Source organism: Flagellimonas amphidinii (assembly GCF_013090115.1).
In the GTDB taxonomy this organism is placed as follows: Bacteria; Bacteroidota; Bacteroidia; order Flavobacteriales; family Flavobacteriaceae; genus Flagellimonas; species Flagellimonas amphidinii.
Genome location: NZ_JABFNN010000045.1, coordinates 115,344 through 173,014, shown reverse-complemented (window position 1 = coordinate 173,014; position 57,671 = coordinate 115,344). Strand labels below are relative to the sequence as shown.

At 42.7% G+C, this 57,671-nt stretch carries 38 protein-coding genes (2 of these 38 cut by a window edge); 16 read left to right on the top strand and 22 right to left on the bottom strand.

The annotated features are described in order from the left end of the window. The 18 genes from HJC33_RS17205 to HJC33_RS17120 all read right to left on the bottom strand — a co-directional run. On the bottom strand, positions 1-572 hold the beginning of the coding sequence (locus HJC33_RS17205; protein ID WP_171660078.1) for a M14-type cytosolic carboxypeptidase. It extends 649 nt beyond the left edge of the window; only the first 572 of its 1,221 coding nucleotides appear in the window; it begins with the start codon at positions 570-572; its stop codon lies off the left edge, out of view. A 17-nt stretch (positions 573-589) separates the two neighbouring features. Next, on the bottom strand, positions 590-1,912 hold the full coding sequence (locus HJC33_RS17200; protein WP_216366731.1) for a polysaccharide pyruvyl transferase family protein: 1,323 nt from the start codon (positions 1,910-1,912) through the stop codon (positions 590-592). Between the two features lie 97 nt (positions 1,913-2,009). Beyond that, positions 2,010-3,113 (bottom strand): SGNH/GDSL hydrolase family protein, encoded by a 1,104-nt coding sequence (locus HJC33_RS17195; RefSeq protein ID WP_246245595.1) that lies wholly within the window; start codon positions 3,111-3,113, stop codon positions 2,010-2,012. Positions 3,114-3,141: 28 nt separating this feature from the next. Next, on the bottom strand, positions 3,142-4,113 hold the full coding sequence (locus HJC33_RS17190) for a glycoside hydrolase family 130 protein (protein ID WP_171660076.1): 972 nt from the start codon (positions 4,111-4,113) through the stop codon (positions 3,142-3,144). Beyond that, positions 4,110-6,191, bottom strand: coding sequence for an alpha/beta hydrolase family protein (locus HJC33_RS17185; RefSeq protein ID WP_171660075.1), 2,082 nt, complete (start codon positions 6,189-6,191; stop codon positions 4,110-4,112). Before HJC33_RS17185 ends, HJC33_RS17190 begins: the two co-directional genes overlap by 4 nt. A gap of 38 nt (positions 6,192-6,229) precedes the next feature. Next, on the bottom strand, positions 6,230-7,117 hold the full coding sequence (locus tag HJC33_RS17180; RefSeq protein WP_171660074.1) for a hypothetical protein: 888 nt from the start codon (positions 7,115-7,117) through the stop codon (positions 6,230-6,232). 11 nt (positions 7,118-7,128) lie between these two features. Next, positions 7,129-9,231 carry an alpha-galactosidase gene (locus HJC33_RS17175; RefSeq protein ID WP_171660073.1) on the bottom strand — a complete coding sequence of 701 codons (2,103 nt, stop codon included), beginning with the start codon at positions 9,229-9,231 and terminating at the stop codon, positions 7,129-7,131. Between the two features lie 14 nt (positions 9,232-9,245). Further along, entirely contained in the window at positions 9,246-10,442 is a 1,197-nt protein-coding gene (locus HJC33_RS17170; RefSeq protein WP_171660072.1) for a hypothetical protein, read from the bottom strand. Then, positions 10,439-11,563: an amidohydrolase family protein gene (locus tag HJC33_RS17165; RefSeq protein WP_171660071.1), complete on the bottom strand. Its 1,125-nt coding sequence runs from the start codon at positions 11,561-11,563 to the stop codon at positions 10,439-10,441. Before HJC33_RS17165 ends, HJC33_RS17170 begins: the two co-directional genes overlap by 4 nt. 9 nt (positions 11,564-11,572) lie before the next feature. Continuing rightward, the gene (locus tag HJC33_RS17160; protein ID WP_171660070.1) at positions 11,573-13,750 is read right to left on the bottom strand and encodes a beta-N-acetylhexosaminidase; all 2,178 of its coding nucleotides are present in this window, start codon (positions 13,748-13,750) and stop codon (positions 11,573-11,575) included. A gap of 16 nt (positions 13,751-13,766) precedes the next feature. Next, a complete protein-coding gene (locus HJC33_RS17155; RefSeq protein ID WP_171660069.1) occupies positions 13,767-15,014 on the bottom strand; it encodes an NAD(P)/FAD-dependent oxidoreductase in 1,248 nt (415 codons plus the stop codon). A 195-nt stretch (positions 15,015-15,209) separates the two neighbouring features. Continuing rightward, entirely contained in the window at positions 15,210-16,736 is a 1,527-nt protein-coding gene (locus tag HJC33_RS17150) for a SusD/RagB family nutrient-binding outer membrane lipoprotein (protein ID WP_171660068.1), read from the bottom strand. Between the two features lie 9 nt (positions 16,737-16,745). Then, positions 16,746-19,877, bottom strand: coding sequence for a SusC/RagA family TonB-linked outer membrane protein (locus HJC33_RS17145; RefSeq protein WP_171660067.1), 3,132 nt, complete (start codon positions 19,875-19,877; stop codon positions 16,746-16,748). A gap of 420 nt (positions 19,878-20,297) precedes the next feature. Next, the gene (locus HJC33_RS17140; RefSeq protein ID WP_171660066.1) at positions 20,298-20,678 is read right to left on the bottom strand and encodes a RidA family protein; all 381 of its coding nucleotides are present in this window, start codon (positions 20,676-20,678) and stop codon (positions 20,298-20,300) included. A gap of 34 nt (positions 20,679-20,712) precedes the next feature. Beyond that, positions 20,713-21,603: an EamA family transporter gene (locus HJC33_RS17135; protein WP_171660065.1), complete on the bottom strand. Its 891-nt coding sequence runs from the start codon at positions 21,601-21,603 to the stop codon at positions 20,713-20,715. A 6-nt stretch (positions 21,604-21,609) separates the two neighbouring features. Further along, positions 21,610-22,665, bottom strand: coding sequence for a dihydrodipicolinate synthase family protein (locus HJC33_RS17130; RefSeq protein ID WP_171660064.1), 1,056 nt, complete (start codon positions 22,663-22,665; stop codon positions 21,610-21,612). Positions 22,666-22,674: 9 nt separating this feature from the next. Then, entirely contained in the window at positions 22,675-23,715 is a 1,041-nt protein-coding gene (locus tag HJC33_RS17125) for an NAD-dependent epimerase/dehydratase family protein (RefSeq protein ID WP_216366730.1), read from the bottom strand. Next, complete coding sequence (locus tag HJC33_RS17120; protein WP_171660063.1) at positions 23,712-24,821, bottom strand: M20 family metallopeptidase; 1,110 nt, start codon at positions 24,819-24,821, stop codon at positions 23,712-23,714. Before HJC33_RS17120 ends, HJC33_RS17125 begins: the two co-directional genes overlap by 4 nt. Before the next feature lie 231 nt (positions 24,822-25,052). Here HJC33_RS17120 and HJC33_RS17115 point away from each other — a divergent pair, with 231 nt between their 5' ends. From HJC33_RS17115 to HJC33_RS17095, 5 genes are all read left to right on the top strand, one after another. Next, positions 25,053-26,225 (top strand): Nramp family divalent metal transporter, encoded by a 1,173-nt coding sequence (locus HJC33_RS17115; RefSeq protein ID WP_216366729.1) that lies wholly within the window; start codon positions 25,053-25,055, stop codon positions 26,223-26,225. Between the two features lie 5 nt (positions 26,226-26,230). Then, on the top strand, positions 26,231-27,439 hold the full coding sequence (locus tag HJC33_RS17110) for a hypothetical protein (protein ID WP_171660061.1): 1,209 nt from the start codon (positions 26,231-26,233) through the stop codon (positions 27,437-27,439). Between the two features lie 83 nt (positions 27,440-27,522). Continuing rightward, on the top strand, positions 27,523-29,172 hold the full coding sequence (locus HJC33_RS17105; protein ID WP_171660060.1) for a PQQ-dependent sugar dehydrogenase: 1,650 nt from the start codon (positions 27,523-27,525) through the stop codon (positions 29,170-29,172). Between the two features lie 39 nt (positions 29,173-29,211). Next, positions 29,212-30,327, top strand: a complete 1,116-nt coding sequence (locus HJC33_RS17100; RefSeq protein WP_171660059.1) for an amidohydrolase family protein — start codon at positions 29,212-29,214, stop codon at positions 30,325-30,327. Continuing rightward, positions 30,324-32,363, top strand: a complete 2,040-nt coding sequence (locus HJC33_RS17095) for a glycoside hydrolase family 36 protein (protein ID WP_171660058.1) — start codon at positions 30,324-30,326, stop codon at positions 32,361-32,363. The genes HJC33_RS17100 and HJC33_RS17095 overlap by 4 nt, the downstream gene beginning before the upstream one ends. Before the next feature lie 125 nt (positions 32,364-32,488). On the opposite strand, the gene HJC33_RS17090 is transcribed toward HJC33_RS17095, so the two are convergent. Then, positions 32,489-33,652, bottom strand: a complete 1,164-nt coding sequence (locus HJC33_RS17090) for an SIS domain-containing protein (RefSeq protein ID WP_246245594.1) — start codon at positions 33,650-33,652, stop codon at positions 32,489-32,491. Positions 33,653-33,808: 156 nt separating this feature from the next. Here HJC33_RS17090 and agaR point away from each other — a divergent pair, with 156 nt between their 5' ends. The 4 genes from agaR (at position 33,809) to HJC33_RS17070 (ending at position 37,989) form a co-directional block, all read left to right on the top strand. After that, complete coding sequence (gene agaR, locus HJC33_RS17085) at positions 33,809-34,585, top strand: transcriptional repressor AgaR (RefSeq protein ID WP_171660057.1); 777 nt, start codon at positions 33,809-33,811, stop codon at positions 34,583-34,585. Between the two features lie 331 nt (positions 34,586-34,916). Further along, the gene (locus HJC33_RS17080) at positions 34,917-36,200 is read left to right on the top strand and encodes a class II D-tagatose-bisphosphate aldolase non-catalytic subunit (RefSeq protein WP_171660056.1); all 1,284 of its coding nucleotides are present in this window, start codon (positions 34,917-34,919) and stop codon (positions 36,198-36,200) included. 21 nt (positions 36,201-36,221) lie between these two features. After that, positions 36,222-37,169 (top strand): carbohydrate kinase family protein, encoded by a 948-nt coding sequence (locus HJC33_RS17075; RefSeq protein ID WP_171660055.1) that lies wholly within the window; start codon positions 36,222-36,224, stop codon positions 37,167-37,169. Position 37,170: 1 nt separating this feature from the next. Next, the gene (locus tag HJC33_RS17070) at positions 37,171-37,989 is read left to right on the top strand and encodes a class II fructose-bisphosphate aldolase (protein WP_171660054.1); all 819 of its coding nucleotides are present in this window, start codon (positions 37,171-37,173) and stop codon (positions 37,987-37,989) included. Positions 37,990-38,606: 617 nt separating this feature from the next. Here HJC33_RS17070 and HJC33_RS17065 read toward each other — a convergent pair. Beyond that, positions 38,607-39,173 (bottom strand): RNA polymerase sigma factor, encoded by a 567-nt coding sequence (locus HJC33_RS17065; RefSeq protein WP_171660053.1) that lies wholly within the window; start codon positions 39,171-39,173, stop codon positions 38,607-38,609. Positions 39,174-39,283: 110 nt separating this feature from the next. Here HJC33_RS17065 and HJC33_RS17060 point away from each other — a divergent pair, with 110 nt between their 5' ends. The 7 genes from HJC33_RS17060 (at position 39,284) to HJC33_RS17030 (ending at position 53,096) form a co-directional block, all read left to right on the top strand. Further along, positions 39,284-40,444, top strand: coding sequence for a FecR family protein (locus HJC33_RS17060; protein WP_171660052.1), 1,161 nt, complete (start codon positions 39,284-39,286; stop codon positions 40,442-40,444). Positions 40,445-40,540: 96 nt separating this feature from the next. Continuing rightward, positions 40,541-44,122 carry a SusC/RagA family TonB-linked outer membrane protein gene (locus HJC33_RS17055; protein WP_171660051.1) on the top strand — a complete coding sequence of 1,194 codons (3,582 nt, stop codon included), beginning with the start codon at positions 40,541-40,543 and terminating at the stop codon, positions 44,120-44,122. 11 nt (positions 44,123-44,133) lie between these two features. Continuing rightward, positions 44,134-45,492 carry a RagB/SusD family nutrient uptake outer membrane protein gene (locus tag HJC33_RS17050; protein WP_171660050.1) on the top strand — a complete coding sequence of 453 codons (1,359 nt, stop codon included), beginning with the start codon at positions 44,134-44,136 and terminating at the stop codon, positions 45,490-45,492. Between the two features lie 119 nt (positions 45,493-45,611). Beyond that, entirely contained in the window at positions 45,612-47,120 is a 1,509-nt protein-coding gene (locus tag HJC33_RS17410) for a redoxin family protein (protein ID WP_246245593.1), read from the top strand. A 283-nt stretch (positions 47,121-47,403) separates the two neighbouring features. Next, positions 47,404-50,202 (top strand): M16 family metallopeptidase, encoded by a 2,799-nt coding sequence (locus HJC33_RS17040; RefSeq protein WP_246245592.1) that lies wholly within the window; start codon positions 47,404-47,406, stop codon positions 50,200-50,202. A gap of 4 nt (positions 50,203-50,206) precedes the next feature. Next, the gene (locus HJC33_RS17035) at positions 50,207-52,243 is read left to right on the top strand and encodes a protein-disulfide reductase DsbD family protein (protein ID WP_171660049.1); all 2,037 of its coding nucleotides are present in this window, start codon (positions 50,207-50,209) and stop codon (positions 52,241-52,243) included. Positions 52,244-52,532: 289 nt separating this feature from the next. Then, entirely contained in the window at positions 52,533-53,096 is a 564-nt protein-coding gene (locus HJC33_RS17030; RefSeq protein ID WP_171660048.1) for a DinB family protein, read from the top strand. Between the two features lie 167 nt (positions 53,097-53,263). Here HJC33_RS17030 and HJC33_RS17025 read toward each other — a convergent pair whose 3' ends face one another. Together HJC33_RS17025 and HJC33_RS17020 are read right to left on the bottom strand one after the other, a co-directional pair. Beyond that, a complete protein-coding gene (locus tag HJC33_RS17025; protein ID WP_171660047.1) occupies positions 53,264-56,629 on the bottom strand; it encodes a VCBS repeat-containing protein in 3,366 nt (1,121 codons plus the stop codon). A gap of 90 nt (positions 56,630-56,719) precedes the next feature. Further along, positions 56,720-57,671, bottom strand: the 3' portion of a protein-coding gene (locus tag HJC33_RS17020; RefSeq protein WP_171660046.1) for a RagB/SusD family nutrient uptake outer membrane protein. Its footprint extends 740 nt past the window's final position; only the last 952 of its 1,692 coding nucleotides appear in the window; its start codon lies beyond the right edge, outside the window; the stop codon is at positions 56,720-56,722.

Genomic DNA, 57,671 nt, shown 5'->3' with positions numbered 1-57,671 from the left:
TGGTTACGGGCCAAGATCCAAACCAGGGCCTTTCCGGGATCCGGGATATCGCCATCAGTAATCCGAAAGAGTTTTATCACCCTGCCCTCCTCGCTTCTTGTAAGGTCGCTTACTTGTACATGGGCGTTTGGGGCCATATCCTGTTCCAATTGCCTTAGCTGTGCGTATAGGTACGGGTATCCGGTGGCGAAATAAAGTGTGTCTCCCTTGGGCCGGATGATGTATTCCATACCATCGCCCTTGAAAAACCCCGGGGTGCGGTCCCAGTTTTTTTTGTCGTAGCTGAATGCGGGAAGTGCCGGGAGCATCTTCTCCGAAGTTCCCTCTACAAAAAGGGTCAAGGGCTTTTGGGAGTCGAAGCCCGAAACGCCAAAATAAAACCACAACTGATACACATCGCCATTTTTCTTGACCGAACGTATGCGCAACGCATTGTTCCGGTTATCAATCCGGACGACTTTTACATTGGATCCCGGAAAAACCGAATCTACCTTTATCTGGGCCGTGACGATCGGGCAATACAGTAACCACAGTAACCATACCAATGACCTTAATGCTTTTTGAATCTTCATGTAAAGTGGTTTTGGAATTAGAGTAGCTGGGCGATTACGTTGGTGTTCCGTGCATAGATTTTGCCCACCTTTTGCATCGAGTCATTGAGCTTGCCAAGGGCTTGCGGATAGTTTTTCCAAACCTCCCGGAGCCTATCGGCAATCTGCTGTCCGGTGGTTTCCTCGATCTCGAAAACCCAATCGTCAAAACCAAGGTCATAGTACATATGGCCTTTTATGGTATCCTCGGGCTGACGCAGGTAAAACATGGGGGTTCCGTTTCTGGCGGCTATGATCGGGGAGTGGCATTCAAAACTGAGCACGGTATGGGCCTTTCTGTACACCGAGGCGGCCTCGTCGGGCAACCAATAGCCGCGTTTCACTACATGGAGCCTTACATCTTCGGGCAAGGGGTGGATCAAGAGTTCGTCCATAATATCCACCTGATAGGTCATCTCCGGACAGACCAGTACCTTGTTGCCCGTTTCACGGACCCAAGCGATCATGGCCTCGCGCAATTTGGCATGGTCCACTTCTTTCTTGGCGTTGTTCAGGGCCTCGGCCTTTTGGATATCGGTAGCGCTCCAACCATCGTTATTGGGCTTGAACTTGTAATAGGGTGTTTTTCGAAGCCGGGGAATGGCACAGATGAACTTTTTCTCCTCCAAGCCGTTTTCGGCCATAAACCGATGGGCCCTTTCATCGTCATGGGTGTTCAGATAAAAGGTGGCATCGGGGGCAAAGCCGATCTCTTTGGCGGTGATGCCATGGTCGTTCAGCACTTTTACCGATTTGGTCTCCCGGGTATATACGAATGCGGCCCCATTGAGCAGGTCTTTTAACTTGCCATCGATATGCGCAATGGTGGTCCCGAAAATCCCATAAGGCTTCTTGGTGTGCTTTCTCCAGGCTTCAAGATTGGTGCGGCCCACTACATAAGGGCCTGAACCGTGGATCATGACATCGGCCGTTTCAAAGGCAGAGATAACCGCTTCGCTGGTTACGTTGTAGTCACGGTCCACATCGCCATAAATGACCTTGACCTTGGGGAAATTCGATTTTAGCAGTCGCTTTACCGCATCGGTGGCCCTACTTTTTTTCCATAGGATGATCCGGGTATCGGGCAAAAAGCTTTCCAAAATGTGCAATAGTCCGGGCGTGTGGGCAATGTCGCCAATATTCACGTCTTGCCAGCCCGATACTATTAAAATGGTACTTATTATCCTCCCTTTTTTCTTTTTCCTTGGATTCTCATCACTGTAGGAAAGTAATGGTGTAGGGAGCAATACCCCCATATTGACCAATGCCATTAGTTGCAACCAATCTCTTCTACTATAATTTTGTTTGTCATTTTTTTTCATTGTTATCTGATTTTGACTAATCAATCTGTTGGAAGGGGCAATGAACTGAATAATGACCTCTTATGGTTTAAACAGTTTTCCATTTCTGATTTAAGACTCACATAGAACTCAAAATCGTTTCCAATTTATCTTGATAACTTTTAGCATAATGTATCATTCCTAAATCATTTGGATGTGTACCATCAACAAAACTATCTTGGTTCAAGTCAATCGTGTCTTTGGAGAGCATAAATAGCTTATTATATCCTTGTTTTTGTAATTCTTCAAAGGTTTGAGTCATCCAAAAGTTCAAAGACTCATAAATATGTTTTCGTTCTGGGTTGAGCCAGGCATCAGAATAGCCAGCGTGTTGTACCAAGAGTATCGGGGTTTCTCTATGTGTCTCCCGAAGTTGAATAACGCTTCTTCTCACCCTTTTTATAACTTCCCTTTTGGCGTATTCATCCCCTTTTTTAAGCAATCTAGACAAATTAGGCATACAATCGAGCACGAAAACCGAAGCCTCAATTTCGTTAATCAGGCCTACCACTTCTTCCTCCAAACGTCCGTTCCCGGAAAATCCCAGATTAATTACCGGATAATCCATTTGTCGGGCCAAAATATTGGTCCAGGCCATTCCAGGTCGGGTGGCACAGGCCCCTTGGGCTATGGAAGTGCCATACACCACGATGGGTTTTTTACCGATGGGGGATACCAACTCCATCGCACTGCCTTTGGGTACACCGAGGGTAAGGTCCGCTATAATATTATACAAAGGCAGGTACAATACATATTCGTTTTGCTTTTTTTGAAGCTGTTTTATCGGGAAGCGGTATTGCACTGTATCCCCAAATTGATAGGCTCCTTTACACCATTGCCATTGGCGGTCATGCTTTAGGTACAAATCAACACCGCTCACCCCCGTAGTTGGCATATGGGGCATACTAAAGCGCTGCTTTACCCGGTACTTGACCACAATATGATCCGCATTGGTCTTAAAGCGCACGGCCAGACCGGCACTGTTGTTGGCAAGTGACCATACGTCGGGCCGGACTAGTTTTTCGGCCTTTTTGGGAAAACGAGTGTAACCTATGTTCTTCCATCCTTGTCCCTCCAAACGGTTCAGATGTTCCAAAGGAATGTACTGGTCATAAACAGGCAAATCTTGGGCGGTCAAAGGCAACAGTCCCATGGTAACCAGAAAAATGAATAAATATCTCATACGAAATGATGGCATTTACAATCTTACATTATTTAGCGGCGTGGGCGTATCGCTTAACCTTATCATGTGTGGTATACAATACGTGCGACTTACCATCGAATACCACAATATTGCTGGAGAAATCGCCCTGAACGATCGGATTTCCTTCATATTTGGTCCAATGGAGCAGGTCTTTGGAAACGGCCACGTTGGAGGACCATAGGGCCACAACATTTTTGTTGTTCCAATCAGGGTTGTCGGAACCGTGGTAGTACATATAATATTTTCCTTTGTACTTGATCACTTGGTTGGCGGCCACGGCGGCTTCATCGTAGGTGCCTGGGCCCAGATCCAGAACGGGCTCGTCCTGCACATTCGTCCAGTTTATAAAATCATCGGATTTAGCCAACCAGATTCCCAAATCATTGCGCTCGTAAAACAGGTATTTTTCTCCATTTTCCACCCAAACCGTGGGGGTGCCGTATGGTCCGGGATCTAGGGGGATTCCGTTGGCCTTGTTTATGTTGAGGTTGCCCTGTGGCTCCCAATCTATTCCGTTTTGAGAGACCAATAAATGGGCCACATCATTCCTGCCCTCGGCGAACATATAGTACCGGTCATTCTCCTTATGGACAAACATATCCTCTACCCAAACACTAGGCAACAAGGGCTTTTGGGCATGGCGCTTCCAATGGACGCCATCATCGGAAAGGGCAAGGCCCAAAAAGCGCTTTTCGGAAATACTATCGTTATAGCCGGTGTACCACAATTTGTACACCCCCTCATCGAACAAAATAAAACCGCGCTCCCTGATCTGGGCATCCCAGGTATTGGTACCCGTTCCCGTGAATAAAGGTTTTTCCGGCTCCGGAGAAAACGAGACCAGTTCGACCGGGAATGTCATTGGGGTATCCATTCCTGGCGTTTCCGCAGTGCTTTTCTTCTGCTTGGGTTTACAGGCTATGCCCAAGGTCAACAGGGCTATTATAGTAATTGAGAATATGGTTTTTAATAGGTTCATTGTGCTTTCTTTTGCGTTAACCATGTATGTAATTGATCTGTCTTTATAAAAGATTGTTTTTCCCCTAAATCGGTGTACAGTTGTTCTGCCCAGTTATAGGTTTTGGGCAAGGGACCGGTCAGTACAGTTTGTTTGGGGTAATGGAGCCCTACTACCTGGGCTATATCCGTTATTTTCAAACAGTTGAGTAGTTCAAGGGCCAATTTCTTTCCTTCGGGATCACCTTCCATGTCTTGAGTCTCCGGCAAGTTGTTCAGCAAAAGGGTTTCAACATTGCCGTCCAGGAGCGAGGCGTAGGCCGCTACAACGGCCATTTCACCCTGAGCGGCCAAATGAAGGGTCAGGCCCTTTCCGTATTGGGGCAATTGCCGAATGGCTTTGAGTCCGCGCAATACATCGTATACCCGCATTGAGGCCAGGGTTCTTCCGGTCCATGCGGCGGCACGGCGAATGTACCATTGTTGCGACGGCGACCAGGCGGTTTCCCCCGTACCCCGCGTTTCGAGAAAAACAACATCCATGTGTTTTGTTGCCCCCCGTACCAAGGCTTCAGAGCCGTATCGGGCCTCTTCGGCACTCCGCAGCACCACCAGTACCTGGTTTTGTTCCTTGTCCGTTGTTTTGGAATCATGTCGTACACTAAGGCTCAAGCGCCAACCTTTTTCAGCGGTATAGCTGTAGCGCTCACGATGCATGCCGTTGCTTTTTATGCCACGAAAGGTCTGGTGTATCTCCAGTGGCAGTTCCTCTTTTGGAAAGGCGTTAAAGGTTTTTTCTTGAAGGAAGGAGACCACCTTGTTCCGGTAAACGGAAAGTTCTGCCTTGGTCTTGATCTTGGGCGGCCGAGCCTTGGCAACAAACGATTCTTGGATTTGGGTGGTACGGTCCCCTTTGGGTGGATGCTCGCCATAAACCCCAAGCGCTTCGTTACTGAGTACCCGTTCGGTGGCAATAGGCCCTACGGCCGTTGCGGGGAATTCTTTGTCCTGTAATTCCCGAAGAAAAAAGGAAAGGACCTCGGCCCTGAGCGATTCGTCATCTCCATAACTGTGGGAGCCAGCCGCTTCTTTCATCAATAGCTTGTTGGCTTGCCCGTAAAAGCTGTAAATGGGCCGTATTTTGTGGAATAGGTCGCGTACCGACTCTATGGAATAGTATTCGTCGCGGTCGGTCTGGGCAATCATAAAGGCCCGGGGCGCGATCAAGGCACCAATATCGCTGAAGTCGATGAGGTAAGTGTTTATGGGCATCATACAATCGCAATGGTCGTTAATGGTGCGTTGCTTTATTTGCCCTTCCAAGGATCCGGCCCCGGCCACTGCGGCGGCGGCCTTTAAGCGCTCGTCTATGGCGGGCAGGTACCAGCTCTGGGAGCCCCCGCCCGATTTCCCGGTAACCCCCAACCGCTCTGGGTCTACTTCCTTACGGGCACTTAACAGGTCAAGGCCCCGAATTCCGTTCCATACCTCCACACCGGCCGGATTATACCCTCTGCTGAACCAGTTGAAGCGCCCTTCTTCGTAGGAGCCTAGATGTGAACCTCGTACCTCGCCCCGCTGTATGGTTTCAATAACCAATACCACAAAACCATTTTGGGCAAAGTTTCTTGCATGGGCTTGATAATGATGCTTTTGTGTATGGGCATGACCGCATACGAAGAGTATAGCGGGCATTTTTTCACCCTTGTTTTCGGGGATATATAAATTGGCGGGCACATAAAGACCGGGAAGGGACTCGTAATACAATTTTTCAATACGAAAACCTTTTTGCTGGATAACACCGGTTAGCTTTACGTTTAAGGGGCTACGTTTGCCGTAGTACTTGTCTTCAAGACCCAACATCTCCAACAGTTGATCTTTCCGTTGTTGCCGTACGGCCTTCCAATCCGCGATGGTATTAATCGCCGAAAGGGATTCCCCACTGATCCGTTCCGCCTGATGCCCTAAATAACAGGACATATTGTTTTCCTGGTCCCTTTCCCGGGTAATCCTGAACTCACTTACCTGGGCCAGAATCAGCTGTGGTAGGAGCAGGACCGTCCAGCCTAGCCGGCGGATGCGGTTATTGTTTTGCGCCATGTTTCTCTTACAAGCTGTCATTACTACCGTTCGTTGCTTTATAGTGGACCAATGTACCGGTCCGAAACCACAACCTCGTCAAATAGAATTTCCTCTATTTCCCCTGGTTTTCCCGTTGTCATATAATAGTTTAGCCAGAAAAAAGTGAGCTTTAACCGGCTGTCGGTACGCCATTGGAATCCTTCAAAAGGAGGGGCACCGGTCTGCTCCCGTTTCCAACCACCTTTTTGATCTACTTCGGGAAAACCTTCCCCCAAATGCAATATTTTTTCCCCGTTGATCCAAAAGGCCTGTTCCCCATTATGGCCATCAACGGGATCGTTGAGTTTGATCATGAACTCCACACAGATCCATTTGTTGGGCTCTGCAATTTTGGGCGTTTCCGGAAAAAACACATTGCCCCAATAATTCTTGGGCTTACCCACCATGTGGGGCCAATAGGTGTAAAAGCCCCAATCCCATTTTGTATGGGACGGCATTTCGATGCCCGAGATAAAAAAATCGGTTCCATCCGGTTTTAGCCCGGCCTTTCCCAAGGGATAGGGCACGGCGGGATTATAGCCGCCCAATTTTACCAAATGGTGCACCCGGGTATTTCGGGTTAGGAATTTTACATAGAACCGGGCGTACAACCGCTCGTACCCCTCTGGGAAACTTTTGAACAAATGTCCGCCATTATCCTTACCGGGAATATACGTTATTTTCAGCGATTGTTTGCCCTTACTTTCCGGAGGTACATCTGTGGAAAACGACATGCCCCCAAGGTTTTTTAGCTCCTCCCAATGCTTGCCCATTTCCTTAAGGTGGGCGGCTTCAAAGTCCTCTTCAAAGATGGGTTTGGTCTTGCTGAGGACACTGCTTCCGGTCTTTGGGGTGCAACCATAAAGAAGGGAACCGATACAGCAAATTAGCGCAAGTTGTCTCATATTTTTCCTTTTTAAGGCTTGGGGCTAGCCCTTAGTAATAATTGTTCTTTAAAGCCTACATAAAGAAAGGGCCGATCCGCGTCCACCGTTCCCAAATCCCGGTTATTGGCATAATCGAACACTTTATAGGTTATACCCGGAACAAGCCCCCGCAGCTGCAGGGCATCTTCCTTGGACCAGAGTGGGGCGAAAAAGCCATAGTACAGGGCATTGCCCTTTTTAACCACGTGGCCCTCGGGCTTATCAAAAGCCACGTCATATAAATTGGTATATTGGGCGCTGCCCAATTCTAAATTGTTATATACCCCAAACCAACGCTTCCAGGTTGCTTTCTGCTCCTCATCCAAATCGGTATAAAAGGTTGTAGCCTGGCCACCTATGCCCACGGCACTTTCAAAGGATTGGGGAACCGAAAACCCGCTCCATTCATCATCTGGTACCTGATAGCAGTCCCCGACGGCAAAACTGGGTCCATGCAATGCTTTTTCCACCTTAATCCTGCGTCGTGTCTGCAAGGTGTTAACCGGATCAGAAGCATTTGCAATGTCGTAATACGGCATATTGTAGGGGGAATGCGGGGCCGCACAGATGCAAACCTCATGCAGGCCGGTCTTTTTCAATTTTTTTAGTATGCTATTGACCCGTTCGTACATCTTGGGCAGTTGCTCAAAGGATTCCAGGGGTCTTTGGTGTTTATGGGCCTTGTTAAAACAGGGGGGTACCGCAGACAGCCCTCGCGTATCTGTATAGAGTCCATCATACTCCCAATCGCCAATAAAACGATCCACCAGTTTTTCTATATGGTTCAGCGCGGGTGGATAGGCCGGGCAAAGTTGGTACAGTTGCCGTTTGTCCTTAAAATAGCTTCCGTCCGCATCCACGATAAGCAGTTCGGCATGTTCTCTTGCCAATTGACTTTCGGGACTTACGCCCAAGGGATACCACCATAGATTGGTCTTAAACCCTTCTTTGTGTAGTCTATTGACAAAAACGGACATATCAGAGACTCCATTGGGAAACTTGCCAGGAGCCCGATTTACATTCCAATCTCCATAATAATCGAACCAACCATCATCAAGGTTGGCCACATGTACGCCCATTTCAGCCAGTTCAGGAAGAGTTTCATAGATTTGCGCCAAGTTGAAGTCAAGTTCAAACCCCCAACTCTTCCAATAGGGGTCATGAGCCCCTTGGGGTGATTTTTTAGGAATGGCAATACCCCGATCCCGTAAAAGTTCGGCATAAGTATGTAGTGCATTGTAGTAATCTAAATTATGAAAAACCACCGCATTCATCACCGTGGTGTAACTTTGATTGGACAACAAATCGCCCTTCATTCCCAAGGTTTCCTCTAGCGCCTTGACAATTCCCAAATTCACTACATCTGGGCTATTCATAGAAACTGGTAACGCCAACCACTCGGGCTGTTTGCTTAAATGGCATAATGCTACCCCTGCACGATTTCCCCAAACATCTATCAAAGGAATGCCACCTCCTATATATTCATCATGCTCGGTTTGGTGCATGCCCTGAAAATTGGCATTGTAAAACCCTTCCTTTACAGGTATTACGGCGTAATCTTCGCCCCAAGCGGGCACACCTCCTTGAAATGACACCAAGGGTTCCGCTACATGGGAATCATTAAAAAGTCCAGTTTGGGACAGCTGCAATTCACGCACATGCACACTGTCAATTTTGATAACCTTTTTACCCTTATTAATGTATTTGGTTTGAAAGATGGCCGTATTCGGGTATTTTTTTGGTAGCCAGACTGTAGTTTCACGTAATAGATGTATCTCTTTGTATTTAAAATCACCTGAGATTTCCACCTTAGTAGCTGCCCCAAATTCTGGATGCCGCTCTGTACCATTTTTAAATTGACAGCTTTTAAAATTCTTAGCCAACAGTCCATTGACCCAAATACTTTCGTTTACAGCAATATCAACAGCATGGGAAGTATCTTTTTCTTTCCCAACCCATTGCAGTTTACCCTTCATCTGTTCGTCAAAAACTATTTGTATGCTTTGGGTGGCTGCACTATAATCCTGAGCAAAACCATGTCTTACGCCTGAAAAAAGTAACGCCAAAAGCAATTTCACTAAAATAGTATCCATATTTTTTTTCATAACTACTCTACCTTAAAACCCTGGTGCCATTTACTCCACGTCGACCATTCTCCAGTACGACCCTTCTGCCGTACACGTCCATAATAAATTTGACCTGATTGCAGTTGTCCCTTGTTTTTTTGGCGGCCCATAAAAGTGCCGTTAGCACTATTTACTACCGTACAACCTTCTTCAACAATCTCTTTTGAGTCATAGACCAATTCATTTCCATTGTAATCTTCTGCTAGTTGCAGTTGCCAGGCACCCAATTGACCAGAGCCCGTGTAAGATGTTTTACAAAGCATAGGATTCGTCGTACTTTCGATAGGGCCAATAGGTTCTGTCGCCACTACAAAATTGTCGTACCAACGTCCTTGGTCTTTTACCGAACCTTCATTCCAATACGATTCGATAAAAACCGCATTGATGCCATGTTGGGTATAAGTGCCCCTAAAATTGAGGCCTTGTCGGTCTATATCCAAACGGCCATCGATCCATAATTGGAAAATGCCATCGCTTTTTCCGGGGGTGTTTAGTTTGGCCCGAGCCTCAACCAACACCCAATAACCCGATTCTTCGGTAGACGTCAATGGAAAGCTACCTTGTGGTTTGTTGCCCAGCCAGATTAGATGGTCAAAATCGTTATACTTGGTGGTGACCACAGAGTCCGTCTGACCATAGATGCCACTAGCCGGATCCAGGGTCTGCAAGGGGCCCTTACCACTCCATACATGGGCAATCATGGCTTGCTGCCAATTTTGGGAAATAATACTTGTAGCCCTCGAAAGCTTTTTTGGAGAACCCTCCCAGCCCTTTTCATGCTTCACGTACATGCGCCAATACACCTCATCATAGCTTTTAGCCGGATTCTTGATGTAGCCCGAAGTAGGAAAATCGCCAAAGGCCACTTTACGATCCCCTTTACCAAATACGTCACCCTTATTAAAACCCGCATTTACAGATCCACCAAGGCCCAAAGGACCAAAATTGACCGTGGAATCTATTTTTCCGCGCTCTTCAAGATAATGCTTAACTGTAGAAAAATCATCATACCAGATAGTATTGTCCTTTTTCTGATGACTTTGTTTCTGAGCCATTTGCACATAATCAATCCGTGGCACCTCTACACTAGGTTCTTTAAAAGTTTGGGCGGTAACCGTATCTACAATCAAAAAAACAGTGGTTCCCAAGAGGATTCTATTATTGAAAAAACGGATCATTTAGATAGTGCCATTTCTTTCCCATCAAAGGCTTTAAACCAGTTTTGAGCATTTTTATAATAGATTTTATCCATCACCTCGCGAGGTAACTTTAATCCTTTGAATGATTCTTTGACCCTAAAATTTTGAAGTTCATGGTCCGTGGCAAAAAACTCCCAGTCCAACAACCAAGTCTCTTGTATCAACATTCGTAAATCAGCTTCAGAGGTTTTTCCACTATCGCCCAAATCAGAACCATACATAATGCGATCTTGGTATTTGATAAAGAATTCGCGCACCTTTTCACGGTCTTCGATGGTTTGAAAGAATATTTGTCCAATACGTGCCGCTATATCAACCGAAAGATTTGGAAAACGATCAAAACGTTCGGCCAATTCGTCAACACTCCACTCTAAACTGGCCATATGCGCCCCAATAAAAACAAGCTCAGGATTGCGCTCCAACCTGCGATCACGGGCGGCAATCTGTTCTTCATAAGGAGGTAGTTCTGGAAAATTGAACATATGGTATTTAGGATGCTCACTGTAATAAACGCTATCATTGGCCACGGTCATTTTATCCAACGGAAGCCAACAGTTCTTGGGTTCGCCCAAATGCCCAATTACCGGAATGCCCTTTTGGGTCAGGTAATTGAAGATGGTGTCGAGCTTGGGGTCGTCCACCATGATCAAGCGTCCGGTGGAGTCCCGCAATTGCATACCGATGTTCTTCCACACCTTAACGGCCACGGCCCCATTATCGATATCCTCTTGTAAGCGATCAATGGTCTTGGCCGCCCAGTGCAGACTGTCCCATTCTTTAACCGAAAAAGCTGTAGCCACCTCATACAGGGCAGGGTACTGCTCTTTTTTGGCCGCCCTTATATCATATTCCTGCTTTACCGCCTCACGCGTACGGGAACCGGCCACCACAATGTTCAATAGACGAAAGTTATGTTCTTTGGATATTTCCTCAAACAGGTTTCGAGAAGCCGTAACATGAATGTGGGTATCTATTTTGGGTATTTTGTCATAATCTTCAAGCGTGTAGAACTGTTCGGTTTTTTCACCACATGCATGCAATAGCAAAGCTACCAATACAAGTAGGCCGTAATTAAGGTTGGCAACGATACGAAATTTCATATGATGTATTTAAAACTTAAGTTGAAAATTGTTGGTATACGTTTTAAGTTTTTCCAGATAGCCCTCCAGATCTAATAATTCTTCATCATAAATCAAGAAATCGAGTCCGGGCCTACGATTGGCAAAATGCCTGGAGCGATCCATTTTATGGAAATATTTTTTATCGGCAGAGGACATTCCTTTTGGCAATCGTGTCTTTTCCCAAACGGTGGTCAGTTGGCCAAACACACGATTCCTTCGATCCAGCATTTCCTGAACCAGGGTTTCGGCATCGTGCAAGGCCGTTAAGCTGGCTTCGCGATCGGAAAAGGCGTTTTTATGTGCCCGGGTAATGGTACTTTCCAGATTTTCCATGTCTATGTACAATTGACAGGTATGGGCAATGAGTTCGGCGATGGATCGGTAAACGTCAAAATCATAGGTATTGCGATCGGCCAGCCTTTTGTTCATGTCGATGATTTGCATGGCCCTGTTGATCCGCTTTAATTCTTGTTTTGCCTTTTTTAGTTGGGGCGCATATTCGTGCTTCCAATACGGATCGTACTCAATATATTGTCCGCGCGGCAGATCGGGCAAATGGGTCTTGCCTATATCCCCATGGTGCCAAAGGTTACGCTCCAGGGAATGCGCGTAGAAATAGGCCCCCTCATTGAGCAGTAGGTACAGTTCTTTCATATCGCGTACCTCTGGGCCGTAGTAGTTGATAAAGAAGGAATTTTCAAACTCTTCGAGGCCAGGGGCATTGGCATTCCACGAATATTGGGCCGAAGCTGCAAAGCCGAACATCCACATTTGGTTGTGCAGTCCGGAATCGTCCCATGAGGTATTGATCATGCCATGGAACAGACCGGTATTCGCGGAGGCCGTCAACAGATCATAAGAGGCTTTAAGGCTTCCTTCCATTTTACGGGGCGTGTCCGTAATACGGTTTGAGCTCATCTTAAAATAGTAGGGTAGGAACAGGGGCTCCAAACCCGGATTGGGATCGTACATGAATAGTTCATAGCCCAGATCATGTGCCTGTTGGGCATACTTGAAATCGGGCGTTTCATAGTGGTATTCCTCGGTTAGCACCAGATCGGGATCGGGTTTCATGTTTTTAATGGGCGAGCGGCTCTTGGTCCAACCCATTGGGCGTTCCCAAATCATGATCTTGCGCTTCTTTTTCAGGTACTTGGCGGCCCTTTTCGCAAAAAGATGGTACAGGCCGCTATTGCCAATTTCCTTGGCCTTTTCCCTACATTCATCGCAAAGCCCCAGCTCAAAGGTCTCATCGGAACCAATATGGATGTATTTGGAGCCGGGGGTGGCCTCAATGGCCTCGTCCCATAATTTGAAGAGGAGTTCGTAGGTCTCGTCCTTTAAGGGGTTAAACTCCCAATCGGAATCGGCAACCTCCCGCAAATGCTTGAATTCCGGCCATTTTAAAATAAAGCTCACATGCCCCAAACCTTGTACAAGCGGGGTCAATTCTATATGATAATCGCGGGCATAGGCGGTAAATTCTTGCATTTCCTGCTTGGTAAAGGCTCCGGGCGCCCCGATCTGTGGGTAAGATTCATAGGCCAGTTTGTCTTCCCATTCCCAGACCAACATATTGATCTTGAACTTGGCCAGGTCACGGATCAACGCTTTTACATAGCTCGCCCGGTCCTGATGGTGCTTGGTGTCGTAGTGGATGGCACGGACCGCTACATCAGGCCAATCCTCAAGATACATACCGGGTATCTTAAAACCATCTTTGTAGGCTTTCACCAATTGCAGTAGGGTTTGTACCCCATAGAAAAGTCCATCATCATCCTGGGCCAGGATCCGCACCCCAGTTTCGGTAACCTCCAGTTCATAGCCTTGCTCCTTGCCACTGGCCAACTTTTTGACTTTAACCAATTTCAGCGGACAGTTTTGCGCTTTGTCCTTAACCAATGCATTTACTCCCCATTCCTTTTTGAAACCGTTCGCCAAATGCTCTGCCGTTCGCTGGTCTACAGCAGAGGTTTTTCCATCTAGACCTATGCTTAAGGTGTTACCTAAGATAAAATCCCCCTCACGGAGCTGTACCTTTTGTGGGTAGGGAATAACATGTAGGTCCAATGAGGCAAGTTCGGAAAGGGGCTTTTGCGCCCTGCCAATGAGACTGCCAAAAATGGCTATTAAAACAATGACCCTTTTTGATATCGATACTTTCATACTACAATTATCCAGTTTAATTTATGCTATACGGCAGGTTGTTTATATGACCTTTTTGTCCTTCAATCATTTCAGAAATCAATTTTCCTGTTGCGGGAGCCATGCTCAAGCCCAACATATTATGACCACAAGCCAAGTAAAGGTTCGAATACGCCGGAGATTTATCAATTATAGGTAGGCCGTTTGGGGTCATTGGTCGCCAACCATACCATTTTGAAACTTGCTCATTGGTATATGGTTCTTTTAGATATCTAGCGGCCACTTTTTTTAGGTTTCCTATCCGTCTTTGATTTAAAGATGTGTCATAACCAGAAAATTCCATTGTACCACCTAAGCGATAACTATCTTTCCATGGTGTTGCCACCACCTTATGCTCATCGAATATAATAGGGCATTTTGGTTTTATCTCTGGCGATTTCATGGTAATACTATAACCTTTACCTGGTATAATGGACAGACCCAGTTTTAAATCTTTTACCAGTTTGGGAGACATGCTGCCTGTTGCCACGACTACATTATTGCCATAAAATTCATTTTCTTTGACCCGCACCCCTTGCACTATATTCTTTGAAGTCAACCAGTCCTTAACCCCACAATTTTCAATTATACGCACCCCCATTTCTTTTAACTGTGCCAATAAGCTTGTGAGCAATTCACCAGGGTTTAATGAAGCATCCATAGGATAGTACCATGAACCATAGGCATAATCAGTTAAACAAGGTTCACTTTGGTAGAGCTCCTCTCCTACCATGGGTTGGGCCCCAAGGTCTATTTTGGACAGCTCTTCGTTATTCTTGGCGTAGGCCTGAAACTTTTTTTTATTATGGTAGACAAAATGAATACCGCTTGTAGACCAATTACAATGCCAATCCTCTTGGCTAAAAATAGCATTGTACAAGTTTCTACTGGATTTTAAAAGTGCGTCCCTACCATTCATACTTAAGGCTATCTGTTTTTTGGATAGCGAAACTTTTGCAAATCCGAACATCCAAGCAATAAAATCTTTATTCCATTGCGGATGAATAAAAAAGGGGGCATCTTTTTGAAAAAGCCATTTGAATGCTTTTATTAATTGCTGCGGACTGTTTAGGGGTAAAGCATGACTGGGACTGACCAAACCGCAATTGCCATAAGAACATGACTTCATCACCTTATCTTTTTCCAAAACCAAAACAGTTTTTCCTTGCAAGGCATTATAATATGCACAAAATAGGCCTATTACACCGCCGCCAACAACAACTACATCATATTTATCGCCATCCATATTTAGTATGTTAGACTTTAACATATCTGTTTCGAAATATTTCGAAACAATAATACTAAGTATTTGAAATTTATGAGTATAAAATGAAATAAAACCGGAATTGCATAAGCATCTCAACATACACAATCCCGGCAATCAACTAACTCAAACTAACTACTCAAAACTACTTTTTAATCTTAAACGGGGGATAAACCCTTATTCCCCATAAGGGGGAAAAATACCCTGTTCCGGATGCGAAAAAGGCAGGCCGGGTTTGGCATCCCACCAGAATCTTGAAGTAAATTTATCACCATTCGAGAGGCGACTTGCCGCAAGTTCCACGCTTGGATTTAAACTGTATTCCAATAAGGGATAAGTCAACCTTCTCGGAAGACCACCATCTGTATCCGACCCTGGCTGATCGCCGATCCATACCCTTGGATACCCTGTTCTTCTATGTTCTGCAAAAACCTCATAAGGATCTCTGAAGAGTGCCAAGTATTTTTGGTCAATGATCATCTCCAGTTGTTCCTCATCCGAACCGCTGAGGGTTCCATAGGGTCCAGAAAGAAAGGTATCGATCTCGGTAGCTTCTACACCGTATTGCTCCATTGACAGGGTAATTCCGTCTCGGTAATAGGTGTTCGCATCTCCTCCGGCGAGTCCGGCCAAGGCAGCTTCCGCTAAAAGTAAGTGTACCTCAGAGGCCTGGATCAGGTTAAAGTCATAGACCGCTTCCCGAAAATTGGGGTGCCATTTGGCTCGAGCCGGATATTCCGAGGCCTGTTCCGGGGTAAGGTTAATCAGCCCACCAACGAAGTCCCCATCGTCATTGGGTTCCAGGTAAATGCTAAGTCGGGGGTCATCGGTACGCTCCAGTTTCTCAACAAGGGTAAATCCCGCGGATACGGAAGAACCGGAACCGATATCCCCATTGACCACCATTTGGTACAGCGGGTTGGTATTGGTAAGGTAGGTGGCATCCTCTCCTTCGGTAATCAGTGTGGCATTGAGCTCGTTGGCATCAATTAGCGGGCTGTTCAGGGCTTTGGTAACTTGGGCCTGTGCCAGTGCATTGTCCGCATAGCGCACCCGCAAGGCAAGGCGCAAGCGAAGGGAATTCGCAAACCGTGCCCAAGAATCGGTATCCCCTTCAAAAAGGATATCCGCTGTGCCATAACTTTCCTGATCTCCTCCTGCTTGCAGATCAGCCATGGCTTCTTCCAACTCCTTGAAAAAATCCTGGTAAATGGACTCTTGGGTGTCATAGGCCGGGTATACGGTAATATCGTCAAAGGATGTTGCCACTTCCGAGTAGGGAACATCGCCATAGCTATCCGTAATACGGTGATATACCCATACCCTTAGAATGCGGGCCATGGCATTTTGATGCTTTAGGCTTGGGTCATCGGAAGTAAGGCGTATTATGGCCGCAAGATTGGCCAATTGCTCCGTGTAGTCATCAAATGGTGCCGTAATGTCAATAACAATTAATATGTTATTGGAGTCCCCTCTTTTGATAAAGGTTGAAAACTCGCCCATACGGTCGGTGTTCAGCATATCAAAAATAGCGGTCTTAAGGGCACGGGTCATGAGCAATTCCACCTTGATATCGTCATCGGTAATCAATTTGGGGTTCGTGTTTAGTTCATCAAAATGATCTGTACAAGATCCCAAGGAGATCCCGACCAAAAAAATGGTCGTCAGGAAAGCTTTTTTTGTAAAAGTTTTTAGTGTCATCATGTCTAAGCGTTAAAATTTTAATGTAAGGTTCATACCCAGACTTCGGGTTGTTGGCATAGAAAAGGATTCGTATCCTTGGGCCGCAGCGGTAGGTGAAAAAGCGGTTCCAGGGGCAATGCCCATTTCCTCGAGACGCGAATCGCGGTACAAGTAAGCGATATTACGCCCAACCAATGATATTTTCGCAGAATCAAAAGGGGTTCTATCCAAAATTGCGGAACCAAAAGTATAGCCAAGATTTATTTCGCGAAGGGTTACGTAGGAAGCGTCCATGATAAACTCTTCTGTAATGCTGCCCCAGGTCCTACCTGCCCAATAGTCCTGGCCCAGTACGTTTTCCTGAACAGATGGCGTGTAGGTGCCGTCCCCGTTATCAATGACTCCCTCAATAGTGAGATTTTCCCTGTTATTGGTCCAGACTCCGGTTCCCTTACCGTTTTGGTCGTATCGGCTCCAAGAGAACAGTTCGCCACCCATTCTTATATCCAAAAGCGCGCTTAAAGACAGCCCTTTATAGGAGAAAGTGTTGGTGATCCCCGCAAGCCAATCGGGTTGTATATTTCCCAAGATCGAAAGGTCGTCTTCACGCACATAGCGCGTTCCAGCGGCATTGACTACCAAATCGCCATCAGGGCTACGCTTGTACTTATAGCCCAGGATACTGCCATATGGCGAACCGGGTTCTGCGATGATGCTTGCTACCCCCACACTAATGAAATTGTAGCGGTCAATTCCGTCTACCAAACTCTCGATATTGGATTTGTTTTTTGAGAAGTTGATATCGGCCACCCATTTAAAGGAATCCTTAATTTGAATGGGGGTGAGGGAAAGCAGTACCTCTATTCCCTTATTTGAAACTTCCCCGGCATTAAGGTATAAGCCATCAAAGCCGGTGGATCCGGACAGGCCGATCGACAGGATTTGGTTTTCGGTACGTGAATTGTAATAGGTAAAGTCGATGCCCACCCGGTTTTTGAACAGCCGAAGATCCGCGCCCACCTCAAAAGAGGTCGTTAACTCGTTCTTTAAGTCGGTGGCGGGTACGCTGCCATTTATCTGGGCGAAACGGTTACCGTTGAATTCGTTGGGATTTACCGTATAGCCGCCTTTTGTCTGGTATGGGGCGGCATCGTTTCCTGCTTGGGCATAGGAAGCGCGCAGCTTGACAAAGCTAAATACATCGGGATTAAAGTGATAGGCGTCGGAAAGTACGTGGCTAATACTGGCCGAAGGGTACATAAACGAATAGTTGCCTTCCCCGAGGGTACTTGACCAGTCATTCCTTACCGATAGGTCAAGAAAGGTATGGTTTTTATAGCCCAATTGCCCTGTAGCATATACCGATTGGATTTCGCGACGTACCAGGTCATAGGTAGGGATTACCAGATCGGCATTTTCTACCGTATACAGGTCCGGGATGTTCATGTTCCGGGCCACGGTGGCCGATTTTTCCCAGCGTCTTTTGTATTGGCTGGCACCTAAGGAAAGCGAACCGGTAAAAGCTTCCGACAGGGATCCACTGGCCGTAAGCAGGCCGTCTACGTTGAGCTCGTTTACCTTGTAGGTATTAAAATCCAAGCGACCATTAATATAGGCGCTGCCCGGGGTGCCCTGGCTGTATTGTTGTCTTTGGGTTTCCACATACGAATCGCTACCAACCCTACCCATAATGTTTAGCCAAGGGGCCAACTTGTAATTAGCGGAAAGGTATCCAATAAAACGATTACGGCTGTCTTCACTGGTTACCTCATTGATCAACCAATAGGGATTGGTGGGGGATCCGTTACGCCAATTCCGGTAGCTGCCGTCCTCGTTACGCCCACCGTTCTGTGCCAGCCAGTCCAGGTCAATATTACGGGGTACCAAATTAAGGGCAGCGGCCACATTCCTTCCTGATGACACACCTACTATTGGCCTATTATTGGCACCGGTCTGGATGTAGTTGGCCTTTGTCTCAATGCGCAACTTGTCAGTTACATTGGCTCCTAGAACCGCAGTAAATGTTTGGCGATCGAAAGTCATATTGGGGATAACCCCATTACTTTTTAACAAAGAGGCGGAAACCCTGTAGTTCACTTTTTCCGTTCCCCCGTCAACCGCCAGGGAATTGGTGAACGTAGAGCCGGTTTGGTAAAAATCCCTGACATTGTCCGCGGGTTGGGCGGAATAGGGAACGGGACCCAGATCGCGCATGCTGTTTATAATAATCAAACGATCGTCAAATTTGCCGCCCCAGTTGTCAACACCGCCACCTTGTACCGGGTATTCAACCCCTTCATAAGTAGTGGTGGCAAATCCAAAGGTATCGCCATAGCCCGAACCATAGGAGTTTTGGAACTTGGGTATTACGTTAATGGTTTCCAAGGTGGCATTTGAATTATAGGTAATGCCCAGGCTCTGATTCTTTTTTGATTTTTTGGTCGTAATCAAGATAACACCGTTGGCGCCCCTTGTACCATAAAGGGCTGCTGCATTGGGCCCCTTTAATACCGAAATACTCTCAATATCATCGGCATTAAGGTCCTTGATGCCGTCCCCAAAATCCCTTCCGGCAAAGATGTTGGTCTGGTTTAGGTTGTCATTGCTCATGGGAATCCCATCTATTACATATAGTGGTTGGTTGTTTCCGCTTAATGAACTGCTTCCCCGGATTTGAACAAAGGTGGACCCGCCTACCCCGCCAGAACCCGAGGCTACAAAAACCCCAGCCACTTTTCCCTTTAGGGAATTGGCGACACTTACTTCACGAGCCTCGACCAAGGATTCCCCGGAAATTTCCTGGGCAGAATACCCCAAGGCCTTTTTTTCCCGCTCGATTCCCAAGGCAGTAACCACCACTTCGTCTAGCTTAGTGCTCGATTCGATCATTTCCACGTCAATTTGGCTGCGATCGCCGATGGTCACTACCTGGGTCTCAAAACCCAAATATGAAAATTCCAAAGACGTATCGTCTCCTGAAACCTTGATTTCATAGTTTCCATCAAAATCCGTCATGGTACCGGCACTGCGTCCCACAACAATAACGTTCACTCCGGACAACGGCAGGCCATCTGCTGTAACCGTTCCAGAAACAGTCCTTTCTTGCGCGTGTGAAAACGCAAAACAAAGACTGAAAAAAAGAATAAATAAATAGTTTTTCATTAATGTTTGATTTTGGTCGAAAGCAAAATATTTGCTTTAAAAATTTAACAAATCTTTCATTTTATTTTGCAATATAATAACATATAAAGTATAAACAAGTTTTTATCGTAATTTTTTAGTTAATTTATTTTCTTATTATTATTATTCACAAAATACATGCTCTTTTTTAGTGAAAATCAATAATAATATGAAACATATTATCCAAACATAATTATTATCTCGTAACAGACTCATGCCCAATAAGTCCACAATAATTTCAACTGAAGAGATATAATAAAAAAACAGATGCAAGAATTAGGTATACATGCCTAAATACGGCACAAATGGGTAGAAAAAAACCTAAAAACCACAAATTAAGGATAGCTTTTAGGTTTTAAAACTAAAGGAAATGAAACGTTTATTCCATACCTTTTATTTAAATTATTTTACTGCGACCATAGAAATCTCCACATTAACAAACATAGGCAGATTGGCAACCTCTATTGTTTCGCGGGCTGGGGCAGTATTTGGGTCAAAATATGAGGCATAGACCTCGTTGACCATACCAAATGCATTCATATCCGTAATAAAGATTGAGGCCTTTACCACATGCTCAAAAGAAAGTCCGGCTTCTTCGAGAATTGCCCTTAGGTTCTCCATAGATTGCATCGTTTCTTTTTGTAAATCTCCTTTTATCAGCTCACCAGTTTCTGGATTCATGGGGATTTGCCCTGAAATGTACAAGGTTTCCCCACTAAAAACAGCCTGATTGTAAGGTCCGATGGGAGCAGGGGCGTTAGGTGTATTTATTACTCTTTTCATATACTCAAAATTGATTCCTTTATCAATTATATTTTCACTCCTCACTAGAACGTGCCAATAAAAAGGCAGCTGCCAAAGCCAATAGAATACCACCTATTTTAAAAATACCAGGAACCATACCTAAGAAAAGTAGCGAAATTATAGCGGTCATAAGTGGAGCGCCGGCATTGGTCAAAGGCGATACCACTATGGCCTTGCCATACCTAAAGGCATATACCAAAAAAAGTGCGCCAATGGCATTTAACACCTGAATAATTGCGGTCATATACGGACCTTTAAAACCCCAATTGATCTCTTGGGAAAAATCCGTCATCCCCAGAGCGACAGGTATAAGGATCAGACCGGTCACTGTCATGTAAAAGAAAATGCTTTCCGCTCCCATGCTGTTGTTGGCCAACTTCATAAAATAGGCCTGCACGCCCCACGCCAGCAAAACCAAAAGGGCTAAAATAAACCATAAGGACCCATGCCCCGAATTGTTACCGGCCAATTCATCACCTCCATATTCAAAAAGAGGCAAGGAGATTAATGCCAAAACAATGCCCAAACCGCCCCATAGCCCAGTACGCTCTTTAAGCATGACAATTGAAAGTGCTATGGTCACGATGGGGGAAAGGGATATGATAGGAAATATCAAATATGTAGGACCTATGGTCACGGCATAAAAAAGAATCATTTGCCCGCCCGCACCTAGAAGACCAATGATCATTCCGTAGTATATCGATCTGGAATCCGTTTCGATTTTCCAACCAGATCGCTGCAATACAAATAGTGCTGGAATAATCATGGTTATCGCCCATACGCAATAAATTAAGGTATCCGGAAATCCATTTTCCGCGGGAAGACCTGTAAAAGCACCCCATACACCCCAAAATAACATTGCCGTAACGGCATACATCAACCATAGTTTTTTTTTACTGCCCATAGCTTTTTAGTTTAACCAGCGTTCTATATTTTCAGACACAAATGCATCATCATTCAAATCAGGATATGCGGCATACACCCGATCTATTTCCTCTTTTTGTCCCGGACTCAATTTTTCATTGGGATTTAGCGTATAGTTGGCCTCTAAGAAACCTTGACGAATCAACACCTCATGAATACCGGCAATAGAGCCCTTAAATTTGTTTTTCGCATCAAAAAATGCGGCATTTGCATCCGTAATTTGGATGCCTTTTGTCAACAGTGCGGTGATATTGGGTTCCTTTTTTGTTTTTATCTCATTAAAAATAGCCACCGCCTTCTTCGTCCAAACGGCCCAATGCCCTAATAGGCCGCCAACAATTTCCTTTTTGACAATTGTGCCACCGCACGGAATTTCATAGGTAGTGAGCAAGTCGGGCACAATATTGTCATCATTACCTGTATAAAGAGCTACCTCTTTTGATCTGCCTGATGCCACTACCCCGTGAACCACATCCAAGGTCTTGTACCGATCAAAAGGGGCCATTTTTATGGCCACCACGTTTTCGATACTCGCAAATTCACGCCAAAAATCTACCCCAAGCGGCATACCTCCAACCGAGGGCTGTAAATAAAAACCTATGACCGGAATAATTTGGGCTATTTCATGGCAATGGGTCACTAAGACCTTTGTGTCTTTTTCTGCTAGTCCGGCCAGGCAAAGCAATACGGCATCGTAGCCCAAATCGGCAGCCATAGTGGCCTCGGCCCTGGCTTGCTTAGTATTGCCCATGACACCGGCTACCATAAGCACTTCTTTACTGGTTTTTTGAACAAAAGCCTTTTCCTCTTCCTTTCCCAACTCAAAAATAGCCTTTTGGAGTCCGGCTTCGCGAATTTCAAATTGACTTGTATGTACGCCTATTGCCAGGCCGCCCACTCCACTTTCAAGATAATAACGCGACAAGGCCCGTTGTCTTTTTTCATCCAACAGTAATTTTTTGGTCAATGCAGTTGGGTGAGCAGGTATTACCATGCCTTCCTGTAGTTTTTTTCTTTTATCAGGTGTTAAATATATGCCCATATCCTAGATTTAATATTTACCATCGCGCACCTCAAAATGGGTCGCCTTACCCAACAGGGGTTTGTTTTCAGAAATCCATTTTGCCGTCCAAGACAGCACCTTGTCAATTCCGATGCTTGGCAAACCAAACAATTCTTGACTCTTGGTGGTGTTGCTGAGCAAGGCGGAATCTAAAGCTTTCCCGGAATACAAGACATCTATCCCCATCAAATCAGCCAGCCTTTTGGCCAAGGCGGCAACCGATAAGGTCTCCGGGCCACTGATGTTCAAATAACCTACGGGCGACTCGCAGTAGGCCAGTGCCTGCAAAATTTGATCATTGGCATCGCCTTGCCATATTAGGTTTACATACCCCATGGTAACATCCACAGGAAGTTTGTTATATACTTTTGTGGCAATATCTACCAATACGCCATAACGCATTTCCACTGCATAGTTGAGCCGTATCAGAACAGTTCGTGTCCCATAGGTTCTGCTTCCGTATTCAAAAAGCCGTTCGCGGCCCAAACAGGACTGGGCATATTCGCCAACAGGTTCGGCCTTGTCCATTTCCCTTGACCCCCCAGAGGTATGGCTTACCAATGGGTACACACAGCCCGTGGAAAGTGCCACAATTCGTGAAGCCCTAAAACGATCGGCAACAAGGCCCGGCAGATAGGCATTCATGGCCCATGTGATAGCTTGGTTACCCTCGGTTCCAAATTTCATTCCTGCCAGATAAATAATGTTTTTGGCATTGGGCAGGGCGTTCAAAAAGGTCCTATCCAATAAATCGCCCTTGATAACCACAACCCCTATTTGCTCGAGATAGCTTATTGCACTTGGATTGCTAAAACGCGATACCCCGTACACTTTGCGGTGGACCCCGGAGGCTTCAACGGCCCTTTTGGCCATTCGCGCCATAGAAAGGCCCATTTTACCGGCTACGCCCAACAGCATGATATCGCCCTTGAGCTTACCAAAAAAGGCGATCAAGGCTTCGCTTGGTTGGGACAATGCTTCTTCTAGCTGTGCTTCATTCTCAAAATGGGAAACGGCATCCAACATCATTCTTGTATATTATGTGCTTTGATTATTGCTTTATACAGTGCTACGGATTCAAGAATCTTGTCGATGGCACAGTACTCATCGGTTTTATGCGCCATTTGCGCCTCGCCCGGGCCTAAAATTACCGTGGGCACATTGCCCAACCAGGGTGTAATTACCGAAGCATCGGTCAAATATGGGGCCGCAGCTTCCCCTTTGTGGGCACCGTTGCAAAGCCGCACTACCCGTTTTATAAATGGATCCTGTGCATTGCTGGTTACCGGATCCAAATCGACCAGTTTTTCCAACTCCACCTCCTTCCCCAAAACGGATTGCAAATAGGTCAAGGCCTTATGGTTGGGCAACTTGGGGGTTGTACGGACATCAATGGTGAATTGGGCATAATCCGGCACCGAGTTCAAATTTTGACCTCCTTGAAACTTTCCAACATTTATGGTGGGGTGCCCCAGCAACCCATCCTCGGCCACTGCAAATTCCAGCCCGTCCAATTTCAATACGGCTTTTGCCGCCTTATATATGGCATTATCGCCCAAATGTGGTGTAGAGGAATGGGCCGTTTTGCCATGGGTTGTTGCCTTAAGGTACAACCCGCCCTTGTGGCCCAAAAGAGGCTGGTTGGATGTTGGCTCTCCCACAACCAATGCACTGGCACCGCCTATATGGTAACCTGAATCACGCAGGGCCTTTGCCCCTAGGCAGCCCAATTCTTCATTAGCGGTAATCAAAAGTTTAATACCACCCTTTGGCAACATGTCTTCAGCACAGGAGGTTGCCGCACAAACCATGGCAGCTACCGCTGCCTTCATGTCAGAAGCTCCCCGGCCATAGAGTTTACCATTGTGTATTGAGCCACCGAAAGGGTTAACTGACCATTTGGCATCACCTAATGGAACCACATCAAAATGCCCAGTAAACACAAGGGGAGGTACATCGCCCAAGCCTTTTGAAGCCACTAGGTTCAACCGGCCCTTGGCAAATTCAGGATAGTCAACTTCAAAACCGTTCGCCTCAAGAATGCCACCCAGAAATAAGGCTGCCTGACCTTCGTTCCCCTTGGGTACTCTTGTGTCGAATTGTATTAATTTTTGACTTAGTTCAATAACATCCATCTGCTAATCTTTGGCGAACGAAACCCAATGGGTTTTAAAAATTGAATCCTGCGATTAAATACAAAGCAAATATAAATTATTTTATTTTTTTTCGAAAGATTAAATATACAAAATTACATATGAAACTTTTACAACCTTATTATTTGATTATATTTGTGACCACACATAACTTTTGAGTTCGTCGTGAATAGTTTTTTACCGTTTCGCCAAAAAAAATCAATTTTCCGAACCTTGGGCCCCGGTATCGTAACCGCCGCCCTTGTGTTTGGCCCGGGAAGCCTTACCATAAGTACCAAATTAGGTGCTTCCTACGGATTTTCATTGTTATGGGTGATTTTATTTGCCACGTTATTTATGTTGGTCTTCACGGCAATGGCCACCCGCATTGGACTGCATCAAAAAAGCTCGCTCATTCAGCATATTAAATTGGAAATACATCCTTTTTTGGCGCTCTTGTGCGGGGTGTGTATTTTTTTGATCACGGCTTCCTTTCAGGCGGGGAACACCATTGGCGCAAGCGTTTCGTTTGCCGAACTTTCGGGGTTGTCTCTTTGGTTCTGGATATCCTTTTTTTCGGCCGTGAGCATTATACTGTTATTTTTTAAGCAATTTTATAAAATATTGGAACGGCTGATGATTGCCCTTGTCACGATCATGTTGCTGTGTTTTTTTTGCACCCTAGTAGCGGCCGCTCCCAACCTCTTATCTATTATAAAAGGGTTTTTACCGTCCATACCTTCGGGATCGGATTACTTGATCATTACACTTACGGCATCGAGTTTCTCAATTGTTGGGGCCTTTTACCAGTCGTATTTGGTTCGCGAGAAGAATTGGAAAAAAACGTCAAAGTCAATTCCGTTGGCCGAAGGTAGAACCGGAATAATTACCCTTGGACTCCTTTCCTCTTTGGTCATGTGCTGTGCCTCGGCTGTCTTGCACCAAAACCAAATAGTGGTCAACAGCCCATCGGACCTGGGCAAGGCCTTGGAACCCTTATTTGGGTCTTGGGCCGCTACGATGTTTATGGTGGGGCTTTTTGCGGCCTCATTCTCTTCGATGATCGGAAATGCGACCATAGGTGGCGTTATTTTATCGGATACTTTTTTTGGACGCAGTAAACTGAGTGAATGGCGGGTTAGGAGCTTCATTATTTTGGTTATCCTTATTGGGGCCGCCATTGCCCTGATTTTTGGAAAACTGCCGTTGCAGCTTATTATATTTGCCCAAGGGGTCACTATTCTTGTGGTGCCCTTGATCGCTGCGGTCATCATTATTTTTTCGGGCACCCGTCTAATAGACAAAACCCTAAGAAATTCATTGTATACCACCATTTTTGGACTGTTGGGCCTTTTGCTGCTCTGTGCAATGTCCATCTATAGTATTAACTACCTCTTTTTTGGCTAAACCCTATGAGATCAATAAAAAAACAAATTCCAAACCATCAAGGGATTCTTTTAGTTCTTTTTATGCTCCTGATCAGTAGCTGCAAACAAGGGGCTGTCCTTGAATTTTCGGTTACCGAACCCGTAGGGATAAGCCGCGAACTTGAGTATATTGAATTGGAATGGCGCATGCCCAAGCTTGAGAATAAAAACTTTGTTATCGATAACGGTAAAGGCCGCGTGCCAGGGCAAATAGTTGGTATTGATTCTACAGGGAAAGACTTTACTATCAAAGCCATTTTTCCCATTCAAATTGAAGCCAACACAACCGATTCCTATACGCTTTATCAGGGCAACGCCACATTTGCAGATCGTATGGTTACCGTGGACCATGGCAATGGATTGAGTATTGAAAATAAATACTTTTTAGCCGATTTTACAGCGAACAAACCCAATGAGGGGGCCCCTTTATATGGTGGGCAGTTAAAAACGCTGCACCCAAAAGACCAAAATGACCTTCTTTTTAAAAGAAAGAACATCAATATGCATTGGGCACCCAATTTTCAGGCCAAAGGACGCCCGTATCGAACCCTAGGACACCTAAATAACCACAATGCCAGAGAAAAAGTCGGCCCACTAATGGTGACTATTGAAAAATCCGGTTCAGTGCAAGACTACCCTGAAATTGTACTAAAAGCCAAGTACACCTTTTTCGCAGGCCTTCCTTTTTTCAGATTTACCTCTGAAATGACCATGAAAGACGAAATAGAACTCTTTTTGCTGCGAAATGATGAAATGACCCTCGACAGCCTATTTACCCATATCCATTTTCCAAAGGGGGATACCATTGAAAAATTGCCCCTTTACAAAAAAAATACTTTTCATGATTTGAAAGAAACACCAATTGCCGCAAATGCACCTTGGCTAGCTTTTAGTAACCATGTTAAAAAATACCATCTTGGCTGTATACGTCTGGTTTATGATAATCATTCCCTTAGCGGCAACGATTCGCCACTTTTTGAACCCCATACTAAAATTACCGCCGTGGGTGATGGTGGTCGCTACTGGAACCGCAGACTTATTAATGAAGAAAATACGAAGCTACCGGCTGGCAGCAGGTATTATGAAGACAACCTTTACTTTGTGGCAGGGCATACCGATTCCCTCACCACTTACATCACCAAACTTAAAACACGTATGCAACATCCTGTAACCATAACTATTAAGAAGCAATGATAGCGCATAAAAAAAGGTATTCACCAATATTCATAACCATGGTCGGCATAGGGCGAACATGCTCCCGAAACATGCTTTTATGCATGTTGTTCTTTGGAGCAATGGCTTGCAAAAATGATCAAAAACCTACCAATAGCGACTATAGTGAACAAAAACAAGATATTGTTCAAGGAGCAAAGCTGTTTGAACAACAATGTACCGCCTGTCATGGCTTTGAACAAGATGGGATAGGACCCAATTTGGCAGGCATAACCCAAGTGGTCAACAAAAATTGGATCAAACGCTTCTTAAAATCACCCAAAGACGTATTAAATGGTGATGATGATCGGGGAAAAATGCTAAAGGCGAAATATGTAACGATGATGCCCAGTTTTGGGCATTTACATGAAAAAGAGGTCGAAGCGCTATTGGCTTTTTTAAATACGCACGAAAAAAAACCGGACGAACAGGAGGACAACGGAAGAAACATCATTAGAAACCCTATAGAAGCCCGGATAGCCTTATCAAACCTCAGCCTAAACCTAAACTATGTGGGCCAAATACCGGCCTCGCATGACACGCTGCCCTATACGCGCATCAATACCCTGCGCGCTGGGCCATTGGGCGAATTTCTCTATATAAACGACCTTAGAGGAATCTTATGGAAAATGGGAAACGGGACACCTTCGGTTTACCTCAATATGGCCTCCTATTTTCCAAATTTTGTTTCAAGAACGGGTCTGGCAACTGGTTTTGGCAGCTTTGCCTTTCACCCCGACTTTGAGGAAAATGGACTTTTTTATACCTCGCATACAGAAAAGCCAAAATCGGCCATAGCTGATTTTCCACTTCCCCAAAAGGCAAAAGCCAAACTACAATGGGTGGTAACCGAATGGAAATGCAGCAATAAAAACACATTGACCTTTAAAGGCAGTATGCGCGAAATTGTACGTATTGAAGTAAAGGCAGATTCACATGGTATGCAGGAAATAGTTTTTAATCCCCATAGCATGCCTGGCGATGCAGATTACGGCAAACTGTACATAGGGTTGGGAGATGGCGGCTCAGTACAGGTGGGGCACCCCTATATCGCCACCCATAATGGCAGTGCACCCTGGGGAGGCATTCTAAGGATTGATCCCTTGGGCAGAAATTCAAAAAATGGCAACTACAGTATTCCGAAAGACAATCCGTTTGTAGGCCGCCTCGGTTTTTTAGGAGAACTATGGGCATATGGTTTTCGTAACCCAAATAGAATTAGTTGGTACGACAAAAACCGCATATTAGCTTCAGACATTGGTCAGGCCAATATTGAGGAGCTCAATCTTGTTGAACCGGGTGCTTACCATGGATGGCCGTTTAGGGAAGGTACTTTTTTATTTGATCCCAAAGGAAATTTCAACCACATTTATTCGGTTCCCGAAGAGCAAAAGACGGACACCATAGTGGATCCCATTCTACAATACGACCACGACGAGGGTGCGGCGATCAGCGGAGGCTTTTTAATCAAAGACCTTGAAACCGAAAAAAAATACCTTTTTGGCGATATCCCTACTGGAAGAATTTTCTTGGGGAATTTAAAAACAGGCCGTATTGAAGAGCTGCAACTTAAAATAAACAATACACCCACAACCCTTATTGAAGCCACCAAAAGCAACCGGGCCGATCTTAAATATGGTTTGGGAAAACTGGGTGAAATTTATGTTTTCACCAAAGCAGATGGTAAGGTGTACCGAGTACAAGGTATCCAATAGCTGACCGGATCAGCATAATTCACCTCAAAATTTAAAAGAATGTATACAGCCATATTTACAATCCGATTTTCTCGCACACGGTCACGCGCTGCTTTGGCAGTTTTGTGTTCATTGCTATTTACCCAATTAACTGCTTGGGCCCAAGATGACATTTTGCTAAAAAAATACAAGCCAAAATCCATTTACAATATTCCTAAACACCATGTGTCAAAGGCCAAATATCCGGTCATTGATATGCATTCGCATGCCTATGCCAAAACAGAGGATGAAATAGCGCAATGGGTGGAACGAATGGATTCCTTAGGCATTCAAAAAACAATAATTTTAAGTTACCAGACAGGTAAGGCGTTTGACAGTATTTATAACCTTTATTCAAAGTACAACGGGCGTTTTGATGTTTGGTGCGGTTTTGACTACACAGGCTATAACGAAACTGGATGGTCACAAAAAGCCATCAAAGAACTGGAACGCTGTTATGCAGTAGGGGCTCGCGGAATAGGCGAACTAGGTGACAAAGGAATAGGACTCATGTATTCAAGGCCCACCAAAGCACCAGGATTGCACATCAACGATCCAAGAATACAGCCTTTGTTAAAACGTTGCGGTGAACTGGGCATGCCAGTTAATGTGCACGTTGCAGAACCTATATGGATGTACCAGCCCATAGATACCCGTAATGATGGTCTTATGAATGCTAAATATTGGCGAATTGACAAGGACAGACCTAATATTTTGTCGCATGACCAATTGGTTGAAACACTTAAAGAAGCGGTGGCAAACAATCCGAACACCATATTTATCGCCTGTCATTATGCCAACTGTAGCTACGATCTAAATATTCTTGGAGACCTTTTTGACAACTACGACAATCTCTATGCCGACATATCTGCCCGTTTTGCAGAAATAGGGCCAATACCGAGAGCCGCTTCCAAATTTTATAAAAAATACCAAGACCGGTTATTATATGGGACTGATTTAGGCAACAAATCTTTTATGTATAAAACCACTTTTAGGATTTTGGAAACGGCCGATGAACATTTTTACGAACACCGACTTTTTAATTATCAGTGGGCCCTTAACGGCTTGAATCTTGAAGATCATGTATTAAAAAAAATATATGCTGATAATGCTAAAAAGATATTGGATCACCAATGAACAGAATCGTACTTATTTTAGCCATATATGTCCTTGGTTGCCAACCCCAAAAAGAAGAAACTCCTTTAAGTATAAGGTCGGGCGAATTGACCTTTGAGGTCAATGCACAAATGCATACCAAAATTTCGAACGGCGCAAAAGGAGCAAAACCATTAATGCTTGATTATCAACCCTCTGAAACCCTTGAACTTGACGATGGAACAATTTATGGATTTCAGGTAATCAAGGTTCAAGAGGACTCTATTATGGGGCCATTATCTGGCAAAATCTGGACTATCCATGGGCAGCACAGGTCCAAAAAAGGCAGTATTGATAAAAAACTACAGCTACGTACTTACAAGGGTTACAGCAATTTAATTACCACAAGGGTGACCTATACCAATAGATCGGATAGGTCGGTGGTAGTCGAGAATTATGCCAATAACACTTATGAAATAGTCGGGCAAAACGACAGTCCACCGTTCTGGGCCTTTCAGGGTAGCTCGTCGTCAAAACGCGATGATTGGATCAAACCACTAAGGGCGGGCTATTACCAAAAAAACTATATGGGCATGAACGATACCGATTATGGCGGTGGCGTTCCGGTCACCTCCATATGGCGAAAAGACATCAATATTGCCATAGGACATGTTGCGACCGAACCCCAACGCGTAAGCCTACCCACTTTGGTCGAATCAAAACCTATAAAAGCAAAAATTGGGGTGCTGAAAACCTTTGACACACGTACCCTACTTAAACCCAATGATAGCCTACAAACGTTGGAAACCTTTGTTTCGATGGACAAGGGGGACTATTTTAACAATCTTAGAAAGTATTCAAATCTCATGCAGGCCAAGGGTATTAAAATGGCCAAACCCGAGCCTGCTGCCTTTGAGCCAATTTGGTGTGCATGGGGCTACGGAAAAAATTTCAGCACAAATGAACTATTAGCCACCTTGCCCAAAGTAAAGGAACTTGGCATTAAATGGGCCGTTCTGGACGATGGTTTTCAAACTGCTGAAGGCGATTGGAGGCCAAATCCTGAAAAATTTCCAAAGGGAGGCAAAGAGATTAAATCAATAGTTGATAAAATACACGGTTACGGACTCAAAGCTAAAATTTGGTGGACCCCGCTTGCGGCCGATCCCGATAGTAAAATATTGAAAGAACTGCCAGAAACCAAGATCATCCAAAAAAATGGCGCACCCCAATATATCAATTGGTGGGATGCCCATTACCTTTCTCCAACCAAAACCGGCACCATTGCCCATACCCAAGAAACGGTAAAAATGTTTATGGACGAATGGGGTTTTGATGGCCTAAAAATGGATGGACAGCATTTAAATGCGGTTGCTCCTGATCATAGTCTAAAAAGACCTGAAGATTCTTTTGAGGGACTTCCACAATATTTTCAAATGTTATACGACCTCGCCCATAAAATTAAACCCTATGCCGTTGTTGAAAACTGTCCGTGTGGCACCTGCATGTCGTTTTTCAATATGGCATCAATGAACCAGGCCGTGGCTTCTGACCCCTTGAACAGTTGGCAGATCCGCCATAAAGGAAAAACCTACCATGCCCTGGTGCCACAGGTCGCATATTATGGTGACCATGTGGAACTTAGTGACAATGGTGACGATTTTGCAAGTTCGTTCGGTGTTGGGGCCGTTTTGGGCACTAAATTTGTTTGGCCAAAAAATGATAGGATAGCCAACTCTAAAAGCCTACTCACTTCTGAAAAGGAAGTTGTGTGGAAAAAGTGGTTCTCGCTCTACAACCAATTAATGCTCTCTAAAGGAACGTATTTGGGCGATTTATACGATATAGGATACCATAAACCGGAATCGCACGCCATTAGAAAAGACGGAAAGATGTATTATGCCTTTTATGCCAAGGAATGGACGGGACCAGTTCCATTAAGGGGATTGAACCCGGATTTAATATATACCGTAAAAGATTATTTTAACCAAAAGGATCTGGGCGAAATCAAAGGGGATAATTTTGTTGTATCTTTAGATTTTAAAGAGTTCTTTTTACTTGAAGTGGCTGAAAAGTAGTCTGCAAAAAACAAGGGAAACAAAAAGCCATTTAGACCATAAAATAGATGCCCACAACTATCATCTTGGCACTACTAAAATCATACACAAATACCGGAATAATTTTATGGAGCCTTGTGTGTCGGTCAATAAATAACCACCCCTTTTACCACTCTTGATATGGCTCCGCTGGCCGAAGGAGCATCGGGTTGTAAGCCGAGTTCCAATGATTTATAAAAACCTATAAGCTGTCCTAAAAGCACAGTAACTACACTTAAATAGGCCTCATCGATTGGTGCAGCATTGTCGACCTTATTGTCAAGTACAATAAGATCATCCAATGTTTTAATATCCAATTCCTTTGCACAAACACCTATTTGTGCTAGAGGTCTTTTGCCATTTTGCATGCTATCCAGCAAATCTCGTTCATAACGAAGCACTTCTTCCTTGTTCGAAAAGAAGTAAACCAACAAAGTGTGCTCATCCACTACGGCCTTGGGGCCGTGCCTAAAGCCCAAATATGAATCATTCTTGCAAACAATGGCACCATCTGTTAGCTCTTGCAGTTTTAGGTGTGCTTCCATCGCAGTGCCAAATTGAGGCCCTGAACCTAAAAATACCGCACGTTTATAGGGTAGTTCGGCAATTTTCTTGATAAGTGTGGTTTTTTGGGATAAAAGAACATTGCCATATTTCGCCACCCTATTAATGGTGGACTCCATTTCTAAAATGGCACCATAATTTCCTAAAAGCAATGCCGATAGCAGCATGCCCGAATAACTACCCGTCATCGCGAGACTCTTATCATTTGCTTCCGGCGGCAGCAAAAACACCATTCTTTTGCCTTTTGTATTGTAATTGGCCAAACTACCATCGGCATTACAGGTGATAATAAGATGGATACAGTTTTCACAATGTTGGTCCGCTAATTTTACGGCGGCGACACTCTCTGGACTGTTTCCAGATCTTGCAAATGAAAATAATATGGTAGGTACATCCGCTTCAAAATAATCTTGTGGATGGGAAACCAAATGGGTGGTAGGTACTGACACCGTAGTAATGCCCGTATGACGTTGCACAAAGCCCTCGATCGACAGGCCTATGTAGGCACTTGTGCCTGCACCTGTCAAAATTATTTTTTTGGTCGTAACTAGGGTTTCGTTGAGAAAATTGCCCATAGGCTTTCTTTGATCCACCAAGCTCTGGTACACCTTAAGCCATAATTCAGGTTGACCACAAATCTCTTTTGCCGTATCTATTCCTCCTAATCTAACCAAGTCGGCCTCCTTTATCTTCAGATAATCCATCATACTGTTTTAGCTCAATAAAATTACTTTCGTAACATTTCTTAATCAAAGATAAAACTTATTTTTTATTTCGTATTGTGTTTCGTTTAAAAATATTTAAACACTTTGGGTGTTTAAAAAGATATATGTTGTTATATTGCCATTCTAATCGGCAAGGAAATGAAAAATAAAAGGCTTACGGTTGAACGCAGAAAAAAAATACTTAATCAACTTGAGAAAAACGGTCAAGTGTTTGTCCATGAACTGAGCGAACAATTTAATGTAAGTGAAGTTACCATCAGAAACGACCTTGAGCTTTTCGAATCAAAAAAATTATTGATTCGGTCAAGAGGAGGTGCCATCTTGGTTGAAAATACCGTTGGGGCGGATTACCACCTTTCGGATAAAGACAAAATGCACTACACCGAAAAAATGAAGATCGGCAAAGAGGCCGCGACGCTTATAAGTAATGGTGAAACCATAATTTTGGACTCGGGCACCACAACTATGGAAATAGCCAAAAATATCGCTGCGGAAAATACCCTAAATGTAATAACCAATGCCTTTAATATTGCCGATCAATTAATTAAAAACCCAAATATCAGCATTATAGTGCCTGGTGGCATCATGCGAAAAAACTCCCATTCCCTAGTTGGCCCGCTTGCTGAAAAAAGTATCCGTAATTTTTACGTGGACAAATTGTTTTTAGGGGTAGATGGCTTTGATTGCAAAGAAGGCGCCTTTACTCCAAACATAGAGGAAGCACACTTAAACAAGATTATGATCGATATTTCTAAAGAGGTTATTCTGGTGGCAGATTCGAGCAAGTTTAAACGCAGAAGTTTGGCTTTTATATGCCCCCCCAGTAAAATTGATATGGTCATAACCGATTCAGGAATTAGCGAAGAGGATAAAAATGCGCTTGCCGACCAGAACATTAAGGTAATAACCGCCTAAATAAGTATTACCAAACAGCTTTAAAAACAAGAAGAATTAGGAGTTTTAACCCAGGGGCTCTCACCTCGGGCTGTACATTTAAGACCTACATCTGAATACATTTGAAAAAACACCAAAGTGTAATGCCCGCGCAGCTAAAAAAAGCACCTTGGCCAGGATTATCTTATTTCAACCATTTACCTCAAAACCATCAAAATAATTATTAAATCGAAATATAATGAAAGATTATATTGTGGTATAAAAATAATACGAAAGTTTATTTAATTTCAATATATTTGTATCGTGTAATTTGATTATGTCAATATTGACAAAAACATTTTAACGATACAAAATGAACTTAGAAGTACGACAAAAGGCACATGAACAAGGCTTATCTTTAATGGAATACATATTAAAGATAAATGGTAATCTTGCGCATCAAACGGGAACCAAAAGAACTATTTTGGCCGCCTGTCCTAATTCAAAAGCCGTAATAAAGGCTGCTTTGCGATCAGCAAAAAGAGCCAATGCCCCAATAAAATTTGCCACAACACTCAACCAAGTGGATAGGGATGGTGGATATACCGGATTAACTCCCCATCAGTTCGTGAAAATTGTTCGGCAAGAGGCAAGGTCAATAAACCTGCAATCACCAATAATCATTGCAATTGACCATGGTGGACCTTGGCTAAAGGATAAACACCGTAAGGAAGAACTTTCGTTGGAAAAGGCCATGGAAGAGGTAAAACTATCTTTTGAGACCGCAATTGATGCGGGCTATGACCTTATTCATGTAGACCCCACCATTGATATCAACTTAAAGCAAGGTGAAATAATTAAAATAGCCGATGTTGCTGAACGTACCGTTGAACTGATAAAGCATTGCGAGGACTATAGGAAAAGTAGGGGGCTTCGAAAAATTGCCTATGAAGTAGGTACCGAAGAAGTGCATGGCGGCTTGGTAGACCTTGATGTCTTTAATCAGTTTTTTGAACTGTTGAAAATTGGCCTGGCACAAGCAGGTATATCCGATACCTGGCCCTGCTTTGTTGTGGGGAAAGTGGGCACAGACTTGCATACGACGGAATTTGACCCTAATGTAGCGGCCACAATTGTTGAAATCGCTAAAACCCACGGCAGCGTTATTAAAGGGCATTACTCAGATAACGTAACCAACCCCCAAGACTATCCCATATCCGGCATGGGTGGTGCAAATGTTGGACCAGAGTATACGGAGCGCGAATATGAAAGCCTTATTGAGCTTGTTGAAATTGAAGAAGAACTATTTGCCGAGAATAAAATCGCAAAGGTTTCCAACCTTAAAAAGCTATTATGGCAAGCGGTAATTAATTCAAATAGGTGGCAAAAATGGCTTTCAGATACCGAAAATGCAAATGACTTTTATGCCAATTCACCCATTAGACAAGAATGGCTTATCAAAACAGGTTGCCGTTATATTTGGGAAAAACCCGAGGTAGAAGTGGCAAGAAATCTCTTATATGCCAACCTTGCCCATAACGACATCATGGCTGAAGAAATAGTACTTTCTAAAATTGAAAAAGCCATGGACAAGTATTACTATAATTTTAATCTAATCGATCTAAACGAAAATCTTTTGGCAGAACAACCAGCTTAACACTAAAAACGCTTTTGGGTCATGAAAAAAAAATTTGATGTCTTAGTGGTAGGAGAATTGAATGTTGACATTATTCTTAATGATATCATAGGCTTTCCTAAGGTGGGTACCGAAATTTTGGCAAATGAAATGACGGTTACATTAGGCAGCAGTTCTGCCATTTTTGCAAGCAACTTAAGTGCTTTGGGCAAATCGGTAGCCTTTGCTGGCCTTATTGGCCAAGACAGTTTTTCTAATTTGATAAAAACCTCCTTAGTGCGCAAAAACGTGGACACCAGTTTTGTTATTTCATCCGAAAAGCATGCCACTGGCCTGACCATGGTCATGAACTACGAAATGGACCGTGCCAACGTAACCTTTCCCGGGGCAATGGAACACCTTAGCGCAAACGATATTACCAACGCGATGTTGTTATCGGCGAAACACTTGCACTTAAGCTCTATCTTTTTACAGAAAAGCATAAAAAGTAAGGTAGTCGATCTCTTTGAACGGGCAAAAAAATTAGGCCTAAGCACTTCTATGGACCCGCAATGGGACCCCTTGGAAAAGTGGAACCTAGACCTTGGGAAGCTTTTGCCCCATATAGACATTTTCTTGCCCAATAAGGTAGAATTCTTGAACATTACCAAAAGCGAATCCATTTTAGCGGGCCTGGAAAAAATACAACAGTATGCCAATGTCGTCGTAATAAAGGACGGTACGCAAGGCGCCCACCTGTGGCAAGAGGAAAAACGGATTACCAAACCAGCTTTTTTAAATGAATCAATCGCCGATTGCATCGGCGCGGGAGACAGTTTTGATGCCGGTTTTATCTATGATTTTCTAAACGGTAAAAATTTGGAACAATGTGTAACCACCGGAAACATTATGGGGGCCATTAACACTACTGTTCCCGGGGGAACCACCGCATTTACCAATTTTGAGGAAATCCAAAAAGTAGCGGATAGCAAATTCGATTATAAACTTTAATATGGGACTAAAGGAACAACTACTTCGAAATAAAAAAGAGGCTAAGGCATTTCTGGCCACCAATTTCTACAACTCGGAAACCCTTTCGGCAGTTCTTATGGCTGCCAAAGAGGCCAACGCTCCAATAATCTTGCAGTTATCTGAAAGTTCCATAAAATATCTGGGGCTGGAAGTTGCTGTGTCCCTTGCCAGAGCGGCTATTTCGCAATATGGGGTACAGGCATGGCTACACCTTGATCACGGCCAGGACATCAACCTTGTCAAACGCTGTATTGATGCCGGCTTTGATTCGGTAATGATAGATGCCAGTGAAAAACCCTTTGATGAAAACGTGAGGATTACAAAGGAAATCGTCCATTATGCCAGCAGTTACGAAATTAATGTAGAGGCCGAACTGGGGTATATATCAAAACTAGGTCAAAGTCAAGACATAATTTATACCAGCCCAACGGAGGCCAAAAGCTTTGTAGAGGATACCGGGGTCAATGCCTTGGCCATAGCCGTAGGTTCGGCCCACGGGTTCTATAAAGAGGCACCCAAACTTCAATTGGACCTAATAGCGGAAATAAACCAAAACGTTACCGCGGCACTGGTATTACACGGCAGCTCCGGTATCCCGGACGAACAATTGCAGCAAGCCATTAAACGGGGGATTACCAAAATAAATTTGGCCACCGAAATTAAAAACATATTCATGAAATCCTTACAGGGCATACTCCAGGAAACCGATAATATCGATTTGCGTCAAGTATTCCCAAAGGCCACCGCTGCCGCGACCTCATTGGTAGCACAAAAATTGAATGTTATTAATATTAATTGACATTCGATGGTTTAAGTCGTTTTCAATTTTAAAATAATAATTATCTTCATTCTGTCACGCAGGGGTCGCTGGTTCGATTCCTGTCCAGACCTCCAGTAAAATCAAGACCTCACGGATGTGGGGGCTTTTTTGTTCTGAAAAAGTGCATAGTCTTTTTTTCTGTCCTAACTTTAACATTTTTCAACCCAATTAACAGGGATTAAAATCCTAAAGCTTGGAAAAAATGAAAGATTCCTTTTCTACCTTGTTTGGTTTTTTCTTCAATTTCGTCTAAACACTCGGATATCTCCTTTATCATAGCTTTGCCTATCTCTTTGAGATGAGCCAATTCCTTCTTAATCTATTTAATATCATCAAGTTGATTGTGGAATTGTTCTGTAATTTGTTGATTGCCGGAACCTATATTTAGATTAGAATTAGTAAAATCTATATTGTAAATATTTACAATTTGGACTACCTGGTAAAGCATATGAATCTTGTTCGCAGTATTCTCACCTTTACTTTTAATACAAATTGATGTTCAATCCTTAGTAGCCACCATTTTTACATATCTGTCTTCATTCAATCAAACGCTCCCAATATTAAAACTCTTTTAGAGTTTTAGGATTTAAGCGATGCTAAAACCCGAACAACAAAAAAAGAAACAGGTCGGCATCGTTGGCAAAGGCCTCACGTATTTTTTGATAGGCAATTCGCAATTGCGCCTCTATGGTTTTTGTTGATATGTTCAGCTTTTCCGCAATCTCTTTATGCTTCATTTTATCCCATTTGCTGAGAATCAATATTTCCCGACATTTTTCGGGTAGTTTTTCAACAGTTGAATTCAGCAGGGCTATTTTTTTTTCCAATACGTCCTTATCTTCCTGAAATTGCTCCATGGCTACCTTGAACTTGAACTCTTCAATAAATTTATCGTAGGTTTTCCGTTTTTCCACCCTGTTCAAAAAATCATTGTAAGCAGCTCGGTAGAGATATGATTTGAAGGACGTCCTGATCTCAATACCTTCTCTTTTGCTCCAAATTTTAACAAAGAGGAGTTGGATGATTTCTTCTGCTTCGGGCATGCTGTGCGTGTGCTGCACAAGGTAGGAACATGCCATTGGGTAGAAGTCACGAAAAATTTGCGCAAAGGCTTTCTTGTCCCCTTTCTGTACCTTTTGCCATAAAATGATATCATTTTTCATAATTCGCTACCCATACAAAAATGATTATTTTGATCCACATAGAAAAAAAATAAAATTTTAGTTAAGGGATTGTAAACATTCTCCTGTCATTATTAAGTAAGTGTGAAAAAATGGAACATCTTATCATAAAATTACTGACCGATACCATTTCTGACGAAGAACTGAAAGATTTGAAAGCAATGGTCGGCAAACCCTCCAACAGAAAAAAGCTGGAAGAATATCTAAGGACTGACCAACAGTTGAACCTTCATTTTTTTGATGGCGATGTCGATGGGGCATTGAAGAAGGTCATGGAAGGTATTGGATCTCACGGTCAATCCGAGAGCAAGCCGGTTGTTGTGTTCAAAAAATACCGATATATGGCAGTGGCTGCTTCTTTGGCACTTTTTATGGCACTCGGGGGCTATCTTTTTGTTCAGGACAATACTTCAACAGAAACCATTGATGCTGTACAGATAACGGAAGAGATTCCTGCGGGAAGCAATAAGGCCACACTCACCTTGGCCAACGGAGAGCAGGTGGTTCTGGAACAGGGAATGGTCTACAAAAAGGAAAATGCAGAAAGTGATGGTGAAAAATTGGAATATGAAAAGGGTGTGGCCAAGACTGCAGAGTTGACCTACAATGATATTATCATACCTAGGGGCGGACAATTTGTTGTTACACTTTCCGATGGCACCAAGGTTTGGCTGAATTCAGATTCAAAATTGAAATACCCCGTAAAATTTGCAAAGGGCAGTCCCAGGGAAGTGGAACTGGTCTATGGAGAAGCGTATTTTGATGTCTCACCCAGCGAAAACAACAAAGGAGCTTCTTTTGTGGTCAAAAACCAATATCAAAATATTGAGGTATTGGGCACCGAGTTTAATGTAAAGGCTTACAAAGATGATAGTCGGTATATAACGACCCTTGCAGAAGGTAAAGTCGCCATTTCGGCCAAAGAATTTGGTAAAATGTTGTCCGTTGGTGAAAAAGCAATGGTAGATATAGCAACAGGAAATATAAAAGTCGACAAAGCCGATGTAATGCTTGAAACGGCATGGAAGAACGGTCGCTTTGTTTTTAAAGGGGAACCCTTAAATGATATGATGAAGGTGTTGTCACGCTGGTACAATGTGGAAATAAAATTCAACGATAGTTCGAAATCACATATCAAATTCTCGGGCAACCTCAACAGAACGGAAAATCTAGAAGAATTATTAAAACGATTGGAAATGACGGAAGAAGTCAGATTCAAATATAAAGGCAATAACACGATACTCGTGGAATAGAAAAAGGGAACCGGCCGACACCGACCAAAGTAGCAGCCAAATTCCCTTGGATTGATTGATCAAACGAATGTTTAACCAAAAAACTAACTCAAAATTATGAAAATTGAACAAGAAAGTCCCTATATGGTAAAATATGGGGGGTTTATCAAATGGATCATGAGAACTTTTATTTTCCTTACGTTTTTCACGGCACTGGGCTTTACCCCCAATAACGGCTTTTCCCAGAAGACTAAGGTTTTTATCAATAACGAGGGTGCATTAAGTATCGAAGCACTTTTTGAACTGATCAACGAACAAACCGGATATGAGTTCGTATATCGATTCGATTTGGTCGAAAATGCCGAGAAGGTCCATTTGAAAAAGGGACCTGCCCTAGTGGAAAGGTTACTACAAAAAGCCTTAACTCCTATTGATTGTGGATATGAAATTTTGGAGGATACCATTATCGTCAAAAGACAGGAAGGTTTCCTCGTAAAAGGTCAGGTGACCGATGCCGAAACCGGAGTTCCATTGCCAGGGGTAACGGTATTGATCAAAGGTACTAACAAGGGCACAACAACCGATTTTGATGGCAATTATATCGTAAAAGTACCTAGCGAAGAAAACGTACTCGTATTCTCTTACTTGGGTTTTGAGGATAAAGAAGTTATCATAGGGACCAATCGCTTGATAAACGTGGCCCTAGACACCAACGTAGAACAATTGGACGAAGTGGTCTTAACTGATGGCTATCGAAAACTGGAAAGAGATAGGGAGCCGGGTTCTTATGTTTCCGTTGATACCGATCTTTTAATAAAGCAGCCTTCAAATGATATTCTTCAATCTTTAGAAGGTTTGTCGCCAGGCCTTATTTTCAATCCAACTTCAAACGGGTTTGATGATGGAGAGCAAAATCCTGATATCTTTATTAGGGGGGTAGGTTCGTTCGGCACAATTGAGCCTCTTTATATTTTAGATGGTTTTCCGGTTTCAAGAGATGATCTTCAGTTGGTAAATGTGAATGACATTGAAGGGGTTACCATCTTGAAAGATGCCGCATCGACCTCAATATGGGGTGCAAATGCTGCAAATGGGGTTATCGTAATTACGACCAAAAGAGGTAAAGGGACTAAACCTAAATTTAATTTTAGTTCTACGGTGACCACAGGTAGAAGACCTACTAGGTCTTATTTGAATTTAATGAACTCCGCCGAATCGGTACAAACAGAGCGGGATTATTTTTATCGGGACGAGTTTTTTACTCCTGTAAGAGACGATTACCGTTTTTTTACATTGTTCCGGGAAAGTTGGGAAGCATTGTTTGATTACGAAGATGGTCTAATCTCAGAAACGGAGCGGGACAATAGATTGAACGATATTTCAAGTCGTGATAATAGTCGACAATTGGAAAGATTGTTGTTTCAGCCTTCCGAGAATCGAATCAATAACTTATCGGTTTCGGGCAAATCGGGTATCCTTGGCTATTTTGGTTCATTGGGTTATAACACCTATGAATCGGGATTAAAAAATGATTCTAGGGAGCAATTTAATGGAACCTTTAATGGAGATTTTGAATTTTCCGATAAAACAAACCTCTCCATTGGAATCAATTATTTACGAAGTGAGGAGTCTAGGTCACCCTTTAGGAATCAAGGTGATGCAACTTCGGAGGGCACCGTCCTTACTGCGGTTCCTTTGATTTTGTATACATCGCCCTACGTACAATTCTCCGAGGAAGATGGTATGCCAAGGAATTACAGTCAAGGTTTTATTGATAATATCACCAGTTTGGGCGGTAAAGATCTTACGTACAACCCATATAATGAGCTGAAAAATAATGAGGACAAGACGATTCGTAATACCTTAAGAACCAATCTTAAGCTTACCCAAGAGCTATTGCCGGGCTTGGAAGCTGAAGGAAGGATGCAATACATAGTCACCAATTCAGATCGGGAAAATCTATATAAGGAAGATTCTTATTACGTAAGGCATTTTTTGGCAACAACAAGTGAGGGCATTTATAACGATGATGATGAACTGATAGGTATTGAGCAGGTGGTTAATGACGGTGCCATTTTAGAGAATACCAATGTGAATTACCGATCCTTGATGACACGGGCGCAATTGAACTACCACCTCGAATCAAACAACGAAAAGCATGTTTTTGATTTGAGTGTAGGTGGGGAAAGAAGAGCTGAGTATACCAAAACAACAGGGGTTAACTATTATGGGCTAAATGAGGACAACCTTTCTTATCAAGTAGATTTAGCCCCCATACTTTTAGATGATTATTCAAGTATATTTAATAGTGGTGTTAGTTCTTCAGGTATAACCATTGATTTTAGCAGCCTATCTAAATTTGAAAGAAAGACCTCATCGTATTATGTAAACGGAACCTATAGTTTTGATAAAAAATACCATTTGAATCTTTCGGGAAGAAGGGATAGATCTAACCTGTTTTCAAAAGGTAAAAAAGATTTAGGATCGGTAGGTCTAAAATGGAATTTGGGTAAGGAAAATTTCTTGGTCAATTCCAATGCGGTGAATACATTAGACCTTAGGGCCAGTTATGGGGTAGTGGGTAAGACTCCTGATATTGGACAGGCATCACTTGAAAATATAGCATATACAGAGTATAATACCAGTATTCTTGCCGCCAGCCTAGGTATTGCTAACCCAGCTATTACAAATTTAACTTTCGAGGTAGTCAGAACAACAAACTTGGGTATGGACTTTGAGTTGTTCAACAAAAGGGTTTTTGGTGCATTGGATTTATATAATAAAAAGTCGACGGATGTTATAGCGCCAAATGCACTTAACCCGACAACAGGCTTTTTCTTTGCCGATATGAATGTTGCCGATATTGATACCAAGGGCGCAGAACTAAGTTTGAGTGTTGATATTATCCGTACAAAATCCTTTAACTGGAGAACCACTGTCAATGCTTCTATTTTCGAGAATGAAGTTACGCGTTCAATAGCACCTACAGATGTTGGGTCTGTTGTAGGAAAGGAGAACAATCAAATAACAGGTTTCCAAACTTATACTGTCTTGGCCTACGAAAATGCAGGCTTGGATGAAACTGGTTTGCCCCAGGTATACTATACCGACGATAGTGGGGTAAAGCAAGCTACAAGTGATTTATCGTTGGTCGGTTTTGATGATTTGGTGGATATGGGTACCAGTATACCTACCAAGAGCATTGGTTTTCTGAATAACTTTACGTATAAAGGCTTTGAGCTTTTTGCAAGGTTTGCCTATAGAGGGGGGCACGTTATTAGCAGGGAATCTTATAATTTATCAATACTCACCAATAATTTTTTCGATGGGTTCCTTCCTGCATACAATAAAATCGGGGTTGATTATTGGAATGAACCCGGTGATGAGGAAACTACCGATATACCTGCATTAATACATACTTCTGATGATGCGTATGATGCTCCAATGAATTCGGACAAATGGTTTGTTCCCGGTGATTATATAAAACTTAGACAATTGCGATTGGGCTATAATTTCAATAAAAAGCAATTGGACAAGCTCCCTTTTAGTTCATTGCGTTTTTCGTTACAAGGCGATAATTTATGGAGATGGACGAAAAATGATGAAGGCATAGACCCAGAGGCATACCGTTCCAATGCCGGACAGCGTACACTCGATATTGCGCCTACCTATAGTTTTAATGTTTCAGTTGGCTTTTAATAAAAAATAAGATGAAAAATATATTAAAAATAATGATGCTCTCATTCATTCTATTTGGATGTGAGAACGAACAGGATTTTTTGGACACCGAATACAATGGTGTGGTTTCTGTAAAAAAAGTGTCGGATTATGATTTGCTGCTAAATGCCCGTCTAATTACGGCCCCATTTACCATTGAAGCCCCATTTTTGCAATGGACGGATAATTACTCGCCCATTATAGGGAGTGATTTTGGGCCTACGGATAGAGCTGCGTATTTGTGGGATGAAAATATATATGCTCCAGGAGATGACCCAACAGCTTGGCGAAAACCATACGAGCGCATATTTACCTATAATACCATATTAAATGATGCCGGTAATGCCACTAATGCAGAATCTAATAAAGATTTGGTTGAGACTTTAAAGGCAGAAGCATTATTGGGTAGGGCCTTTGAATATTGGGTTTTATTAAACCTGTATGCCCCTCCGTATGATGGCACAAATGGCAATGAATTAAGCGTGCCCTTTGTGGAGACCGCAGACATTACTGCGCCCTTGCCGGACAGAATGACCATAGAAGCCCTTTATAATCAAATAGTATCAGATGTTGAAACGGCTTTGCCTTCTCTTCCTGAGATTCATTCAGAGGGTAATCATAGGGGATCAAAATTGGGAGCTTATGCCTTTTTATCACGTTTGTATTTGTTTAAAAAAGAATACAATAAAGTTATTGAGTATGCTGATTTAGCTTTGGGCATAAAGGATGATATAGATGATTATACTGATGAAGAATATAGTTGGGTGTTTGATAATATAGCTAACAATGAAAAAGTATATAGTAGGCCAACCTATATTGCCTTGTTCTTTTCGGCCAACATCACGGAAGAATTTGGCAGGCTTTATTTCACAGGACTTACTGATTTTTATCCATTTATTGGAGATGATGTTCGTCCAAGTCTCTGGTTCTACGCACTGGGTCTAGAAGAGCTTACATTAGGGCTTCCTTTTTTCTATTTGGATAGGGGATTATCAACGCCAGAAATATGGCTGAATAAGGCTGAAGCTTTGGTAAGGTCGGGAGACCCTGTTTCTATGGCGGAAGGCCTTGCCATTGTCAATGAGTTAAGGGCAAAACGTATTGTGGATTCCCTTGGCTTTGGTACTGATTTAATTTCATGGACCAACGACCCCGAAGAAATATTGGGCTTTGTGTTGGAAGAAAGAAGAAAAGAGATGGCCACATATGCAATGAGATGGTTCGATATGAGAAGATTGCAGTTAGAGGGTAGAATAGGTACGATTACCCATTCACTTCCTGATGGCACAACGGCCACTTTGGAGGAAGGTAGTGAAAAATATACATTGGCAATACCGGCATCAGCATTGTAAGACACATCTAAGTATAACGGTCAATGAACTCATTTAAACTTTTATTGGGTCGATAAATGAGGGTTTTTGATTCAATCGAAATAGTTTAAATGAGTTCAATTTATATAACAAACAACAAAATGAAAAAGTTCAAACATTATAGTGCTCTAAGTGCCTTGGGGTTGATGCTATTCGCATCGTGCACCTCCAAAGATGCTACAATTACGGTAGAGGGTGTAAATTCTGACACTAGTGAAATGGTATTGACCAAAACAGGGGTAGAAATAGCGAAAAACCCTGTCAATGGCGCCAATACCCTTCTCGAAGTAAAGGACATCGCTCCTGGGTATTACAAGTTGAACGAGCAACTTATTTACTTGGAGCCCGGTTTTGACATGAACATCGATCTAGAAGATGGGGAACCCGTTTTTGAGGGAAAAGGTGAAAAAGAAAATAATGTACTGCAAGAAAGGTTGAAGACTGAACAGGGATATACCCATTATATAGATTCCGTCAAGACCAAGTTTGTCATGGAAGAAGAAGCATATTTCGCCTATTTGGATACCCTGACAATTGATTTTGACAAGAACCTACAAGACCCAGAGCTGAGTCAAGGTTTTGTAAGCTCCGAGAAAAGGCGTACCGAACAAATCAAGAAGTACCTTATCAGTAATTATGCTTTCGATCATGGTATAGACCCTATGGGCGAAATGCAGCTCATGGCGTTTATCACCAGTTTGGACCCTAGTGAATTTGAAAAGCCGGAAACCATGATAAAGATGGATAGTATCCAAAATGCCATGCGAAAGAATGCTTTTAAAAAGGAAAAGGTCGATGAGTTGCGAAAAATGGCTTTTGAAGGTTTCGATTGGAATAATGAAGAGTTGTACACCATGAATTCCATGGGATACGGTATGTTGACCCAAGCCCAGTTGATGACCGTTATGCATTCGATATCCGAAGATTCGAAAAAAGAGTACGACCTTGGAGAAAAAGACTATTTGCCGCAAGAGGTCATGTTCAGGGATATTGTTATCGATTCAGTGTCAAATCCTGCGATGAAGGCATCCATGTTGACCAAGTATACCTCAATACTTATAAAAATGGCACCAGACTTTGCAGAAGATGCCTATGAAAAATTTCTTGCAAACAGTCCAAGTGAAACCCAAAAAGAAACAATTAATGTCGTATATGGTAATTTCCAAAAACTAAAACCAGGAGCCATTTCCGCCAAGTTTGTGGATTACCACACCCCTGAGGACAAATCTGTTAGTTTAGAGGATTTCAAAGGGAAATATGTTTATATCGATGTTTGGGCCACGTGGTGCGGGCCTTGTAAAAAGGAGATTCCTTATTTGAAAAAGGTCGAAGAACAATTTCACGATGATAACATTGCATTCATCAGTATCTCGGTAGATGTTGAAAAGAAAACGGATGCATGGAAACAAATGGTAAAGGATATGGATTTAAAAGGTGTGCAATTGATCGCCGATAACGACTTTAAATCCGAATTCATTAAAGCCTATAATATAGCGGCCATACCAAGGTTCATATTGATCGATCCTGAGGGCAAGATTGTAAATTCCGATGCCCTTAGACCTTCAGACCCTGCATTGACAATGTTGTTGGAGACACTTCTTAGTGTATAAAATTTTTACCAGAATTTTTATAAAAAAGAGGGGGGGGGTGATGTTGTTTTTAAAAACAAACGCCTCCCATCTACCCTATTTCACATTGTTGAATGCCAGTTATGGCAAGGCTTGACCAACCCTATATAAGCTTTAATCCCTTTTGTGAAAGAATTAACAACATCCGTTTAAGGGTAGTAAATAGAAAAACCGTCTTGTATACAAATGGCGTTGATCGAATCAAAACCAGTGCGGTAATTTCAATTGTACTGGAAAACCCAATCAAAAACTAATTTGAATCAAAATGACAAAGAAATTTTTTATAAGCATAACGCTTATATGCTTCACCATAGGAATGATTGCCCAGGACATGAATGCAACCTTGCCATGGGATAATGAGGTACGCAAAGGTGTATTAACCAACGGACTTACCTATTACATACAAAAGACTAATGTAACACAGAACGCAGCGAGTTACTACATCATACAAAATGTTGGTTCTGTATTGGAAAATGATGACCAACAAGGACTTGCCCACTTTTTAGAGCACATGGCATTCAACGGCACCAAGCATTTTGAGGGCAAGGGCATCTTAAACACCTTGCAGAAACACGGAGCTGTCTTTGGTAAGGATATCAATGCCTATACATCATTTGATGAAACGGTATACAATGTCAATGACATTCCCACCACGGAAGCCCTTATAGACACTTGTTTATTGGTCTTGCGTGACTGGGCCGATGACCTTTTGCTGACCGATGAGGAAATAGAGGCCGAACGCGGGGTGATACAAGAAGAATGGCGCACAAGACAATCAGGCCGTATGCGTGTTCTCAAACAACAGCTTCCCGTAATGTTCAACCATACAAAATACGCTGACAGAATGCCGATCGGCACCATGGATGTGGTTATGAACTTCGACCACAAAGTACTGCGTGATTTCTATCATGACTGGTATCGTACTGATTTGCAAGCTATAGCCGTTATTGGTGATATCGATGTAGATGTCATCGAGCAAAAAATCAAAAAATTGTTTTCCAATATTGAGGCTATTAAAAATCCCAAGCCGCGTATTGAAATCGATATTCCCGGAAACAACGAAATGCTATATGTATTGGCACAAGACGAAGAGGTGACCACATCGATGATTTCTTATGGCGTAAGCCATCCTAAAAAAGAAACTCGAAACTCTATAGGCGATTTTAAAATCGAATTATTGAACGATATCATCACTAGCTTGCTTTCCGAAAGGTTAAGTGAATTAGGGCAAAACAATGATGCCCCTTTTCTAAACGCCTATGTTGGTTTTGGGCCCAATGCAAGAAAGAATGATGCGTTCACCATGAGAATCGCTCCTAAGCCCAATAAACAAAAAGAAGCTTTTAAATCGGTATTGGACGAAGTCAACAGGGCATACCTGCACGGATTCACCCCTCCGGAAATAGAAAGGCATATCCTAAAGATTAAAAACAACTACGAGAACCAAATCAGTAAGAAAGGAGACCGACCCCACTGGCAACTGGCCTATGAAATACAGGATGATTACCTGACAAATAAAAAGATAAGGGATATCCAAAAGGAATACGAAATAGCAAAGCAGCTCATGAGTACCTTAACGGCAGAAGAGCTCAAACAACGGTTACAGGCTCTTTACACAAAAAATAATAGGTTTCTTATGGTAACCGGTGTAGAAAATGAGGAAAACCTTTCCGAAGAAAAAGCTCTTGGGATTATCACCATGTCCGATAACAATAAAAGTCTAGAACCCTATACTGAAAATTTTGAAGGTAAGACCCTAATGTCTGGCATCGATATAGTTTCTGGAAAAATAGCCAAAGAAGAAGAAATTAAGGGTATAGGAACCACTTTTACCTTGAGTAATGGTGTTGTGGTACACTACGCTTATACGGACAAAGAAAAAAACAATGTTAAGTTAAAGGCCATAAGCAATGGCGGACTTTCGATATTAAAAGATGTAGATTGGCCATCGGCCAGCTTTATTGGCGATGTGGCAAGTCAATTTGGACTTGGCGACTATTCGACTACGGATTTACAAAAATTGTTGGCGGGAAAAACGGCCCATACCAGGGTGTACGTTTCCGACTTGACCGAGAATATCGAAGGTACTTCGGTTACCAAGGATGTCGAAACCCTATTACAGATGACCTATCTGAACTTTCAGAAACCACGATTCGACAAAGAGGCATACGAGGTATTCATGGACAAAGTGAAAAACTACCTTGTTATGCGCAGTAAGGATGTGAACGAAAAAATTAGGGATAGCGTAACGGTGACCGTTTACGGTAAGAACAATGTAAAACGCCCAATTTTCAATAAAGACTATGTCGATGAAATCTCTTTCGAAAACATCAAGAAATTGTATTTAGAACGATTTAGAGATCCTTCTGATTTTGAGTTCTATATTATAGGGGATATTACCAAAGAGGCGTTAAAGCCACTTTTGGAAAAATACCTTGCCAGCCTTTCAACGTACGGTATTAATGAAAAATGGGTGGAAAACGAAGCAAAATGGGTAGCGCCCCATATCAATAAGGACATCTACCTGAAAATGGAAGACCCCAAAAGTTCAGTTCGTATCGCCTATAAAAAAATGTTCCCGTACACACTAAGGAACAGTTATTTGGCCAAGGCCCTAGGTGATATCCTAACCTTGAGATATACCGAAACATTGCGCGAGCAAGAAGGCGGCACCTATGGGGCAAGGTCGTTTGTTACCATTCTAAAGCGGCCAGTACAAAAAGTGATTATAAATGTGATGTTCGATTGTAACCCTGATAAGGTCGATACACTTATAGATATCGTTCACCAAGAAATCAAAAAAATCGCCAATGGAGAGGTATTACAAGACGATTTGAACAAAACCTTGACCAATTATTTAAAAGAAAGAGAACAGGCCAAGGACAAAAACCAATATACCATGGATCTAGTGTTCAACTATTTTTGGGAAGGATATAATATGGAAGACCCTGAGAATTTCGATACCATTATAAATGGTATAACCATTGATGATATTGCCAATTTTGCCAAGGGTATTACAGAAGAGGCGGATTCTTTTGAAATAGTTATCAAACCAGAAAAATAACACTTTGAAGATTAGTTTAAATAAAATTGTGCTTAGCATACTACTGTTCCTGTCATTTCAGGCTACGGTAGTCGCACAGATATTCGATCCCGTAGATTGGTCTACCTCTGTCGAAAAACTATCGGACAACGAATACATGCTCAATATAAAGGCCAAGATCAATTCCGGCTGGCATTTGTACTCCCAACACATTGCCAAAGGAGGTCCCGAACCTACGGTGTTCGATTTTGAGCTTGCCGATGGAAAAGTCATGCTTTTAGGTGACGTTATCGAGGAAGAGGGGCATACGACCGATGATCCCGTGTTTGAGATGAAGGTCAAGTTCTTTGAGAAAAAAGCCGTTTTCAAACAGAAGGTAAAAGTAGAAGACCCCGGCATCACCAAAGTTGTAGGTTCGGTATACTTTATGGTCTGTGACGACACACGTTGTTTGCCACCAACGGAAGAAGAACTTGTTTTTAGGCTCTCATCGGATACTTCCGGGGAATCGAAACAAACCGTAACGGCAAAAACGAATATAAACGATGACCAGGTCAATCGGGAGCTCTACGGAATCACCCCTGCCGACATGGAAACCGTACAGCGGCAAGAATCGATGGTCACTAATGAAGGGCAGGAAAAGCCGGCCAATTCCTTATGGAACATCTTTGCCCTGGGCTTTTTCGGGGGGCTTTTAGCCTTACTTACACCCTGTGTGTTCCCCATGATTCCACTGACCGTAAGTTTTTTCACCAAACAAGGCGGCGGTTCCAATAAATCTTCAGGCATTTTCAAAGCGATCATGTACGGCGCATTTATTCTATTGGTGTACCTTATTCTCAGTGTGCCCTTCCATCTGTTGGACTCGGTAAACCCCGATATTTTAAATGATATCTCCACCAACATCTGGCTGAATCTGTTCTTTTTCATCATTTTCATCTTTTTCGCCTTCTCGTTTTTCGGGTATTACGAACTTACCCTTCCCTCGAGTTGGACGGCCAAGACCACCCAAGGTGAAAACAGCGGGGGCTTTGCCGGTATATTCTTTATGGCCTTGACCCTGGCCTTGGTTTCGTTCTCCTGTACAGGACCAATTTTAGGCTCTTTGTTGGCAGGTTCATTATCCTCTGATGGCGGGGCTTGGCAATTGACCGCCGGTATGGGCGGGTTTGGATTGGCATTGGGGCTTCCCTTTGCCGTTTTCGCCATGTTCCCCAATATGATGAATGCCCTGCCGAAATCAGGAGGGTGGCTGAATACCACAAAGGTGGTTTTAGGTTTTTTGGAACTGGCGTTGGCTTTTAAGTTCCTATCGAATGCCGATTTGGTCGGTCATTGGAACATCCTAAAGATCGAACCCTTTTTGATTATCTGGATATTGGTCTTTTTGGGATTGGGACTCTATCTTTTCGGGAAAATCCGTTTTCCCCATGATAGTCCCATAAAGAAGCTGTCGTTCCCAAAAATTGCAGGGGGAATATTGGCCATATCCTTTGCAATATATTTGGCATCCGGTTTCAGGGTCAACAAAGCCACCAACACCTTTACTCCCTTAAAGTTGCTAAGTGGTCTTGCCCCGGCGGTAGGGTATAGCTTTTTGTACCCGAACGATTGCCCAAACAATCTGGACTGCTTTAAAGACTTAAAAACGGGAATGGCCCATGCGCAAAAGGTAAACAAGCCCATCATGCTCGATTTTACGGGCTATGCCTGTGTAAACTGCCGCAAGATGGAGGAACACGTTTGGTCGGAAGCCAAAATAGACAACGTGCTCAGGAACGATTATGTACTGATATCCTTATATGTCGATGACAAAAAGGACCTTCCAGAAGACGAACAATTGGAAGTGACCCGTGTAAATGGCGGTATACGGAAATTGAAAAACTACGGCCATAAATGGGCACATTTCCAAACCCGTTTCTTCCAGACCAATTCACAACCCTTCTATGTGCTGTTGGCCCCCGATGGAAAGACCATATTGAACACTCCGGTTGGCTACACCCCCAATGTGGACGAATACCACCAATGGTTGAAGCTGGGGTTGGACAACCTTAGGCCATAAAATATTGACGGAAATTCCATAAAAAGTTTTGTTTTTAATGGAGTTATTTGAGTTAGTCACGACACCCCGAACAAGTTTCGGGGTGTTTTTCTAAATATACATTCGTGTAAACAATCTCGTCTATTCTAATGGTGTCACGCTGATAAAAAGAGTTGCACAATGTTAAAACACTGTCAAAGAGCATCATAATTGCCTATATTCTTATGTAATCAATTATCTTCTGCTAAATAATGAACGACCAGAAATAGTGACTTTGAATATCTTTCCATATTAATTTGAACACGATACCATGAAATCCTTGAAAACAAAAACTAGCCTTTTACTGCTTTTATTACCGATGATACTGTTGAACGCACAAGGAGAACTAAAATCAGTTGAGGGTTATTCACCACAGATTGGTCTAATGGTCTATATGTTAGAAGACTTAAAAGATAGAATTGTACAACAAGTCAAGGACTTAGACCAATCACAAACTGATTTCTTATATGATCCTGATGCCAATAGCATAGGATCATTGATCATGCATTTGGTGTCTACGGAATCGTACTACCTGATAGCGACGTTGGAGGGTCGGGAATGGACAGAAGATGAGCAAACGGGATTTGGTATGGCAGGCGAACTTAATGAAGAAGTAAAAAGCATACTTAAGGGTAAGCCGATTAGGTATTATTTGGATTTATGGGATGAAGTCCGTGGAAAAACTCTAAATGGACTCAAGACCAAAAATGATGCTTGGTTCTCATCGAATATCGAAGAGGGATTAAACTATCACTATATCTGGTACCACGTGATGGAACATTCGGCCAACCATATGGGGCAAATAGCAACCATAAAGAACCGCTTACCCAAATAAACCAAAGTTCAATAAAAGGATTCTTCAACCTTATCTTTTTCTCTATCCCTAACCTCTTCATTTTGGCAAAAAAGGGTTTTTGTCCTTCATATCCAAAATAGCTGCAGTTCCTTTAGGGACGCTTACACGCCAATTTGTTTTTTCCAATACTTTAAATGTAAGGCTTCTCAATCATCAGAAGGTTCTGTAATTGATGTATTTGGCATCCATGGACCTGCTTTGAGCGTTGTGCCATTTTCAATGAATTGCAGGTTGTCAGAATTTTTAGCAACCACTACATAATCCTTTTCATTTATTTTTATGATGGACATATCCTTAACATCCCCGGGAGCATAAAATCCGCTAACCCGTGAAGGGACAGGTTCAAAACCACCCTTTCCATTTCCTAACAAGAGAAGGCCATTACTTGCATCATTTCTGGGTGTTTCAACCTCAGAATTATAAAGGTTACCTGCTATCAAAGCATCTAGATTATTGTCATTGTCAAAATCTTTAATGATGATTTGATTAATGGAAGAAAGCTGAGCCAAGTTTGGCAGCGTATGGGCAATTAGTTTTCCATTAATGTTTTCTAAATAAACACTGGAAAATGATTTTACTTGGTAATGCAATGAATTATCCAAGGCTTCTTTTGCATAAACATCTTCCAATGTAGCGGTTGAAAAAGATTCATAATTCTTAAACTTTTTCTTAATCACCGGCATTTGTTGTGAGGAACACTCCCTTCCCCTTACAGGAAACTTTTCACCATAATTGTAATAGCTTAAAACGATATCATTAGTGCTATTTTGGTCAAAATCATTGAAATAAACATCAAAAGTTTCCTCTTCGCTTGCTTTGTACTTAAAATTCTTTCCCAAGTTACCTACCAAATAATCCATATCTCCATCATTGTCAAAGTCACCTTCTTTAATACTGAACCACCATCCTGAAGTGTCATCGGCAATCCACATTTCTGTCACATCAGTAAAATAACCTTCATCGTTTTTTAAGACCGTAATCGGCATCCATTCGCCCACCAAAATCAAATCGGTCCAAGAGTCACCATCAAAATCGGTCCAAATAGCATCAGTGACCATTCCTATTTTTTCTAACATGGGTGCAATTTTAGAAGTAACATTCACAAATTGGACCTTGGTTCCTTCACTTTTATTCTCCAAAATATAACTATCAGTTGGTGAAGGGTAGCTTCCAGGAACCAAACGCCCCCCTACAAATAAATCCAAATCACCGTCTTTATCATAATCGTGGGCATGTACTCTTGAGCTACTTGTTATCATTTTGGGCAAAGCATGTTCAGTCTTTGAAAAATTACCATTGCCGTCATTGAGGTACAGTCTATCCTGCAACTGTTCCGATTCAGAAGAAAATTCATTACCCCCACTAGCAATATAAATATCATTGTCACCATCATTCTCCGCATCAAAAATAAGAATGCCCATATCTTCGGAGCCACTATCCAAAGCAAACCATTCAGCATCCGCTTTACGAAATCCATTTTTTTTGGATTGATAATATAGTGCGGTGGTATTTTGCGAAGAGCTGCCCACAACGATATCGTCCAATCCATCATTGTTTAAATCTCCTACTGCTATGTTCGGACCCAACATTGATGTCTGATGAGGAAGTAAAATCTCCTTCTCAAAGTCATTATAATAATTTTCAATATGCCTATGTTGAACTATTTCTTTTTCACTGGTTGCTGTTTGAAACAATTTTTCGTTGGTCTCCCTATAAAAGTCTGACTGATTTGTAGCTTTCGAGTAATCAAGGATCAAACTTGAATTTACCTCTGGATTTTTAATAAGTTCCTTTTTGGAATCGGGCCAGATCACCAAAATAGAGTCCACTTTTTCAGATTTACCCAATCCAAAATGGAGTTTGGGAGCAACAGAGGATTGAAATCCCCTGGTAAGGGTGAGTTCTTGAAACTGGGACACCCCTTCAGAAAATAAAGTAACTTTAGTTCCAAGACCGTATAAATTCTTTTCTGGTCCTTTGAATTGGATTGTGATATGATTATTGCGTGTGGAACTATTATTTTCAAACACAGATGCATAGTCATCAATATTGTTGACAACAATTTCCAAGTCCCCATCATTGTCAAGGTCCACATAAACGCAGCCATTTGAAAAGCCTTCATATTCGATCCCCCATTCCTTGTTCTTACGAGCAAAAGTAAGATCCCCATTATTTTTCAATACGTAGTTATCAATTTTCTCTGAGGGTATGGCCAAGCTTTTCTGTAGCATGCTGTCTTTGGAAATACCTTTTTTATCTATTTCCAAAAAAAAGTCTCTGTTGTTGATCTCCCTTCTTGTACCGTTGGAAATAAAGAGATCTTTCCAACCATCATTATCCAAATCAGCAAAAAGAGGCCCCCAACTCCAATCTGTTGAAGATACACCTGCGAATCTTGAAATATTGCTGAAATCTGGAAGGGAATCCAACAAATTACCATTGTTCAACTGTAAAGTGTTTTGCATGTACTGGTAATGGAATCCTGCATTTACCGTACTCCAAAATAAATCAGGGTTCATACTGGCCATATTGGCTTTGGCCCTTCTGTTTATTTGGGCTGTCATATCCACCTGTACGATGTCCAACAACATATCATTATTGAAGTCGGCAATATCAACCCCCATACCATAAAATGAATTGTTCTTGGTAGTTTTCCTTACTTGTTCTGAAAAAGTACCGTCCCTATTGTTCATAAACATATAATCTGGCGAACTGAAATCGTTGGACACATAAAGGTCAGGCCAACCATCTTGATTTAAATCGCCAACGGTTGCACTAAGTGATAGGCCAAATGTTTTAAGACCTGCTTCTTCTGTAACATCAACAAATTTTCCATCTTCATTTTTAAACAGTCTGTCTGTTTCCAGTGGTTTTTGAAATTTTTGCTTAAATGCATAATAAAAGTTGGGAGCATCAAAGGGAGTGGGTGGATAGTTGGCAATATATAAATCCAAATCTCCATCCAAATCATAATCAAAAAATGTGGTCTGCACACTATTACTAGGGTCATCTATTCCATATGATTTGGCCTTTTCAGTAAAGGTATTGTCACCATTGTTAATGAACAATTGGTTTTCTTTAGGTCCAAATTTGCCTCCCACTGAACAATAAATATCCAAAAATCCATCATTATTGACATCGGCCATAGTGGTACCATTATACCATCTATCGTCTCCAGAAACTCCCGCTGATTCTGAAATGTCCTCGAACTGCAGATTACCTTTGTTCAAGTACAATTTATTGGGTACCATGTTTCCAGTAAAATACAAATCAGCGAGGCCATCGTTGTTTATGTCTCCTGCGGATACCCCTCCGCCCATGTATATGTATGCATAGGTAAAATAATTTAATGAATCATTCTCAACAAGATTATTGGCAAATTCAATTTTGGATACATTTTTGTCAATTTTTGAAAATACATAGGTGTCTTGACGCACTTTTTGCTCGGAACATGAATTGAACAAAATAATAAACCCAAAAATGGACAGTGCTTTGGAATAGCTGTACTTCATCAATATTATTTTAAATTAGGAAACAGGGCTAAAGCCCTGTTTCCCCTAACTAACTTAAAAAATCAACTAATTATAGTTAATCAGTTGTGCTTAATACCCTGGATTTTGACTAAGAGCATTACCACTTAAATCAATTGCATTCACAGGAATGGGTAACAAATCCATAAATGATTGATAGGTATTGACTTTAGAATCAAAATTTGGAATGGTTCTATCCTCACTTGTAACGTAAGTGTTAATAATGTTTTCAGCGACTCCCCATCTTCTTAAATCAAACAAACGATGACCTTCCATACCAAATTCCAAGCGTCTTTCAAAACGAACCGCCTGTATTGCGAAATCGGCATCAGCAAAACTGGTATATGGTTCTATCTCATAGTTTGCTGCATCTGCATCACCAGCTTCATTTTGAACATAGGTCATATTTTTTGCTCTATTCCTCACTAGATTTACGTAATTGAGTGCCGTTGTAAGGTCTCCCGTTTCCGCAGCTGCTTCTGCGGCCATTAATAGTACATCTGCATAACGCATAATGTTATAATTGATTCCTGAGTGTTGTTGTCCCCATGCTCCGAAACCTTGGGTTGTCCCTATTTCATCTGCCTGATAGATATTTTTCTTGGGAAGATACGGCCCTGAAATATCTGTGGGCAATGCGCGAATCCAATCGGCTCCTACCATAGTACCAAATCCGTTATAATCTATTCCCCTGCGCCCTACAGTATAATCCAGTCTAGGGTCCAAAGGTCCTGTGTGCGGAGTAAATGACTCATCACTTCCAACACCTTGGTCGTTAGCCACATCAGACTGATTGTAAGTGTCCAAGAGCGGTAGGCCACTACCGTCTGTTTGAAAGGCATTCACCAAATCTTGGGTTGGTTGATAGAATCCACAACAGGAATTGAAAGGCCCTCCTCCAGGAAAGTTCAAAGTACTACCTTGATTTCCATTTAAAGATTGTCCTCCATCAACCACAAATTGAACAGCAAAAATTGACTCGGAGGAATTTTCACCAGAGCCGGTGAAGTTATCCAAAAATTCA

Excerpts from the sequence above, each read along its gene's own strand:
- HJC33_RS17200 (WP_216366731.1), bottom strand. The coding sequence starts at position 1,912 with ATGAAAAAAAATGACAAACAAAATTATAGTAGAAGAGATTGGTTGCAA.
- HJC33_RS17195 (WP_246245595.1), bottom strand. The coding sequence starts at position 3,113 with ATGAGATATTTATTCATTTTTCTGGTTACCATGGGACTGTTGCCTTTG.
- HJC33_RS17190 (WP_171660076.1), bottom strand. The coding sequence starts at position 4,113 with ATGAACCTATTAAAAACCATATTCTCAATTACTATAATAGCCCTGTTG.
- HJC33_RS17185 (WP_171660075.1), bottom strand. The coding sequence starts at position 6,191 with ATGGCGCAAAACAATAACCGCATCCGCCGGCTAGGCTGGACGGTCCTG.
- HJC33_RS17180 (WP_171660074.1), bottom strand. The coding sequence starts at position 7,117 with ATGAGACAACTTGCGCTAATTTGCTGTATCGGTTCCCTTCTTTATGGT.
- HJC33_RS17175 (WP_171660073.1), bottom strand. The coding sequence starts at position 9,231 with ATGGATACTATTTTAGTGAAATTGCTTTTGGCGTTACTTTTTTCAGGC.
- HJC33_RS17170 (WP_171660072.1), bottom strand. The coding sequence starts at position 10,442 with ATGATCCGTTTTTTCAATAATAGAATCCTCTTGGGAACCACTGTTTTT.
- HJC33_RS17165 (WP_171660071.1), bottom strand. The coding sequence starts at position 11,563 with ATGAAATTTCGTATCGTTGCCAACCTTAATTACGGCCTACTTGTATTG.
- HJC33_RS17160 (WP_171660070.1), bottom strand. The coding sequence starts at position 13,750 with ATGAAAGTATCGATATCAAAAAGGGTCATTGTTTTAATAGCCATTTTT.
- HJC33_RS17155 (WP_171660069.1), bottom strand. The coding sequence starts at position 15,014 with ATGGATGGCGATAAATATGATGTAGTTGTTGTTGGCGGCGGTGTAATA.
- HJC33_RS17150 (WP_171660068.1), bottom strand. The coding sequence starts at position 16,736 with ATGATGACACTAAAAACTTTTACAAAAAAAGCTTTCCTGACGACCATT.
- HJC33_RS17145 (WP_171660067.1), bottom strand. The coding sequence starts at position 19,877 with ATGAAAAACTATTTATTTATTCTTTTTTTCAGTCTTTGTTTTGCGTTT.
- HJC33_RS17140 (WP_171660066.1), bottom strand. The coding sequence starts at position 20,678 with ATGAAAAGAGTAATAAATACACCTAACGCCCCTGCTCCCATCGGACCT.
- HJC33_RS17135 (WP_171660065.1), bottom strand. The coding sequence starts at position 21,603 with ATGGGCAGTAAAAAAAAACTATGGTTGATGTATGCCGTTACGGCAATG.
- HJC33_RS17130 (WP_171660064.1), bottom strand. The coding sequence starts at position 22,665 with ATGGGCATATATTTAACACCTGATAAAAGAAAAAAACTACAGGAAGGC.
- HJC33_RS17125 (WP_216366730.1), bottom strand. The coding sequence starts at position 23,715 with ATGATGTTGGATGCCGTTTCCCATTTTGAGAATGAAGCACAGCTAGAA.
- HJC33_RS17120 (WP_171660063.1), bottom strand. The coding sequence starts at position 24,821 with ATGGATGTTATTGAACTAAGTCAAAAATTAATACAATTCGACACAAGA.
- HJC33_RS17110 (WP_171660061.1), top strand. The coding sequence starts at position 26,231 with ATGAGATCAATAAAAAAACAAATTCCAAACCATCAAGGGATTCTTTTA.
- HJC33_RS17105 (WP_171660060.1), top strand. The coding sequence starts at position 27,523 with ATGTTGTTCTTTGGAGCAATGGCTTGCAAAAATGATCAAAAACCTACC.
- HJC33_RS17100 (WP_171660059.1), top strand. The coding sequence starts at position 29,212 with ATGTATACAGCCATATTTACAATCCGATTTTCTCGCACACGGTCACGC.
- HJC33_RS17095 (WP_171660058.1), top strand. The coding sequence starts at position 30,324 with ATGAACAGAATCGTACTTATTTTAGCCATATATGTCCTTGGTTGCCAA.
- HJC33_RS17090 (WP_246245594.1), bottom strand. The coding sequence starts at position 33,652 with ATGATGGATTATCTGAAGATAAAGGAGGCCGACTTGGTTAGATTAGGA.
- agaR (WP_171660057.1), top strand. The coding sequence starts at position 33,809 with ATGAAAAATAAAAGGCTTACGGTTGAACGCAGAAAAAAAATACTTAAT.
- HJC33_RS17080 (WP_171660056.1), top strand. The coding sequence starts at position 34,917 with ATGAACTTAGAAGTACGACAAAAGGCACATGAACAAGGCTTATCTTTA.
- HJC33_RS17075 (WP_171660055.1), top strand. The coding sequence starts at position 36,222 with ATGAAAAAAAAATTTGATGTCTTAGTGGTAGGAGAATTGAATGTTGAC.
- HJC33_RS17070 (WP_171660054.1), top strand. The coding sequence starts at position 37,171 with ATGGGACTAAAGGAACAACTACTTCGAAATAAAAAAGAGGCTAAGGCA.
- HJC33_RS17065 (WP_171660053.1), bottom strand. The coding sequence starts at position 39,173 with ATGAAAAATGATATCATTTTATGGCAAAAGGTACAGAAAGGGGACAAG.
- HJC33_RS17060 (WP_171660052.1), top strand. The coding sequence starts at position 39,284 with ATGGAACATCTTATCATAAAATTACTGACCGATACCATTTCTGACGAA.
- HJC33_RS17055 (WP_171660051.1), top strand. The coding sequence starts at position 40,541 with ATGAAAATTGAACAAGAAAGTCCCTATATGGTAAAATATGGGGGGTTT.
- HJC33_RS17050 (WP_171660050.1), top strand. The coding sequence starts at position 44,134 with ATGAAAAATATATTAAAAATAATGATGCTCTCATTCATTCTATTTGGA.
- HJC33_RS17410 (WP_246245593.1), top strand. The coding sequence starts at position 45,612 with ATGAAAAAGTTCAAACATTATAGTGCTCTAAGTGCCTTGGGGTTGATG.
- HJC33_RS17040 (WP_246245592.1), top strand. The coding sequence starts at position 47,404 with ATGACAAAGAAATTTTTTATAAGCATAACGCTTATATGCTTCACCATA.
- HJC33_RS17030 (WP_171660048.1), top strand. The coding sequence starts at position 52,533 with ATGAAATCCTTGAAAACAAAAACTAGCCTTTTACTGCTTTTATTACCG.
- HJC33_RS17025 (WP_171660047.1), bottom strand. The coding sequence starts at position 56,629 with ATGAAGTACAGCTATTCCAAAGCACTGTCCATTTTTGGGTTTATTATT.